We start from the raw sequence: 56157 nt of genomic DNA on the forward strand, positions 1-56157 counted from the left end.
CGCGCCGGCTGCTGGGCCGGGTCAACGCCGTGGGCGACTCTGTGGCCCGGGCCGGCGTCCCCCTGGGCGGACTCCTCATGGGGGCGGCGGTGACGTCAGCCGGACTCGTACCGGTGCTGTTGGCCGCCGGGACTGCGTACTTCCTCACCACGAGCCTCGCCGGGCTGCGCCGGGAGTGTCGCGAGCTGGACCGGCCCGGCAGGGGCGCCGGACGGGAACCCGACCGGTCGGCGCGTCAGGGTCGCGCACGGCGTCGACCAGGCCGTCGGCGTCAATGTCCTTCAGCAGGAAGCCAGAGGCGTCGGCGCGCAGCGCGCCGAAGACGTGCTGGTCCAGGTCGAAGGTGGTGAGTACCAGCACGTCGGCGAGCTGTTCGGCGACCACGGTCCGGGTGGCCGAGACTCCGTCCAGCCGCGGCATCCGCGCGTTGTTCGAAAAGGGGCGGCTCTCGCAGCAGGGTCACACCCTGATGCGAGAGGCGCCCATCTACGCCTGACACACCGTCAACAAGTGCGTCAAACGTGCGTCACGTGCGTCGGATTTGCGTCAAGATATCGCCCGTAACGGGCGTACCGCACATCACGCACACTCAACGAAATAGCAGGTCAGGCGCCCTTCGCCATCGGCTCCAGGATCGCCACGCACTCCACGTGGTGCGTCATCGGGAAGAGGTCGAAGACGCGGAGGGTGCGGACCTTGTAGCCGTTCTCCTTGAAGTAGCCCAGGTCGCGGGCCAGGGCCGCCGGGTCGCACGCCACGTACGCGATGCGGCGCGCCGCGAGGCCCGTGATGTGGCGGACCGTCTGCTTGCCCGCGCCCGCGCGCGGGGGGTCCAGGACGACCAGGTCGCATTCCGTGATGCCGGTCTTCGGGAGGATCTGCTCGACCTTGCCCTGCTCGATCCGGACCCGCGGGAAGTCCGCCAGGTTGTGGCGGGCGTCCTCCACCGCGCGCTTCGTCGACTCGATGCCGAGCACGGCACCGGTCTCGCCGAGGCGTTCCGCGAGGGCGCCCGCGAAGATGCCGACGCCGCAGTAGAGGTCGAGGGCCATCTCGCCCTTGCGCGGCATCAGGCCCTGCATGACGGCCTTGATCAGGGTGTCCGCGGCCTGCGGGTGGACCTGCCAGAAGCCGCCCATGCCCACGCGGTACGTACGGCCGTCCGCGCGTTCCCGTACGAAGGGGCGGCCGTGGACGCGGTGGACCCCGCCGTCCTTCTCCTCCACGCGCAGGACGGAGACCGGCTTGTCCAGCTCGACCAGGGGCAGGCGGCCGCCGGGGCGGGGGGTCAGGACGACCTGGCGGTCCTGGGAACCCGTCGCCGCGATCGCCTCGACCGTGGCCATCTGCGGCCAGTCCTGCTTCTCGATGCCGAGTTCGCTGACGCCCGGCGCCGCGATCATGCAGTGCTCGATCGCCTCGATCTCGTGCGAGCGGTGGCGGCGCAGGCCGACGGTGCCGTCCTCGTCGATGGCGAACTGCACGCGGGTGCGCCACTGGGGTACCTGCCCGGCCGGCAGCTTGTCGCCCTCGGCCGGCATGACGGTGCCGTCCCAGCCGGCCTCCTCCGGGGTGAGCCCGGCGAGCCGCTTCAGCTGCTCGGCGACGACCTCGCCCTTGAGCCGGCGCTGGGCACCGGGCTTGGCGTGCTGCCAGTCGCAGCCGCCGCACTTGCCGGGGCCGGCGTACGGGCAGGGGGCCTCCACGCGGTCCTTGGAGGCGTCGAGCACGGTGATCGCGTCGGCGCGCAGGAAGCGGGAGTCGGCGTCGCCCTCGGTGACGCGCGCGACGATCTTCTCGCCGGGCAGGGTGTGGCGGACGAACAGCACGCGGCCGTCCTGGGTGCGGGCGATGCAGTGCCCGCCGTGCGCGACGGGGCCGACCTCGACCTCGTACTCCTCCCCGACCAGTGACTGCTTCTCGTTCTGCTCGACGCTCGTCATGGTGGGGAGACTCCAAAAAACCGAAAACGGAAAACGGCCGGACGACCGACCCACCAGTTTACGTGGATCTCGTCCGGCCGTTCACCAACCTGCCTAGCCCTTGGAGGAGGGCGTCTTCGGGGGGCGCGGGGTGTCCACCGGGCCGCGGCGCACCGCGCCCGGGGCGTTCCAGTCCTGGCGCTTCTTCGCGCGCCGCTTGGCGAGCTCCGAGGACTCCAGCTGGTAGGGCACCGAGGTGACCATCACACCGGGGGTGAAGAGCAGCCGGCCCTTGAGGCGCAGCGCGCTCTGGTTGTGCAGCAGGTGCTCGTACCAGCGGCCGACGACGTACTCGGGGATGTAGACGCTGACCGCGTCGCGCGGGTTCTCGCTGCGCAGGCCCTTGACGTACTCGACCACCGGGCGGGTGATCTCGCGGTACGGCGAGTCGAGGATCTTGAGCGGGACGTTGATCCCGCGCCGGTCCCATTCCTCGCGCAGCGCCTTGGTCTCGGCCGGGTCCACGCTGATGCTCAGCGCTTCCAGGGTGTCCGAGCGGGTCAGCTTGGCGAACGCCAGCGCGCGCAGCGTGGGCTTGTGGACCTTGGACACCAGGACGATCGAGTGGACGCGGGAGGGCCGGACGCTGTCCTCGCTGGGACCCTCGGCGGCGGCGATCTCCGCGGAGACGCGGTCGTAGTGCTTACGGATCGCGCTCATGGTGCCGTAGAAGATCACCATGCCGAGCAGGGCCACCCACGCGCCGTGGGTGAACTTGGTGGCGAGGACGACGAGCAGCACCATGCCGGTGAAGAAGGCGCCGAAGGTGTTGATCGCCCGGCTGCGGTGCATCCGGCGGCGGGCGGCGGTGTCGTGCTCGGACTTCAGGTGCCGGTTCCAGTGCCGGACCATGCCGATCTGGCTCAGGGTGAAGGAGACGAACACACCGACGATGTAGAGCTGGATCAGCTTGGTCGAGTCGGCGTCGTAGATCCACACGAGCAGCATGGCCGCGCCCGCGAGGAGCACGATGCCGTTGGAGAAGGCGAGCCGGTCGCCGCGGGTGTGCAGCTGGCGCGGCAGGTAGCGGTCCTGGGCGAGGATCGAGCCGAGCAGCGGGAAACCGTTGTACGCGGTGTTCGCGGCCAGGAACAGGACCAGCGCGGTGGCCGCGGCCAGCAGGATGAACAGGAAGCTGCCGTTGCCGAAGACGGCCTCGGCGACCTGCGAGATGACCGGGTGCTGGACGTACCCGGGGCCGACCGGGACGCCGTCCCGCAGCAGGTCCTCGGACGGGTTCTCGGCCATCCGCACGTCGGTGGCCATGGCCAGGCCGATGATCCCGCAGAACATGGTGACGGCCAGGCCGCCCATGAGGGCGAGGGTGCTGGCCGCGTTCTTGCTCTTGGGCTTGCGGAAGGCGGGGACGCCGTTGCTGATGGCCTCGACGCCGGTCAGGGCGGCACAGCCGGAGGAGAACGCCCTCAGCAGCAGGAACACCATGGCGAAGCCGGCCAGGCCCTGCTGCTCGGGCTTGATCTCCAGATCGGCGGTGGGCGCCGTCATGGTGTCGTCGAGGACGATGCCCTTCCAGGCGCCCCAGCCGATCATGACGAAGACGGCGGCGACGAAGACGTAGGTCGGGATCGCGAAGAGTTTTCCGGATTCCTTCACACCGCGCAGGTTCATCAGTGTGAGGAGAAGGATCATGACCATCGCCGAGAGCACCTTGTGCTCGATCACGAAATCGACCGCGGAGCCGAGATTCTCGACCCCGGAGGAGATCGACACGGCGACGGTGAGGACGTAGTCGACGAGCAGGGCGCTCGCCACGGTGAGGCCGGCCTTGGGCCCGAGGTTGGTGTTGGCCACCTCGTAGTCGCCGCCACCGCTGGGGTAGGCGTGGACGTTCTGCCGGTAGGAGGCCACGACGGTGAACATCAGCACGACGACCGCGAGCGCGATCCAGGGGCTGTACTGGTACGCCGACACGCCCGCGATCGACAGGACCAGCAGGACCTCGCCAGGGGCATATGCCACGGACGAGAGCGGGTCGGAGGCGAAGACGGGAAGGGCGATCCGCTTGGGAAGGAGTGTTTCTCCGAGGCGGTCGCTGCGTAGCGCCCGGCCGATCAGGATCCGTTTGGGCACGTCGGTCAGTTTGGACACGCAGAGGATCGTAAGCGTTCGAAATCAGACTGACGAACCCCCCACCCCCTCATACCGCAATCCCGCCGCAATTCCTCCCCACCCGCAGCACGACTGCGGCGCAAGAGGCCCCATCGGTGACCGCCCGTGTGTAGCTTGGGCCATGGTCTGAGACCCTGTTAAACCAGAGCATGCAATGAGGCTGGGAACCAGCGAGTCGCTGACAGCCGGAAGGACGGCCGTGCACATCGTCATCATGGGTTGCGGAAGAGTGGGCTCCGCCCTCGCGCAAACCCTGGAACAGCAGGGGCATACGGTCGCCGTCGTCGACCAGGACCCCACCGCATTCCGCCGGCTCGGCGCCGGATTCGGCGGCCGCCGCGTCACCGGTGTCGGCTTCGACCAGGACACCCTGAGGGAGGCGGGAATCGAGGACGCGGGCGCCTTCGCCGCCGTCAGCAGTGGTGACAATTCCAACATCATCGCTGCCCGCGTGGCCCGTGAGATGTTCGGCGTGGAGAACGTCGCCGCACGCATCTACGACCCCAAGCGCGCCGAGGTCTACCAGCGCCTCGGCATCCCCACCGTCGCGACCGTGCGCTGGACCGCCGACCAGATGCTGCGCCGGCTGCTGCCCTCGGGCGCCGAGCCGCTGTGGCGCGACCCGAGCGGCGGTGTGCAGCTCGCCGAGGTGCACACCTCCGCCGCCTGGATCGGCCACAAGGTCAGCAAGCTCCAGGAGGAGACGGGCGTCCGCGTGGCGTTCCTCACTCGCCTGGGCGAGGCGATGCTGCCCACGTCGGCGACGGTCCTGCAGGAGGGCGACCTCGTCCACGTGATGATGCGCACGGACGAGATCGACAAGGTCGAGGCGGCGTTCGCCGAGGGGCCTGAGGAGGCACACGCATGAGGGTCGCGATCGCCGGTGCAGGCGCGGTGGGCCGCTCCATCGCGGGCGAACTGCTGGAGAACGGCCACGAGGTGCTCCTCGTCGACAAGGCCCCGACCGCCATCTCGGTCGAGCGGGTGCCGCAGGCCGAGTGGCTGCTGGCCGACGCCTGCGAGATCACCTCGCTGGACGAGGCCGCGCTGCAGCGCTGCAACGTGGTCATCGCGGCCACCGGTGACGACAAGGTCAACCTCGTCGTCTCGCTGCTCGCCAAGACCGAGTACGGGGTCCCGCGCGTGGTGGCCCGCGTCAACAACCCGAAGAACGAGTGGCTCTTCAACGAGTCGTGGGGCGTCGACGTCGCCGTCTCCACGCCGCGCCTGATGTCGGCCCTGGTCGAGGAGGCCGTGAGCGTCGGCGACCTGGTACGGCTGCTGCGCTTCAGCCACGGTGACGCCAACCTCGTCGAGCTGACCCTGCCGGCCGACTCCTCGGTCGCGGGCACCCAGATCGGCGACATCAGCTGGCCCGAGGACACCTCGCTGGTCACGATCATCCGCGGCAACCGGGTCCTCACCCCGCACGGGGAGGAGACCCTGGAGCCGGGCGACGAACTGCTCTTCGTGGCCGCCCAGGCCCGCGAGGAGCAGCTGGAGGACCTCCTCCAGGCCCGCCGCTAGCCCTGCGGGCCTGCTCGACGACGAAGGGGGCGCGCCCGGCCGGGCGCGCCCCCTTCGCGTCAGCTGTGCGCCGTCAGGCCTTGGATCCCTTGGCGGCGGCCTCGGCGGCCTCCTTGGCCTCCCACTCCGCGATCACGTCGATCGGCGGCGGCGCCTTCGCCAGGAAGACCCAGGTGAAGTACACGGCCAGCACCATCGGCGGGAGCTTCAGTGCGATCAGCACCCAGCCCAGCTCCGTCGCGCCACCCCACCAGTACAGCGGGAAGAGGATCGCGTACTTGGCGAGGAAGATCAGGCCCCAGGCCAGGCTGGCCTTGACGTACGCCTTCTTGCGCCCGGGGTTGCGGGTGCGCCAGGAGAGGTTCTCCTTGAACACCGGGCCCAGGATCACGCCGAGCAGCGGGAAGCCCACCAGCGCCGAGAGCGTGAACGCCACGCCGAGGCCGACGCCGTAGATCATGCCCGGCAGGTAGAAGCCCTTCGCGTCGCCCGTGAACAGGGCGAAGGCCACGCCCACGCCCACGCCGAAGACCCCGCTGAAGGCGTGCTTGACCGTGTCCCTGCGCAGCAGCCGCACGATCACCAGCAGGACCGCGACCGCGCCCGCCGCGATGGCGGACCACTTCACGTCCCTGGTGATCGTGTAGATCATGACGAAGAGCAGCCCGGGCAGCATCGTCTCCACGGTGCCGCGGATGCCGCCGAAGGCATCGAAGAGCGCTGCCTGGGTCACGGCCTTCTGGTCCTCGGAGGGGCCGGCCGCGTGGCGCGGTCCGGCCGGTTCCGGGGTGGTCGGTTTGTCGAATGACGTCACCGGTCAGTGCTCCTGTCCGAGCGGGCGGAGTTCGTACTTCGGGTTGAAGAGCACCCGACGGCCGTGGGTCATGGAGATGCGCCCCGAGGCGATCATGCGTCGGCCGGGCTCGATTCCCACGATCGAGCGACGGCCGAGCCAGACCACGTCCAGCGCGGCCGAGCCGTCGAAGAGCTCGGCCTCCAGGGCGGGAACGCCCGCGCGCGGCCGCAGGGTGACCGTACGCAGGGTTCCGGTCACCTTGACTATCTGACGGTCGTGGCAGTCGCAGATCCGCGTGCACCCCGCGGCTTCTGCGTCCTCCTGCAGCTCCGCCGAATGCAGCTCCTCCTGGGAGGTGGACAGCCGCTCAATCATCCGGCGGAACCGGCCCGCAGGCCTGGCCGGCTTCGCGGGCTTCTCGGGACGCGGTTCAGCACTCATACAGGAAGCGTACCGGCGTGCCCACTACCGCTCGAAGCGGTATCCCATGCCCGGCTCGGTGATGAAGTGCCGCGGACGCGAGGGGTCCGCCTCCAGTTTGCGCCGCAGTTGGGCCATGTAGACCCGCAGGTAGTTCGTCTCGGTGCCGTACGAGGGCCCCCAGACCTCCTGGAGCAGCTGCTTCTGGCTGACCAGCTTGCCGCGGTTGCGGACCAGGACCTCCAGCAGGTGCCACTCGGTGGGCGTCAGGCGTACGTCGCGTCCCTCGCGCACGGCCTTCTTGGCGGCCAGGTCCACCGTGAAGCCGTCCGTCTCCACGATCACCTCGCCCTCCCCGGAGCCCGCGGCCGGCTCGGCCCGGCGGACGGCGGCGCGCAGCCGTGCCAGCAGCTCGTCCATGCCGAAGGGCTTGGTGACGTAGTCGTCGGCGCCCGCGTCCAGGGCCTCGACCTTCTCGTCGGAGCTGTGCCGGGCGGAGAGGACCAGGATCGGCACCCGGGTCCAGCCGCGCAGGCCCTTGATCACCTCGACGCCGTCCATGTCGGGCAGGCCGAGGTCGAGGACGACGACGTCGGGATGGCGGGCGGCGGCGAGCTCCAGTGCGCTCGCCCCGTCGGCCGCGGCGTCGACCTCGTATCTGCGCGCCTTCAGGTTGATCACAAGCGCTCGGACGATCTGCGGCTCGTCTTCCACCACGAGCACCCGGGTCATTGAGGTCCTGCCTTCTGTCGCGTCGTCCGATCACGGTCGTGATCAAGTTCGATCGGTGCCGTGGGCCGCACGGGTTCCACCGGTTCGACCGGTCCCGCCGTCGCGCCCCCGCCCACCGTGGCACGCACCGCTTCCCGCCCGCTGGGCACCGCGCGCAGGGTGAGCACCATCGTCAGCCCGCCGCCCGGGGTGTCCTCGGCCGTCAGGGTGCCGCCCATGGCCTCGGCGAACCCGCGGGCGACGGCGAGCCCGAGGCCCACGCCCGCGCCGCGCGGGACGTCCCCGTACCGCTGGAAGGGGGCGAAGATGCGGTCCTTGGCCTCGTCGGGCACGCCCCGCCCCCGGTCGACGACCCGGACCTCGACCCGGTCGCCCAGAGAGCTGGCGGCCACCAGGACGGGCACCCCCGCCGGGCTGTACTTGACCGCGTTCTCCACCACGTTGGCCACGGTCCGCTCCAGCAGCCCCGGATCCACCGCCACCATGGGCAGCGCCTCGGGCACGTCCAGCAGCACGCTGTCCTCCGGTACGCCGCCCAGCGCCATCGGGACCACCTCGTCGAGGTCGATCTCCCGGATCAGCGGGGTGACGGTGCCGGTCTGCAGCCGGGACATGTCGAGCAGATTGCCCACCAGGTGGTCGAGGCGGTCGGCGCCGTCCTCGATGCCTTCGAGGAGCTCGGCCCGGTCCTCCTCGCTCCATTCCACGTCGGCGGAGCGCAGGGAGCTCACGGAGGCCTTGATCGAGGCCAGCGGCGTACGGAGGTCATGGCTGACGGCGGCCAGCAGCGCGGTGCGGATCCGGTTGCCCTCGGCCATGCGGCGGGCGTCCTCGGCCTCGCCGACCAGCCGCTGGCGGTCCAGGACCACCGCGGCCTGCGCCGCGAAGGCGCCGAGCACCCGGCGGTCCTCGGCGGGCAGCACGCGCCCGGAGAGGGCCAGGGCCATGTGGTCCCCGATGGGCATGTCCACGTCGGCGTCCTCGGGCCGGGCCACGGGACTCGGGCCCACGCTGCCGGCCGGTTTCCACGGCTCCAGGTCGCCCGCCCGCTCCAGCAGGGCCACGGACTCCATGGCGAAGGTCTCGCGCACCCGCTCCAGCAGCGCGTCCAGCGTGGTCTCGCCCCGCAGCACGCTGCCGGCCAGGAAGGAGAGGATCTCGGACTCGGCGCGCAGCCGGGCCGCCTGGTGGGTGCGCCGGGCGGCCAGGTCGACCACCGAGGCCACGGAGACGGCGACCCCGAAGAAGACGGCGATGGCGACGATGTTCTTGGGGTCGGACACCGTGAACCGGTGCAGCGGCGGCGCGAAGAAGTAGTTCAGCAGGAGCGAGCCGAGGGCGGCGGAGGCCAGGGCCGGCCAGAGGCCGCCGAGCAGCGCGGCCGCCACCGTCAGCGACAGGAAGAGCAGCATGTCGTTGGCGAGGCCGAGGTCCGCGTCGACGTGCGTGAGCAGCAGGCACAGCAGGACGGGGAGGATCGTCCCCACCACCCAGCCGGCGGTGATCCGGGACCGCCCGAGCCGGGCCGCCGAGGGCACCACGGGCAGGCCGCGGCCCTTGGCCACGTGCTCGTGCGTGACGATGTGCACGTCGAGGTCGGGCCCCGAGTCGCGGGCGACGCTCGCGCCGACCCCGGGGCCGAAGACGTACTGCCACGAGCGGCGGCGGCTGGATCCCAGCACGATCTGGGTGGCGTTGACCCCGCGCGCGAAGGCGAGCAGGGCGTCGGGGATGTTGTCGCCGATCACATGGTGAAACGTTCCGCCCAGGTCCTCGACCAGGGTTCGCTGGACCGTGAGCTCCTTCGGCGACGCGGCGGTCAGCCCGTCGCTGCGCGCGATGTAGACGGCCAGGATCTCGCTGCCCGAGCTCTTGGCGGCCATCCGCGAGGCACGCCGGATGAGCGTGCGCCCCTCGGGCCCGCCGGTGAGCCCGACGACGATCCGCTCCCGCGCCTGCCAGGTCGACCGGATGTCGTGCTCGCCCCGGTACTGCTGGAGGTACTCGTCCGCCCGGTCGGCCACCCACAGCAGCGCCAGCTCGCGCAGGGCGGTGAGGTTGCCCGGCCGGAAGTAGTTCGACAGGGCCGCGTCGACCTTCTCGGGCTTGTATATGTTCCCGTGGGCCATCCGCCGGCGCAGTGCCTGCGGGGACATGTCGACCAGCTCGACCTGGTCGGCCCGGCGGACCACCTCGTCCGGCACGGTCTCCCGCTGCCGTACCCCGGTGATCGCCTCGACCACGTCCCCGAGCGACTCCAGGTGCTGGATGTTCACGGTGGACACGACGTCGATGCCGGCCCGCAGCAGCTCCTCCACGTCCTGCCAGCGCTTGGCGTTGCGCGAACCGGGCACGTTGGTGTGGGCGAGCTCGTCCACCAGGGCCACGGCGGGCCTGCGGGCGAGGAGCGCCTCCACGTCCAGCTCGGTGAAGGCGGCGCCCCGGTACGTCAGGGCCCTGCGCTCGACCTGTTCGAGGCCGTGGAGCATGACCTCGGTCCGCGGCCGGCCGTGGTGCTCGACGAAGCCGACGACGCAGTCCGCGCCCCGCTCCACCCGGCGGTGCCCTTCGGAGAGCATCGCGTAGGTCTTGCCCACTCCGGGTGCCGCGCCGAGGTAGATCCTGAGCTTGCCGCGTCCCATGCGCCCCATTCTCCGGGACGTCCACGCCGTGCACGCACCGATCCGCGCCCGTGGGCCGATCCCTGACGGATCCCTGACGCGGCACGGGCCGGGACGCGGACGAGCCGGTGGGCCCCACCCCGAAGGAGTGGGGCCCACCGGCCGGAACGCATGACGAGCCCCCCTGTGCGCGGGGGCCGTCCGAGGTCAGCGGACCTCGGTGATCTCCGGGCCTCGTTCGAGCTGCCCCATGCCGCCGCCGAAGCGGGAGCCTTCCTGCTCGTCCGTCTGCACGCCGTCCGGCACCATCTGCGCGTCGTTGGGCAGCTTCAGGACGATCGGGTCGCGGGGAGCCATCGGGCCGTCTCCGCGGACGACGACGGTGTCCCGGAAGATCTGCTCCAGTACACCCGCCGACTCGGGGCGCACCGCGCCCTGACCGGAGATGACGCCGCGCAGGAACCAGCGCGGGCCGTCGACGCCGACGAAGCGGACCAGCTGTGCGCCGGTCTGCCCGTCCGGGAGCGGTACGGGCACCTGGGCGCGCAGCTCCCAGCCCAGCGAACCCTGGGCCTCGTCGATGATGCCGCCCTGCTGGGTGATACCCGCGGCGATCTCCTCGCGGACCTCGCCCCAGATGCCCTCCTTCTTGGGCGCGGCGAAGGCCTGCAGCTGCACGGCGCTGTCGCCCAGGACCACGGTCGCGGCCACGATCGCGTCACCGGCGACCTCGACGCGCAGCTCCATGCCCTCGACACCGGGTACGAGGATGCCGCCCAGGTCGACCCGGCCGTCGGCCGGGTTGCCGAGCACCTCGGAGACGTCCCAGGGGCCGTCGGGCCGCGGGGCCGGCGGCAGGTTCACCCGGCGCGGGGCGTCGTTCTCCTGCTCGCCCGCGTCGTCCTGCTCGTCGACGCCGTCTACGACCTGCTCGGCCGCGCCGCCGTCCTTGGCGGAGTCGTTCTTCTTGCGACGTCCGAACACGTCACTGTCCTTCCCGGTCGGTAACGACCGAAGCGTAGCCATTCCCACCCTGCTGACCAGCCCCGGATCCGGCCACGGCCGCATGACCGCCGGTGGAGCCGAAACCCCCTTCGGCCCGGGCCGAGCCGGGAAGTTCCGCCACCTCGTGGAAGCGCACCTTCTCGACCCGCTGGACAACCAGCTGGGCAATGCGGTCGAAACGCTCGAACCGGACGCTCTCGCGAGGGTCGAGATTGACCACGATCACCTTGATCTCCCCACGGTACCCGGCATCCACCGTCCCCGGGGCATTCACGAGCGCGAGCCCGCAGCGGGCGGCCAGGCCGGACCGCGGGTGCACGAAGGCCGCGTACCCGTCGGGCAGGGCGATCGAGACGCCGGTGGGCAGGACGGCGCGCTCGCCGGGCTCCAGCTCGGCGGCTTCGGTGGTGACGAGGTCGCAGCCGGCGTCGCCGGGGTGCCCGTATGCCGGAATCGGCACCTCCGGGTCGACGCGGCGGATCAGTACGTCGACCGGCCGGCGGGAGTCGTGGTTGCTCTGGGACATCAGGGGTTCACCTCAAAGGCGCGTGCGCGCCTGACCTGGTCCGGGTCGGCCATGGCCGCCCGGATCTCCTCGGGCCGTCCGTTGTCGATGAAGTGGTCGACCTTCACCTCGATGAAGAGGGCGTCGGCCCGTACGGCGACCGGGCCCTGCGGTCCGCCTATCCGGCCGACGGCCGTGCAGTAGATCTTCCGCCCCGCGACGGCGGTGACCTCGGCCTCCAGGTACAGGACGGTGTCCACCGGCACGGGCCGCACGAAGTCGGTCTCCAGCCGCCCCGTCACCGCGATGACGCGCAGCAGCCAGTTCAGGGAACCCAGCGTCTCGTCGAGCGCGGTGGCGAGCACCCCGCCGTGGGCGAGACCGGGCGCGCCCTGGTGCGCGGGCCTGACGGTGAACTCGGCGGTGACGCGTACGCCCTCGCCCGCCCGGGCCTCCAGGTGGAGTCCGTGGGGCTGGCCCTCACCACAGCCGAAACAGTGCTCGTAGTGCGCGCCGAGGAGCTCGCCGGGTGCGGGCGCGTCGGGGTGCCTGACCGGCGCGGCGGCGTCGGCCGGGGGCGTCAGGGCTGTCTTTGGTCCACTCACAGCCGCAGACCTTACCCGCGCGGCTACCCGCCGGTCGCCTCGTGGCAGGCTTGTCCGCATGCAGCTCTCCACCGCGCACCACGACGAACGTCTGACCGCCCCCCGCTCCTGGTGGGGCATCGCCGTACTGGTCGGCCTCGCGTGCGCGCTGATGCTGCTGCCGCTGGGGACGATGCCCCTGCTGGCCGGTCTGGTCGGGGGCACCGCGCTGGCCGGTCTGGTGGTCAGTTCGTACGGCTCCGCGCGCGTGCGCGTGGTGAACGGTGCGCTGGCGGCGGGGGACGCGCGGATCCCGGTGACGGCCCTGGGCGAGCCCGAGATCCTCGACGCCGAGGAGTCGCGCGCCTGGCGCACCTACAAGGCGGACACCCGCGCCTTCATGCTGATGCGCAGCTACGTGCCGACCGCGGTCCGCGTCGAGGTCACCGATCCGGCCGACCCGACCCCGTACGTGTACGTCTCCACCCGTGAGCCGCAGGCCCTGGTGGCGGCCCTGCTCGCCGCCCGCGCCCGGGCGGCCTGACCGGCCCGTGGGGCCGCCGGTCCGGCCGGGGCGGATCACCCCGGCGGAGGACCTCAGCCGAGCGCGGTGGGATCCGAGGCCTCCAGTGCGACCCTGGTGGCCTCGGGAAGGGGCTGTACGGGCCGCTCCAGGGGCGGCAGGGAGCTCAGGGCCTCCCAGTCCACGGCCCGCCTCCGCAGGTCACCACGGACCTTCTCGGCGAGTTTGCGGGTGTCCCGGCGGTTCATGACCGCGCCGACCGCGGCGCCGACCATGAACGGCATCAGGTTCGGCAGGCTGCGGAACATCCGCTTCATGATCTGCTGGCGCAGTTCGCGCTTCATCTGCCCGCCGAGCGCGGCGTTCAGCGTCGTCGGCTTGGTCAGGTCGACTCCGCGCTCCTCCGTCCAGGCGGTCAGGTAGGCGAGGCTGCGCTCCGTGCGGCCGCCGTGCGGGCGCAGGCCGTAGACCTCGTGGAGTTCGGCGACGAGCTTGAGCTCGATGGCCGCGACGGCGGTGATCTCGGCGGCCAGTTCCGCCGGCATCGCGGGCGGTACGGGCAGCATGGCCGCGGCGCCGATTCCCGCACCCACGGTCGAGGTGGCGGCGCAGGCGCCCGAGACCAGCTTTTCGGCGAGCTGCTCGGGGCCGAGGCCCGGGAACTGCGCGCGCAGCGTCGCGAGGTCCCGAACCGGAACGCGCGGAGCGTTCTCGATGATCCTGTCGGTGACGTACTGGACGGCGCCCTTGACGCCTTCGCCGCCCTTGCGCACACCGTTCCTGACGGCTTGCATCCGACGAGCCCTGGAGCCGTACCGGGACCCCTCGCCGGGACCGGTCTCCGTCGGCACCGCCGGGGCGGTGCCGGAAGGTATCGCGATCTCCGCACTGGCGGAGCCGCCGGAAGCCCCAGGATCCGTTTCTGGATCCATGGATGCCACCTGCGTCTCCGCCGGATCACCAGCTTTCCGGAAGCGGCGCTTCCGGAAGGGTGTGGAGCCAGCCACGGCCGACGCCTCTCAGTCGCAGTCGCGACAGATCGGCTGGCCGTTCTTCTCACGTGCCAGCTGGCTGCGGTGGTGCACCAGGAAGCAGCTCATGCAGGTGAACTCATCGGCCTGCTTGGGCAGGACCCGGACGGCCAGCTCCTCATTGGAGAGGTCCGCACCGGGAAGCTCCATGCTTTCGACAGAGTCGAATTCGTCCATGTCCGCGGACGAGGTCGACTTCTCGTTGCGCCGGGCCTTCAGCTCTTCGATGCTGTCGTTGTCGACGTCATCGTCGGTCTTGCGCGGGGTGTCGTAGTCCGTTGCCATTGTTCGCTCTCCCCCTCTGGGTGTTAGCGGTGTCTCAGCGCACGTAACGCACGAGAGGCCGGACTTGTGCCCGACCTGAGGCGGAGATTTTGCCTCACATCAAGGTCTGTTACTCAATCGACACCCAGCCGCCCGCCCGAAGGACGATTGGCTGGGATGACGAGCGGGACCGTACACGGTCCGGGGGCCGTCATGCACAAACGCCACCCCGTGTATTTCCCGCCATCCGAGGGGCCGGAAACCCGGACTTCCCGGGCGTTCCGGCCGTGCCGGGGTCACTGAACGCACATGGGCCGACACCGGCCACTGTGATCGATCGCACAGGACCGATTGTTTTCACAGGGCAAGCATTCAGCCAAAAGCGAACATGAGGCCGGGGTCTCACAAAGGAAGAGTGACACGCATCACGAGGCCACCGCCCTCCCGGGGTACCGCCTGGATCCTGCCGCCGTGTGCGCGGGCCACGGAGCGCGCGATCGACAGACCCAGCCCGACACCCTTGTCGCTGCCCGTGCGCTCCGTACGCAGCCGCCTGAAGGGCTCGAAGAGGTTGTCCACCTCGTACGCGGGAACAACGGGACCCGTGTTCGATACCAGGAGGACCGCCTGCCCGTGCTCGGCCTCGGTGACCACCTCGACCCAGCCGCCCTCCGGCACGTTGTACCGGACGGCGTTCTGCACCAGGTTGAGCGCGATCCGCTCCAGCAGCACGCCGTTGCCCTGGACGACGGCCGGCGCGCGCTCGCCGCGGATCTCCACGCCCTTCGCCTCGGCCTCGCCGCGCACCTGGTCGACGGCGCGCGAGGCGACCTCCGCCAGGTCCACGGGTTTGCGCTCGACGATCTGGTTCTCGCTGCGGGCCAGCAGCAGCAGACCCTCGACCAGCTGCTCGCTGCGCTCGTTGGTGGCGAGCAGGGTCTTCCCGAGCTGCTGGAGCTCGATCGGCGCCCCGGGGTCGGAGAGGTGCACCTCCAGCAGGGTCCGGTTGATGGCGAGCGGCGTCCGCAGCTCGTGCGAGGCGTTCGCCACGAACCGCTGCTGCGCGGTGAACGCCCGTTCCAGCCGGTCCAGCATGTCGTCGAAGGTGTCGGCGAGCTCCTTGAGCTCGTCGTCCGGCCCGTCCAGCTCGATCCGCCGGGTCAGGTCGGAGCCCACGACCCGGCGGGCGGTCCGGGTGATCTTGCCGAGCGGCGAGAGGACCCGGCCGGCCATCGCGTAGCCGAAGGCGAAGGCGATGATGCTCAGCCCCAGCAGGGCCATCAGCGACCGGCTCAGCAGGTCGTCCAGGGCGTGCCGGCGCTGTTCCAGGACGCACTGGTTGATCGCCGCGGTGAACTGGTCGAACGGCTGGTTGGTGCCGCTCACACCGGAGCAGGTGGTGCTGGTGACCTCGATGTTCTGACCGCGGACGATCGTGAAGGGGATCGCGTTGCCCTGCCGCAGGGCCTGCGCCGCGAGCAGGTAGATGATCGACAGCAGCAGGATCCCGGCGATCAGGAACATCCCGCCGTACAGCAGGGTGAGGCGTATCCGGATGGTCGGCCGCAGCCATGGGAAGGGACCCTCGGGCTGGCCGGGGTCCCATGTCGGTTTCGGTGGCGCCGCCGGTGGCGCCGGGGTGGTTGCCACGCGCATCAGATCCGGTATCCGGAACCGGGCACGGTCACGATGACCGGCGGCTCCCCCAGCTTGCGGCGCAGGGTCATCACGGTCACCCGTACGACGTTGGTGAAGGGGTCGGTGTTCTCGTCCCAGGCCTTCTCCAGCAGCTGCTCGGCGGAGACGACGGTCCCCTCGCTGCGCATGAGCACCTCCAGCACCGCGAACTCCTTCGGTGCCAGCTGGACCTCCTTGCCCTCGCGGAACACCTCCCGCCGGTTCGGGTCCAGCTTGATGCCCGCCCGCTCCAGTACGGGCGGCAGCGCGACCGTGGTGCGCCGTCCGAGCGCCCGGACGCGGGCGGTCAGCTCCGTGAAGGCGAAGGGCTTGGGCAGGTAGTCGTCCGCGCCGAGCTCCAGCCCCTCCACCCGGTCGCTGACGTCACCGGAGGCGGTCAGCATCAGCACGCGGGTGGGCATGCCGAGCTCGACGATCTTCCGGCACACGTCGTCACCGTGCACGAGCGGGAGGTCCCGGTCGAGCACGACCACGTCGTAGTCGTTCACGCCGACCCGCTCCAGGGCGGCGGCGCCGTCGTACACGACGTCCACGGCCATGGCCTCCCGGCGTAGTCCGGTGGCCACCGCATCGGCGAGCAGCTGCTCGTCCTCGACGACGAGTACGCGCACGTCGTTTCCTTCCTCCGAGCCCAGAAGGGCACACGTGTATTGCGTCGCCCATCCTGCACGTTTCGGCCGTAAACCGGCTGTAAGGCGGCCCGTGGAGGGGCTGACGGGGCGGAAGTGAGGATTCCCTGGCCTCACGAGGTTTCTGGGCCCGGGGTGCAGGGGAGGACGAGATCACACCCCATCCACTCCCTGACGGCGGACAGCCACGCCGCCGCCGACCCACGAAGAGGGGGCGAACCCACCATGGACGCATTCACCGCGGGTCTCCTGCAGCGCATCAGGAACACGCAGTCGGACCTCAGGCACGCCCGCGAGACGGGCGACGACTTCCTCGCGGAAGTGGAACTGGCCGAGCTGGAGGATCTCCAGCGCCTGGCCGCCGAACACGGTGTCCCGGTCTCGGCCGCCGTGCCCGCCTGCTGATCCCCCGGTCCGCAGGACCTGCCGTACCCGCACGACCCCTGCACGACTTCGGGTCCCGAACGACTTCCGCACGATCGGTGCGGCTTCCGCACGGCCCCTGCACGACGACGTGGACCCCGGACGCCCGAGCGGGCGGCCGGGGTCCACGTGCTTTTAGTCGTGCCAGGCTCCGGACTCCTCCAGCAGCGGCTGCAGCGAGGCGAACACCGCCGGTGTGGCGGCCAGGACCAGCTCGCCCGAGGCCGGCTCGCCCGGCCGGCCCCCGGTCAGGGCCCCGGCCTCGCGGGCGATCAGGTCACCGGCCGCCAGGTCCCACGGGTTGAGCCCCCGCTCGTAGTAGCCGTCCAGCCGCCCGGCGGCCACGTCGCACAGGTCCAGCGCCGCCGACCCGCCCCGCCGGATGTCCCGCACCAGCGGGATGATCCGCGCGGCGACCTCGGCCTGGTGGGCCCGCCGGGTCTGCACGTACGCGAAACCGGTGCCGAGCAGCGCCTGGTCCAGCGGGGCCGCCGGCCGGCAGGCGAGGCGCGTCGTACCGAGCCACGCGCCGCCGCCGAGGGCCGCGTGGTAGGTCTCCCCGCGCATCGGCGCCGCGACGACGCCGACCACGCTCTCGCCGCCGTACTCGGCCGCGATGGACACGCCCCAGCTCGGAAGCCCGTAGAGGTAGTTCACGGTGCCGTCCAGCGGGTCGACGACCCAGCGCACCCCGCTCGTCCCCGGGGTGTCCGCGCCCTCCTCGCCCAGCAGCCCGTCCTCGGGCCGCCGCTCGGCGAGGATGCCGGTGATCAGCTTCTCCGCCGCGATGTCCATCTCGGTCACCACGTCGATCGGGCTGGTCTTCGTCGCCGCCACCGCCAGATCGGCCGGGCGGCCGTCGCGCAGCAGAGCCCCGGCCTGCCGGGCGGCCTCCAGGCCCACCGCCAGCAGTTCGGCCTTCAGCTCGTCAGAGATCACGGTTCCACTCCCTACGCGTACGGACTGTCCACGCCCGCGGCCGCCGGCCGGGGGCTGCGCGCCGGGCAGCAGCCCACCGCGCACAGGTCATGGCTGCGGCCCAGCGTGCCGACCCAGCACTCCGCGGCCGGCTCCCCGCGCTCCGTGGCGGCCCGCTCCAGCACCAGGTCCCGTACGGCCCCGGCGAAGCGCGGATCGGCGCCGACGGTCGCGGAGCGCCGCACGGGCAGGCCCAGCTCGGCCGCCTTGGCGGTGGCCTCGGTGTCCAGGTCGTAGAGGACTTCCATGTGGTCGGAGACGAAGCCGATGGGCACCATGACGACGGCGGGCGCGCCCGCGGCGTGCAGGGCCTCCAGGTGGTCGCAGACGTCCGGCTCCAGCCACGGGATGTGCGGGGCGCCGCTGCGGGACTGGTAGACGAGCTCCCAGGGGTGCGCGACCCCGGTCCGCGCGGCGACCTCGTCCGCGATCACCCGCGCGACGTCGAGGTGCTGCTTGACGTAGGCCCCGCCCTCGCCGCCCTCGGTGTGGTCCCCGACCGGGCCGGAGGTGTCCGCCGCGGCGGTGGGGATGGAGTGGGTGGTGAAGGCGAGGTGCGCGCCGGAACGGACCTCCTCGGGCAGCTCGGCGAGGGAGGCGACCACGCCGTCGATCATGGGCTCCACGAAGCCGGGGTGGTTGAAGTAGTGCCGCAGCTTGTCGACCCGCGGCAGCTCCACGCCCTCCTCGGCGAGCGCGGCCAGCGCGTCGGCGAGGTTCTCGCGGTACTGGCGGCAGCCCGAGTACGAGGCGTACGCGCTGGTCGCGAGCACCGCGATCCGGCGGCGGCCGTCGGCGGCCATCTCCCGCATGACGTCGGTCAGGTACGGGGCCCAGTTGCGGTTGCCCCAGTACACCGGCAGGTCCAGCCCGTGTCCGGCGAAGTCCTTGCGCAGCGCGTCCAGCAGCTCGCGGTTCTGCCCGTTGATCGGGCTGACCCCGCCGAACCCGAAGTAGTGCTGCCCGACCTCCTTGAGGCGCTCGCGCGGGATTCCCCGCCCGCGGGTGACGTTCTCCAGGAAGGGCACGACGTCGTCGGGTCCCTCGGGGCCGCCGAAGGACAGCAGCAGGAGGGCGTCGTAAGGGGCGGCGGAGCCGCCGTCGGCGGCACGGAGCTGGTCTGACATGTCTCGAATCCTGCCACCCGGCGCCCGGGCCCGGGCAACGGACCCGGCCCGTCCCACACCTCGGACAGCAGGTAAGGTCACCCTAACTTCCTGTCGGTATTTTCCCCCTGCGGGTGCCTTGTCGGCAGACGTAACCTGTCTGAGCCAGCCACGTCCCTTACGGAGGGCACCACCTTGCCCAGTCCCTACCGCGCGATATTCGCGACCCCCGGCACCAAGGGGTTCACAGCCGCCGGCCTCCTGGGCCGGATGCCGCTGTCCATGGTGGGCATCGGTGTCCTCACGATGATCACCGAGCTGGGTGGCAGCTACGGGCTCGCCGGTGCCCTCACCGGCACCATCGCCCTGTCCGCCGCCGCCGTCGGCCCGCAGGTCTCCCGGCTGGTGGACCAGTACGGACAGCGGCGGGTGCTGCGCCCGGCCACCCTCGTCGCGGCCGCCGCGGTCACCGGGCTGCTGATCGCCGCGGCGAACGGCTGGCCGAGCTGGACCCTCTTCCCCTTCGCCGTCGTCGCCGGCTGCGTGCCCAGCGTCGGATCGATGGTCAGGGCCCGCTGGACGGCCCTGTTCCGCGACACCCCCCAGCTGCACACGGCCTACTCCTTCGAGTCCATCGTCGACGAGCTGTGCTTCATCGTGGGCCCGCCGCTGGCCGCGACGCTGTCGGCCGGCTGGTTCCCCGAGGCCGGCCCGGTGGTCGCCCTCGCCTTCCTGGTGACGGGCGTGTGGTGGCTGACGGCACTGACCGCCACCGAACCCGAGCCGCATCCGCACCACGAGCACACCGACCGGTCCTCGGCGCTGCGCTCCCCCGGCCTCCAGGTGCTGGTGGCCACCTTCGTGGCGACCGGCGCGATCTTCGGCTCCGTGGACGTGGCCACCCTCGCGTTCGCCGAGGAACACGGCAGCAAGTCCCTCGGTGGGGTGTTCCTGGCGGTCTGGGCGTTCGGATCCTGCCTGGCGGGCATCGTCTTCGGCCTCCTGCACTTCAAGGGCAAGGCCGAACCTCGCTGGATCCTGGGCATCAGTGCGATGGCCGTGAGTATGATCCCCCTCCTACTGGCCGGGAACCTGCCGTTTCTGGCCGTGGCGCTCTTCGTCTCGGGCCTCGCCATCGCTCCCACGATGATCACCACGATGGCCCTGATCGAGGCGCACGTGCCACACGCGAAGCTGACCGAGGGCATGACCTGGATCAGCACCGGCCTCGCGGTCGGAATCGCGCTCGGGTCCTCCGTGGCCGGCTGGGTCGTCGACTCGGCCGGGGCGCGGACCGGGTACGTCGTCTCCATCTCGGCGGGGGTGGCCGCGGCGGCGGTCGCGTTCGCGGGATACCGCCGGCTGACGAGGCCGGCGCAAGGGGAGGAGCCAGCAACCGATGGGGACGGCGACAGCAGGGCGGCGCAGCACGGAACGGACCGCGTGGCATAACTGGGCGGGCAACATCACCGCCACACCCGCCCGCGTGGTGACCCCGGCCTCGGTCGGGGAACTCCAGGAGACGGTCCGCCGGGCCGCCGAGGACGGGCTGCGGGTGAAGGCGGTCGGCACCGGCCACTCCTTCACCGCGGCCGCCGCCACCGACGGCGTGCTCGTACGCCCGCAGGCGCTCTCGGGGATCCTGGCGGTCGACCGCGAGGCCGGCACCGTCACGGTGGCGGCCGGCACGGTGCTCAAGGACCTCAACGTGGCCCTGGCACGGCAGGGCCTGTCGCTCACCAACATGGGCGACATCATGGAGCAGACGGTCTCCGGGGCCACCAGCACCGGCACCCACGGCACCGGACGCGACTCGGCCTCCATCGCGGCCCAGATCCGCGGCCTGGAACTGGTCACGGCCGACGGCCGGCTGCTGACCTGCTCCGAGAAGGAGCATCCCGAGGTCTTCGCGGCGGCCCGGCTCGGCATCGGCGCGCTCGGCATCGTCACCGCGATCACCTTCGCCGTGGAGCCGGTCTTCTTCCTGACCGCCCGCGAGGAGCCCATGGGCTTCGACCGGGTGACGGCCGAGTTCGAGGAGCACTTCGCGGAGAACGAGCACTTCGAGTTCTACTGGTTCCCGCACACCGGCAACTGCAACACCAAGCGGAACAACCGCAGCCAGGGCCCCGCGGCCCCGCCCGGACCGGTGAGCGCCTGGATCGAGGACGAATTGCTCTCCAACGGCCTCTTCCAGGCCGTCAACTCGCTGGGCCGCGCGGTCCCGGCCACCATCCCCTCCATCGCCCGCGTGGCCAGCCGCGCCCTGTCGGCGCGCACGTACACGGACATCCCGTACAAGGTGTTCACCAGCCCGCGCCGGGTGCGCTTCGTGGAGATGGAGTACGCCCTCCCGCGCGAGCGGGTGGTCGAGGCGCTGCGGGAGCTGCGGGCGATGGTCGACCGCTCCCGGCTGCGGATCAGCTTCCCGGTGGAGGTGCGGACGGCCCCCGTGGACGACATCACGCTGTCGACGGCCTCCGGGCGCGATACCGCGTACATCGCGGTGCACATGTACCGGAACACCCCGTACCAGGCCTACTTCACGGCGGCCGAACACATCTTCACCGCGCACGGCGGACGTCCGCACTGGGGCAAGGTGCACACGCGGGACGCGGAGTACTTCGCCGAGGTCTACCCGCGGTTCGGCGAGTTCACCGCGCTGCGCGACCACCTCGACCCGGACCGGGTCTTCGGCAACGACTACCTGCGGCGGGTCCTGGGGGACTGAGCCGGTCCGGTGTCAGGGCGCGCTCTGCCGCGCCGCCGGCCGCGAGGCGTCGGGGCTGGGTGCCGGGGCCGGCGGTGCGGGCGCGTCCGTGGCCGGGGGTGAGGCCGGTGCCCCCTTCGAGGGGCCGGCGTCGGGCGTCGGGTCCGCGGAGGCCCCGGAGTTGCCTGAGCTGCCGGAACTGCCGGAACTGCCGGAACTGCTTGAGTTTCCGGAGCCACCGGATCCGGAGGGGCTGGGTCCGGGGCTCGGGCTCCGGCCGCCGGACGGTTCCGGGGGGCTCGGACTCGGCGAGGTCCCGGCCCCGGGGGCCCGCCCGCCTCTGCCCTCGCCGCCGGGCTCCTCCCGGGGCGGGGCGGTCCGCTCCGTGCCCGCCGTGCGGGTACCGCCGGAGAAGAGCGTGCCGCCGCCGCTGCTGACGGAGGTGCCGGCCATCGCCTCGTAGGTGCCGAGGCCGCCGATGGCCACGGCGAAGGCCGCGCCCGAGGCGACCGCGGTGCGCTTCCAGCCCCGCACCCGGGTGCCGTGCACGGTGGCCGCCCCGAACTCCCCGGTGGCGGTCCGCGCGGTCGCGGTGCCCGCGGCCGCCGACTCCTCGCGGGGCGGCGGCACCTGACGGGCCCTGGGCCGGGCGCTCTCCCGCAGCTGGTCGCCCGTGCGCCGGAAGAGGTGCTGGATGACGGGCCCGCCCGCGGTGGCGACGACGCTGACCACACCGGCCCCGAGGATGGTCCCGTAGACGCCCATCTTCGAGGCGAGCAGGGCCGCGGCGACGGTGGCGAGGGAGGAACCGGCGACCTGGGCCGCGCTCAGGTCGAGCTTCTTCTTCTCCGGTTCGTCCTCGACGCCCCGCGCAGCCTTCTGACCCATCGCCATCCCCGGTGTGTCCCGCCTCTCGCGCTTCTCCTCTTCCTGGAGTTACCGACCGCTGAGCGAAGCAGATAGTTCCGTTTCTGGTGATTATGTGAAGCAAGACACCCGAAAACGGACCACGGGTGCAGGTCGGACCCGATCGAGGGCAGGCCAACTCCCGCCGTCCGGGGAAAGTTCGGCGGCGCGGCGGTCCACCCAGGTGGCCCGAATGGAGTACTGTGGCGAGCCCTGGGGCCGTCCTTCCTTTCGGATGTCCGGACTCGGGAGAGGGGGCCGACGGATGGAACACGGCACTCAAAGACCGGTGATGCCGCGGTATTGCACGGGCGCCTGCTGCGCACAGTAACCGTTCGGTCACTGTGCGTGCCCAACAGGTAACCGTGCCATAACGGCGATCAAGGGCGCATGCCCGACACGCCGGTTTAACTCGGCAAGGTTGTGGCAGGCTGCACCCGGGCAGGCCACACTCGACTAGCGGAAGCAGCGACGCACGTGACGTCGGCAGGCACCACCCGGGAGGTCCCCATGCCCGAACTGCGTGTCGTGGCCGTCTCAAATGACGGCACACGACTGGTGCTCAAGGCTGCGGACAGCACGGAGTACACGCTTCCGATCGACGAGCGGCTCCGCGCCGCCGTCCGCAACGATCGCGCACGCCTGAACCAGATCGAGATCGAGGTGGAGAGCCACCTCCGCCCCCGCGACATCCAGGCCCGCATACGGGCCGGTGCCTCCGCGGAGGAGGTCGCTCAACTCGCCGGCATCCCGGTCGACCGCGTGCGCCGCTTCGAGGGCCCGGTGCTCGCCGAGCGCGCGTTCATGGCCGAGCGCGCCCGCAAGACGCCCGTACGCCGCCCCGGCGAGAACACCGGTCCGCAGCTCGGCGAGGCCGTGCAGGAGCGGCTGTCCCTGCGCGGCGCCGACAAGGACACCGTCCAGTGGGACTCCTGGCGCCGCGACGACGGCACCTGGGAGGTCCTCCTCGTCTACCGGGTCGCGAGCGAGACGCACTCGGCGAGCTGGACCTACGACCCGCCGCGCCGGCTGGTCGTGGCCGTGGACGACGAGGCCCGCTCCCTGATCGGCGAGTCGGAGGACCTGCCGGCGACGCCGGAGCCGAGCTTCCCCTTCGTGCCGAGGATCGCGCGGCTGCCGCGCGACCGGCCGCTGGACCGCGCCCTGGACCGGCAGCTGGAACGGATCGAACCCCGTCCGGCGCCCGTACCGGAACCGGAGGAGGAGCGGGACACCCTCACCAGCCTGTTGGAGGCGGTCCCGAGCTTCCGCGGCGACATGGTGGTCCCGGACCGCACCGAGACCCCGGACGACACCGAACCGGAGGCGGAAGAGCCGCCGGCGCCGGCCGCCTCGGCGGGCGCGGGCGCCGCGTACGCCGATGTCCTCATGCCGCGCACGGTGGCGGGCCACCGGGACCGCCTGACCGGCACCACCGACCGCCAGGCGGAGGCCGACGGGGTCCGCCCCGGGCGCCGTGCGGCAGTACCGAGCTGGGACGAGATCGTCTTCGGCACCCGCCGCAAGAAGCAGGAGTAGGGGCGGGGGTGGCGCCGCCGGGTCCTGCCCGGCGGCTCCGCCCGCCCGCCTACTGGGGGTCCGGGCCCGTGGCCACCGGGCGGGCCGGGTCCCCGGACCACTCGGACCAACTGCCCGCGTACAGGTCGGACTCGATGCCGGCCACCTCCAGGGCCAGCACCTCATGCGCTCCGGAGACCCCCGAGCCGCAGTACACGCCCACCGGCGTCCCCTCGGACGCTCCGAGCGCCTCGAACCGGGCGCGCAGGGCTCCCGCCGGCAGGAACCGTCCGTCCGGGCCCACGTTCTCCGTGGTCGGGGCCGACAGCGCGCCCGGGACATGGCCGCCGACCGGGTCGATCGGTTCGACCTCGCCCCGGTAGCGCTCCCCCGCGCGGGCGTCCAGGAGGACCCCTTCCCGCGCGCGCAGGGCCGCTCCGTCGGCGTCCAGCAGCCCGACCGCCCCCGGAGTTGGCTTGAAATCGCCCTCCACGGGAGTCACCCGGTCGGCCGTAACCGCGCCCCCGGCCGCCGTCCAGGCGGCCAGGCCGCCGTCCAGGACCCGCACGTTCGGGTGACCCGTCCAGCGCAGCAGCCACCACGCCCGGGCCGCCGCCCAGCCCAGTCCGCCGTCGTACACGACGACGGGACCGTCCGCCGGGACGCCCGCCCGCCGCATCGCCTCCCCGAAGGCCTCCGGGTCCGGGAGCGGGTGGCGTCCGCCCTTCCCGGGCGGACCTGCCAGTTCTCGGTCGAGGTCGACATACACCGCCCCGGGCAGGTGTCCTGCCTCGTAGGCGGGCCGCTGGTCAGGGCCGCCGAGCTGCCAGCGGACGTCCAGCAGCACCGGCGGGCGGGGGCCCGCCAGCTCGTTCCTCAGTTCGGCGGCGGCGAGGGTCGCAGATTTCGCAGTCATGCCGGTCATCTTCCTCCCCGCCCGGCACCGGCGTAACAAGACCGTCATCGGGGGGCCGTACCGATCCGGTCAACTCCGTGACCGGCCCCCTCGACGCGGCCCGGTCGGGGCGCGCCGAGTCGCCGGGAGTGGAAGCATCAGCACCGGTAAGCGCCACGACGGAGGAGACGGCTGACATGACCGAGGCAGCGGAAGCGATCCGGCGCACCCCCGGTACCCCGTGCTGGGTGAGCCTCATGGTGCACGGCCTCGGGACCACCGAGGACTTCTACGCCGACCTGTTCGGCTGGGAGTACGAACCGGGGCCCGAGCAGCTCGGCCCGTACGTCCGCGCGGTGCTGAACGGCCACGAGGTGGCCGGGATCGGCGAGATGCCGCCGGACCGGCATCTTCCGGTGGCCTGGACGACGTACCTCGCCACGGACGACGCGGATGCCACCGCCGAGTCGGTGCGCGCCTGCGGCGGCACGGTCGCGGTGGGCCCGCTGGACGCCGGTATCGCGGGGCGGGTGGCGATCTGCTCCGACCCGCTGGGCGCGATCTTCGGGCTGTGGCAGGCGCAGAGCCGGATGGGCACCCGGCCGCACGGCGAGCCGGGCACCCCCGTGTGGAACGAGCTGGTCACCCAGGACACCTCGACGGTCGGGAAGTTCTACGAGCACGTCTTCGGCCACGAGGCGCAGACGCACGCCACGGCCTCCGACGACTTCGACTACCAGACCCTGCACCTGGAGGGGAGGCCGGTGGCCGCCGTGCACGGCGTCGGCCGCTCGCTGCCGCACGACCGGGGGCCGCACTGGATGACGTACTTCGAGGTGGAGGACACCGATGCGGCGGCCGCCCGGGTCGTCGAGCTCGGCGGGCGCGTGGTCGACCCGCCCCGTGAGGGTCCGCGCGGCCGGCAGGCCACGGTCGCGGACCCGGAGGGCGCGGTGTTCGCCCTCGTACGGTCACGGCGCTGACCTCGACACCCCCTGGCTCCCCGGAGTCCGCCCGAAGTGCCGGGCGGTGGGTACGAGGGCGGCCGCGGCGGGTACGAGGAAGCAGGCCGCGGCACACACGGCGAGGACCGGGGTGGCGCCGAAGGTGCCGATGGCCGGGGCGATGAGGGCGAGGCCGGCCGGGGCGAGCCCGTAGGACAGCAGGAAGTCCAGCGAGGAGACGCGGGCGAGCTTGTCCGGGGCGACCTCGCGCTGGGTGGCCGTGAACCAGGGCACGTTGAACAGCTCGATCCCGATTCCGGCCACGACGTAGGCCGCGATCACCACGGCCGGGTGGACCGGAAGCATCAGGCTCAGCGGCGCGAAGCCGTAGGAGGCCAGGCCGGCGAAGGCGCTCCAGCCCTGGGAGCGGGGCCGTCGGCGGGCGGTGAGCAGGGCCCCGCCGAGCGCGCCCACGGTGTAGGCGGTCATGGCCGCGGCCATGACCCACCCGGTGCCGTAGCGGTCGCGGCTGACGAGGGGCAGGGCCACGCCGGTGGCGGAGTAGCCCAGCGCGATCACGGCGGTCAGGGCGCCGAGTCCGGCGAGGAACCAGGGGTGGCGGCGGGCCTCGCGTATGCCGTCGACGAACTCGGCGCGCAGGGATGCGCGCGGTGCGGAACTCTGTGATCCGGGGACCGTGGCGCCGCGGCCCGGCAGGAGGGCGGCGACCAGCCAGAGCAATCCGATGCCCAGCAGCAGTGTCCCCGTGCCGACGAACGACGCGAGCAGGGCCGTCATGGTGGGGCCCGCCAGCGTGGAGGTCCGTACCGCCATGGTCATGGCGGCATTGGCCTGCTGCCTGCGGTCCGCGGCGACGACCTCGGCGGTGAGCGCCTGGAAGGCGGGGCGGCAGGCCCCCTGGCCGGCGCCCGCGAGGGCCGCGGCCAGGGTCATCACCAGCAGCGACCGGCCGAGGCCCAGGGCGAGGAGCGGGGCGGCGGCCGCGGCCGCGAGCGCGGACCAGAGCACGACGGCCCGGCGCGAGTGACGGTCGGCCAGCACCCCGCCGACGGCGACGGCCGCGAGGAAGCCGGCGGTGCGGGCCGCGAGGACCAGGCCCAGGCCGGCCGCGCCGAGTTCACGGTGCAGGACGGCGAGGCCCAGAACGAAGGGCAGGGCCCAGGTCGCGAGTCCGGAGGCGGTGCTGCCCGCCCACAGGCGCAGGAAGGCCGGGTCGCGCAGGACGGAGCGGGTGGGCGGTGGGGCGGTCCTGGGCGTCGTGGGGGCGGGTGTGGTCGCCATGGGGGGTGCTCCTCGTTCGTCGGCCGGTGCCGGGTCGCGGTTCGGCGAACCCCGACCCGGGGGTGTTAATGAAAACGATAACCATTACAGTACTCTGTGACGCGGCACCCCTGCCCCGGTGCACGACCACACCCACGCCCCCAGACCGGAGAACCCATGCGCCAACGCGCCCGGATCGGCATCCCCTTCGCACTCGTACTCGCCCTCACCCTCGCCACCACGGGCTGCTCGACCGCCACCGACGACCGCGCGCCGAAGGGCGAACCGGCCGCCCGGACGGCGGCGTTCGGCAGCTGCGGGCGGCAGCTCTCCTTCGACCGGCCCCCGCGGCGCGCCGTCGCCCTGGACCAGACCTCGACCGAGACCCTGCTGGAACTGGGACTCCAGGACCGGATGGCCGGAACGGCCAACCTCAAGACGAAGATCCCCGCGCAGTACCAGGACGCCTACGCCAAGGTCCCGGTCATCGCCCCCAAGATCGCCACCGGCGAGCAACTGCGTGCGGCCACCCCCGACTTCGTGATGGCCGCCTCCGGCGACCTCTACACGAAGGACCGCGCCGGCACCCGCGAGGAACTGGCCGCCCTGGGGGTTCCCGCCTTCGTCAGCGCCGTGGACTGCCCGCAGCACGACGAGGCCGGAAGGACACCCTTCGAACTGCTCTTCTCCGACTACGAGCGGCTCGGCGAGGTCTTCGGCCGCACGGAGCGGGCCGGCCGGCTCGCCCGGGAGCAGCGCGCCGCCGTCGCCGCGGCCGGCGCGAACGCCGCCGGGGCCACCGCCCGGGACGGGAGGCGGCCCACGGTCGTCTACCTCTACTCGGTCTTCAACGGCATGCCCTACGTCGCGGGCCGGACCGGCCTGCCCGGCGAGATGAGCCGGATCGTCGGCGCGAAGAACGCCTTCGACGACGTGGCCGAGGACTGGCCGGAGGTCTCGTGGGAGCAAGTCGCCGCCCGCGACCCGGATTTCATCGTGATCGGGGATCTGAGCGAGCGCGGCCGGCCGGGCGACAGCGCCGCCGAGAAGCGCGCCGCGATGGCCGCGGACCCGGTGGTCTCCCGACTGGCGGCGGTCCGCGAGAACAGGATCATCGAGGTGCCGGGCATCGAACTGGACCCCTCCGTACGCTCCGTGCACGCCCTGGGGCTGCTGGCGGCGGGCATGAAGGACCTCGGGTATGTCCGCTGACCCGCGGGCCGTGGACCTGCTGCTTCCCGCCGCCCGGGAGGTCCGGGTGGACGCGCCGCCCCCGCCGCCGCGGGCCGGACGGTCCGGTGGACCGGCCCGTGCGGGGCTGTTCCTCGCCGGAGCGCTCGTCCTGGCCGCCTCGGTGGCGGCAGGCACCCGTATCGGCAGCGCCGACGTGGGATGGACCGACCTCGGCCGGGCGCTCGGGGCCCGGCTGGGGCTGGGCACCGAACCGCTGCCGCCGCTGCTGGACTCGCTCGTCTGGGACCTGCGGCTGCCCCGGGTGCTGATGGCGGCCCTGGTCGGTGCCTCGCTCGCGGTGTGCGGCACCGTGCTGCAGGCCGTCACCCGCAACGCGCTGGCCGACCCGTACCTGCTCGGCGTGTCCTCGGGCGCCTCGGCCGGGGCCGTCGCCGTGGCCGTCCTGCCCTTGTCCGGGCTGGGCGCCCAAACCCTCGGGATCACCGGCGGCGCCCTCGTCGGCGCCCTGCTCTCCTTCGGCCTGCTGCTGGTGCTGCTGCGCCGTACGGGCCTGGACTCGGTCCGCATCGTCCTCACCGGAGTGGTCGTCGGACAGCTCTTCACCGCGCTGACCTCGCTCGTCCTGATGGCCTCGGCCGACGCCGACACCACGCGCGCCCTCACCCACTGGCTGCTGGGCTCGATGGCGCCGGCCCGCTGGGACGCCGTCGCGGTCTGCGCGGTCGTCACCCCGCTCGGACTGGCGGCCGCCTGGCTGTGCGCGAACGCCCTCGACGGCCTCGCGTTCGGCGCGGACACCGCCGCGTCGCTGGGGATCGGCGTACGGCGCACCCGGATGCTGCTGCTCGTGATGACGGCCGTGCTGACCTCGGTGGCGGTGGCCACCGTCGGCGCCATCGGCTTCGTCGGGCTGATCGTCCCGCACGGGGTGCGTCTGCTGGCCGGTCCGCTGCACCGGGTGCTGCTCCCCCACGCGGCGCTCGCGGGCGCGGTGTTCCTCGTGTGGACCGACGCCCTGGCGCGCGCCGCCTTCGCACCGCGTGAGATACCGGTCGGCGTGATCACCGCGCTGCTCGGTGTACCGCTGTTCCTGCTCGTCCTGCGCAGGAGGGGTGAGCTGTGAGGATCACCGCCGAAGGGCTGAGCTGGTCGGCCGCCGGCACGCCCGTCGTCCGCGGGGCCGGCCTGGACATCGCGCCGGGCGAGACGGTCGGACTGCTCGGCCCCAACGGCTGCGGCAAGTCCTCGCTCCTGCGCTGCCTGGCCGGGCTGCGCGTGCCCGACGCGGGCACGGTGCGCTACGACGGCCGGTCGATACGGGACTGGAGCGCCCGCCGGATCGCCCGCCGGATCGCCTTCGTGGAACAGGACTCCGCATTCGACACCGACCTGCGCGTCGCCGACGTGGTGGGGCTGGGGCGGACCCCCTTCCGCGACCCCTGGCGCGGCCCGGACGCCACCGACCGGGCGGTGGTCGCCGCCGCGCTGGACCGCGTCGGCCTCACCGCGCTCGCCGGGCGCTCCTGGAAGGGCCTGTCGGGCGGCGAGCGGCAGCGTGCCCACATCGCCCGCGCGTTCGCCCAGCAGCCGTACGCCCTGCTCCTCGACGAGCCCACCAACCACCTGGACGTCAAGCACCAGTTGGAGCTCATGGAACTGCTCGCAGGCACCGGGCAGACGGTGCTGGTCGCGCTGCACGACCTCACCCTGGCCGCCCGCCACTGCGACCGGCTGCTGCTCATGCACGAGGGCCGCCTGATCGCCTCCGGCACCCCGGCCGCCGTACTCACCGCCGAGCACCTCGCCCGGGTCTTCGGGGTCGACGCCGAACTGACCACCGACGCCACGGGCCGTCCCTCGGTGTCCTACCGAGGCCCGCTCCGCACCACCGCGGCCGCGCCCGCGGCCGTGCCCACAGCCGTGCCCGACCCCGCCCCCGCACTCCGACAAGGAACGTCATGACGAGCCACACGCCGCCCACCGCACCCGCACCCGCACCCGCACCCGCGCCCGCGCCCGCACCGACCGTCGACGGCCTCTTCGCGGCCGTACTGGCCGGTGAACAGGGCCCGCCGCCCCGCGCACTCGTGGCGACCAGTGTGTTCTGGATCCACCACGGCACCCGGCTGGCCGGCGGCGACACCACCTACCTCAACCAGTACGTCCTGGTGCGCGTCGGCGACTCCTTCGGCGGCTGCGCCTTCGAGGCCGGCGAGATCGACCCGGCGATCTGCCGTGACGCCTCGGGCGCCCCGCTCGACGTCCTGCTGCGCGAGGCTCCCCGCCCCCTGCGGATCGCCGCGCTCGACGCGTACCTCGCGGGGCGGCGCCCGCACCGCGACGCCGGGGCGGAGCCGGTCGTCCTCCCGGTCGGCACCCCCGAGGTACGCGCCCGGGCCCGCGACGCGGCCGTCGCCGGGCTGCTGGACATCGGCCCCGGCGCCCGGGTCGGCCTCATCGGCGTGGTGAACCCGCTGGTCGCGGCGATCCGCGAGCGCGGCGGCGTACCGCTGCCGTGCGACTTCAACCTCAGGACCACACAGTGGGGCGATCCGGTCACCACCGACATGCACGAGGTACTGGAGCGCGCCGACGCCGTCGTCGCCACCGGCATGACCCTCGGCAACGGCTCCTTCGACACCGTCCTCGACCGCTGCCGCACCCGGGGCATCCCTCTGGTCGTCTACGCGCAGAGCGGCAGCGCGGTGGCCCGGGCCTTCCTCGGCTCCGGAGTGACCGCCCTGTCCGCCGAACCCTTCCCCTTCTCCCAGTTCAGCGCCGACCCGACGACCCTGTACCGCTACCGGACGGCGGGGCGGCCGTGATCGCGCCCGCCTCCCGCCACGGCGCCGGGCACGCCTCCTGCCACCACGGCGAGATCCTCCAGGGCGTCTTCCTCGACGCCGCCGGACGCCGGTGCGCCGGCCTGGTCACCCTGCCGATGACCGGGCCGGCCGGCCGGGCCGAGTTCACCCGGCATCCCGGCACCCCGCCGGAGCAGCTCACCGTCCTGCCGGGGGACCGTACGAAGGCCGCCCGCGCCGCGGCACTCGCCGTCGAGGAGTGCGCGGCGCGGCGCCGGGAGCCGCCCTGCGGAGGGAAGTTGCGGATCGCCGGCGACATCCCGGTGGGCCTCGGCATGGGCAGCTCCACCAGCGATGTCATCGCCGCCGTACGGGCGGTCGCGGACTCCTACGGGGTGCGGCTGGCGCCCGGTACCGTCGCCCGGCTGGCGGTGCGCGCCGAACAGGCCTGCGACCCGCTGATGCTGGACGCCCGCCCGGTGCTCTTCGCCCAGCGCGAGGGGCGGGTGCTGGAGGTCCTCGGCCCCCGCCTGCCGCCCCTCGTCGTCGTGGGCTGCGCCCTGGGCGGGGGCGCGCCCGTGGACACCCTCGCCCTGCCGGACCCCGCGTACGACGAGGGCGACGTACGCGCCTTCGAGCGGCTGCGCACCCTGCTGCGGCGGGCCGTGGCCACCGGCGACGCGGCCCTGCTGGGCCAGGTCGCGACCGCCAGTGCGCGGCGGGGCCAACAGCTGCTGCGCCATGCGGAGTTCGACACGGTCGCCGACATCGGCCGGCGGCTGGGGGCCCTCGGGGTCCAGATCGCGCACAGCGGCGCGGTGGCCGGTCTGCTCCTCGACCCGGCGGCCCCGGGCCTGGACCGGCGGATCCGTGGCTGCGTACGGGCCCTGAAGGGCAACGGCATCGCCGTGACCCGCGTCTTCCCGACCTTCCCGCCCATCCCGGCCTTCCCGGCCTTCCCGACGACCAAGGAGTTCCCGAGTGGACCAGCACATCGCCGAGGCCATCGGCCGGCCCGACCTGATACGCCTCGACGACCGGCTCGTCTGCCTGCGCTTTGAGACCATGAAGGTCGTCTCCGCCCTCGCCGCGGTGCGCCACCTGCTCGACACCGGGGTGGTGCGGCCCGGGGACACCCTCCTGGACAGCTCCAGCGGGATCTACGCGTACGCCCTCGCGCTGGCCTGTCACCGCCACGGCATGCGCTGCCACATCGTCGGCTCGACGACCGTCGACCGCACGCTGTGCGCCCAACTGGCGGTGTTCGGGGCGACGCTGGAGCGGATGGAGCCCTGCGACGATCTGAAGCTGGACCAGAAGCGGCGGGTCGAGCGCATCCACGAGATCCTCGCGGAGCACCCCGAGTACCACTGGATGCGGCAGTACCACGACGACATCCACTACCTGGGCTACCGGGCGGTGGCGGAGCGGATCCGGCCGGCGGTGGGCGGGGGTGGCCTGACCCTGGTCGGCGGGGTCGGCTCGGGCGCCTCGACCGGGGCGCTGGCCCGCTATCTGCGGGAGGACCGCGCCGACGTCGAACTCGTCGGCGTGCAGCCCTTCGGCAGCGTCACCTTCGGCGCCGGACACGTCGCCGACCCCGAGATCATCATCGCCGGGATCGGCAGCTCCATCCCCTTCGGGAACGTCAGCCACGCGTCGTACGACACGCTCCACTGGATCTCCTTCGACGCCGCCCTGTCCGGCAGCGTCGACCTGCTGCGGCGGCACGCGGTGTTCGCGGGCCTGTCCACCGGGGCCGGCTACCTCGCCGCCCGCTGGGAACGGGCCCGGGCCCCGGAGCGTACGGTCCTCTTCATCGCCGCCGACACCGGCCACCGGTACGTGGACAGCGTGTACGCCCGCCACCACGAGGCGGCACCCGTCGACTCCCTGATACCGCGCCAGGTCACGAACCGGGCCGAACTCGCGCTCCCCTGGTCCCGGATGGACTGGAACCGGGCCCTCGGCGAAGTCCCGCCCTATGCCTGAAAGGTGCGCCGGTAGGCGTGCGGACTGGTTCCCGTGAGGCGCTTGAAGCGCTCCCGGAACGCGGTGGGAGAACCGAACCCGACCTGCGCGGCGATCCGTTCGACGGGGTGGGCGGTGGTCTCCAGCAGGTACTGCGCCTGCCGGATCCGGGCCCGGTGCAGCCACTGCAGCGGCGAGGTGCCGGTCTGTTCGCGGAAGCGCCGGTTGAGGGTCCGGACGCTCATGCCGCCCTGTGCGGCGACGTCGTCAAGGGTGAGGTCGCGCCGGACGTTGTCCTCCATCCAGCGCAGGAGCGGCTCCAGCACCGATCCGCGCGGGGCCGGCGGCTGGTCGTGCACGATGAACTGGGCCTGCCCGCCGTCGCGTTCCAGCGGCATGACGGACAGCCGGGCGGCGTCCGCGGCCACCGCCGAGCCGAGGTCGCGCCGGATCATGTGCAGGCACAGGTCCAGTCCGGCGGCGGCGCCGGCCGAGGTGAGCAGCTGCCCGTTGTCGACGTAGAGCACCCCCGGGTCCACCTCGACGGCGGGGTGGAGCGCGGCGAGCAGCCCGGCGGCCGACCAGTGGGTGGTGACCCGCAGACCGTCCAGGAGTCCGGTGGCGGCCAGGACGAAGGCGCCCACACAGATGGAGGCGATCCTGGTTCCCCGTGCGGCGGCCTGCCGCAGCGCGTCGAGGACCTCCTCGGGCACGGGCGCCGCGGGGTCGGCCACACCGGGCACGATGATCGTGTCCGCCTCGGCCAGCTCCGTCAGCGGCCACGGCGCGCGCAGCACGAAAGCCCCGGCGTCGACCTCCTCGGCAGGTGCGCAGACACGGACCCGGTAGGCCGGACGGCCGTCGGGAAGCCGGGTCCGCGCGAACACCTCGATCGGGGTGGACAGGTCGAACGGAATCACACCGTCCAGGGCGAGCACGACCACGGTATGCATGGCCCGACGATAGCCGGGCGCGGCACCGGCCTCTCCCCTGGATACCGTCACGGCGGATGATTCCCCCCAGGTCACAGCCGTCCGTCGGGCCCATGCCGCCGTTGGCCATAATCCGTTGGTTGATGGCATTCCAGCCGCTTCCGGTGTCTGTGAACCACAACTAGCGTCGGTGTCCACCCCCACCGGCCCGGTTCCCGCGGCCGTCCGACACCCGTCCGCTCCCGACCACCTGGATCACGCACGTGACGAAATTCCTGCTCGCCGTCCACGTCCTGGCGGCGGTCATCACGATCGGCCCGGTCACCGTCGCCGCCAGTATGTTCCCGCCGACGGCCCGCCGCGCCCTGGCCGGACCCGGCAACGCCGCGACCCTCGCCGAGGCCCGTACGCTGCACCGCATCTGCCGGGTCTACGCCGTGATCGCGGTCGTGGTACCGGTGTTCGGACTGGCGACCGCGCGCAGCCTCCACGTACTGGGCAGCCCCTGGCTCCTCACGTCGATCGCACTGACCGCCGCGGCCGCGGCCGTGCTCGGCATCCTTGTACTCCCCCGCCAGTCCGCGGCACTGACCGTCCTCGACGGCACCGCCGACCCGCAAAAGGCCGCGGCCGCCCTGCGGGCGGTCGGTCGGCTGGGCATGTACACCGGACTGTTCAACCTGTTGTGGGCGACGGTGACCGTGCTGATGATCGTCCGCCCCGGATCCACCACAGGAGCCTGACATGCACCGCCCCAGCCGACTCCTGCGGGCCGCCGCACTCCTGGAACTCGGCAGTCTGGCCGTCCTGTTGAGCAACCTCGGCGTGCTCCACCTGCAAGCCGTCTCCTCGGCCGTCGGCCCCCTGCACGGCTGCGCCTACCTGGTCGTCGTCATCGCCACCGCCCGCGAGCCGCACTCGGGCCGATCGACCGTCGCGCTGTCGGCCGTCCCCGGTATCGGAGGCCTCCTCGCCCTGCGCCGCCTGACCGCGCCCCGCCCGCCGGTCAGCCGCACGTGACGGGACGGCTCACCGGCCGGTTCCGCCGTCGCGGATCGCGTTCACCAGTCCGGTGACGAGATGCGCCCGTTCCGCCATCGCGTCGACCACCAGGTACTCGTGGTCGGCATGGGCACCGCCGCCGACGGCTCCCAGGCCGTCGAGCGTAGGCACCCCCAGCGCGCCCGTGAAGTTGCCGTCGCTGCCGCCGCCCACCGCCCTGCCCTCGATGCCCGGCAGCAGTCGCCGCGCGATCTCGAACAGGTCCGCCGACGCCGACTCCGGCATCGGGGGCCGGCCCACGGCCCCCCGGACCACGATCTCCGCTCCGTCCAGACGCGGGGCCAGGGCCGCCATCGCCGACTCGACGCGCTCCTTCTCCCCGGCCGACTCGACCCGGACGTCGACCAGCACCGTCGCCTCCGCCGGAACGACGTTGTCCGAGGTGCCCGCCGACGCCACGGTCGGGGTCACCGTCGTCCCGAGCTCCGGCCTGCTCAGCGCCGCGATGTCCAGTACCTGGTGCGCCGCCTCGACCAGCGCGTTCACCCCGGCCTCCGGCTCCAGCCCGGCGTGCGCCGCCCGCCCCTTGACGAGCACCTCGAACGTGCCGCACCCCTTGCGGCCCGTCTTCAGGCCCCCGCCGTCGGCCGCGCCCTCGAACACGAGCACCGCGCCGCAGGCGCGCGCCCGCTCCTCGATCAGGGCCCGGGAGGAGCCGGAACCCACCTCCTCGTCGGCGGTCACCAGCACCTCCACGCCCGACAGGTCGTCCAGCGCCGCCAGACCGTGCACGGCCTGGACCAGACCGCCGAGCATGTCGAAGACTCCGGGGCCCGTCGCGTGCCCGCCCTCGACCCGGAAGGGGCGGCGCTCCAGCGTGCCCAGCGGGAAGACCGTGTCGTGGTGGCCGAGGATCAGCACCCGGGGATCGCCCCCGCCCGACCAGTGCACATGTGGCCCGGCCTGACTGTCCACCAGGACGGCCCGCCCGCCCAGCCGGCTCTCGACGACCGCCGCCACGGCGTGGGCCGACGCCTTCAGGGCGTCGAGGTCACGCGACGGGGACTCGACCTCGACGAGCGTGCGCAAGTCTTCGAGCATCGCCTCGACACGCACAGGAGTGCTCTGGTACGCCTTCATGCCCTCACGATACGGGGCGCTCCCGGCGGGCCCTGGAGGGGCGGAAGCCCGGTGCTGCGCGCGGTCCAGGACGTGGCCAGTTCGCGCACGGTGGCCATGTCGCTGAAGGGGAGCAGTTCCTCGCCGACGATCTGGTGCGGTTCGCTGCCCTTGCCGGCGATCAGGACCGTGTCGTCGGGGCCCGCCTCGGACAGGGCGAAGGCGATCGCCCGGCGGCGGTCGGCGTAGCGGCGGAAGGGGGTGCCGGTCCCCGTGAGTCCGTGGGAGACCTGGTCCAGGATGGCCTCGGGGTCCTCGTCGCGGGGGTTGTCCGAGGTCAGGACGCAGAGGTCGGAATGGGTGCCGGCGATCTGGCCCATCTCGGCCCGTTTGGTGGTGTCGCGGTCCCCGCCGCAGCCGAAGACCGTGATCACCCGGCCGGGGGCGAAGCCCCGGATCGTGGTCAGGACCTTCTCCAGGGAGTCCGGCGAGTGGGCGTAGTCCACGATCACGGAGGTGCCCTGCGGGGTCCGGAAGCGTTCCAGCCGGCCCGGGACCGGAGGCATCCGGTCGAGCGCGTCGACCAGGGGGCCCAGCTCGTGCCCCAGCACGTGGCAGGCCGCCACGGTGGCCAGCGCGTTGGCCACCGAGAACCGGCCGGGGACGGGGATCGAGGCCGGGTAGGCGCGTCCGGCGTGGTGGAGGGTGAACCGCGTACCCGAGGCGCTCACCACGAGGTCGGTGGCCCGGTAGTCGGCCGGGCGGTCCAGGGCGTACGTGGTCACCGCACCCGGCATCATCGACACGACGGACGCGCCCACCGGATCGTCGGCGTTGACCACCGCACGCCGGCACAGGCCCTGGAAGAGCCGCAGCTTGGCATCCCGGTAGTCCGCCATCGTCCCGTGGTCGTCCAGATGGTCCTGCGTGAGGTTGGTGAAGACCCCGACGTCGATGAACGTACGGTCCACCCGGTGCGTCAGCAGCGCCATCGAGGTGGCCTCCAGCACCACGCCGGCGGCCCCGCGGTCGCGCATGTACCCCAACAGGTACTGCAGGTCGGGGGATTCCGGCGTGGTCAGCACCGAGGGCGGCATGGGGATCGGCTCGTCGCCGATCCTGCTGCCGGCGGTTCCGATCACCCCCACCCTGGAGCCCTCGGCGATCCGCAGGACGGACTCGACCATGTACGAGACGGAGGTCTTCCCGTTGGTGCCGGTGATCGCCACCATGTCCATCTGCCTGCCGGGCTCGCCGAAGTAGCGGGAGGTCACCACCGCGGCGGCCGTCCGCGTGTCGGGGACCCGGACGGCACAGGTGCCCGGGGGCCATACCGCGGCCGGCAGCTCGGGCTCACTGCCGTCGACGAGTACGGCGGCGGCGCCCCGGGCCAGGGCGGGCGGGACGGAGGCGGGGCCGCCCTCCCGGTGTCCGGGTACGGCGATGAAGAGCGAGCCCGGCATCACCCGGTCGGCATCGAAAGTGGTTCCCGCGGTGATCAGCGTCGTGTCCGGATCACCCTGGAGGACGTGGTGCTCCTGCCCGGCCAGCAATTCGCTCAGCTTCACAATGATCCCTTCGAGGGGGCTCGGGCCCGGGCGTGCGGCCGTAGCCAGGCGGCAGCGCCGGCGGCATGCCGGGAAGCTGCTGTGGTGATGTGGAGCGGAGGAGCCGGAGGCGCGAAGCGCTAGCCGTGGCCGTGCAGGGCCGTACGGCGCGTCTTGGGCGCTGCGGCGAGGGCCTCGCCGGCCGGGTCGGCGGCGGTCGCGACCCCGGCGGCCGGGCGCATCCCGAAGGCGGCCTGCTGCAGGCACTGCCTCGGAGAACGTGTGCGACCCATGGGCCGAGTGTACGGCCCACCCGACGGCCCGCCGGCCGGGTCACGTGGGCCGGCCGTCGTCGTGGGGTACGTCGATCGGGCCAGGGCGTACAGCCGCCGCCTGTCCGCTCGGCCGCACCCGGTTTCCGCTCCCGCGGATCGATGTCACGCCGCGGGAGACCCGTGTCCGGCTCAGGGCACCGCCTCGGCGTGGTAACGGCCGGGGAAGCGGAGCGGGCAGTCGATCGTTGCCGAGCCGGGCGGCATCGGAAGGTCCGTGCCCCAGAGGGTGGTGCGGTGCTGCCGGGTGACACGGCCGTCGGGTGTCACCCATTCCGTCGGGGCGCCGGCCTGGGCCGCGGCCGAGGTCATGCGGCGGCGGTGGTGGCGGCGGCACAGGACCTCGTAGCCGATCTCCCCCGCCGGGCGGTTCACGTCGCCGACCACCACCTACGCGCCCTCGACCACCATCTCCCCGCCCACCGTACGGGCGTTGTGCGTGGCGCGGGCACCGCACCAGCACAGGGCCTCGACCTGGAGCTGCTCCAGGCGGTCCGCCAGCTCGATCAGCCGCTGCGAGCCCGGGAACAGCTTCGTCCGGAAGTCCCTCGTGATGCCGAACGCGAAGACGTCCATGTCCAAGTCGTCCACGATGCGCGCCAGCTGGTCGATCTGGACGGGCGCCAGGAACTGGGCCTCGTCCACGATCACGTAGTCCGCCTTGCCGCCCTGGGAGATCTGCGCGACCAGATACGCCTACAGGTCCATGCCCCCCGGCGCCTCCACGACGCAGCGTGGGCCAAGTCCGGCGCTGAGATGAGCAGCCCGTCAGGGCAAGCGGCGGCAGGGGTGCCGAATCCTGACCGGGTGTCGGCGTACTCGACGGCCTTCCCGGCCGCGCAGTCCATACGAGCGCAACCTCCAGAAGTACGGTGACAGGCTTGGTCCGATGATCGATTGGCTCAGGGCACGCGGCAAAACCTGGGAACAGATCATCGAGAGTGCGACGCGCACCGGTGGGCAGGATCTCGGTCTCGGAAAGAGGACGGAATGATCACCGTTCAGTCGTTCGACCACTATGGCGAATGGGCCAGATTCGAACCGGCCACAGGATCACTGGTCATCCACGGCAGACATCAACCCGCGCCACAGGGCGAGCCGACCCCGAGTGGGCACTACGGCAGGCTGGGTGACGTACTGGCGGTGTTCTACCGGTACGAAGAGGACTTGCGCCTCCGCATCGGCGATCAAGAAATTGAACTGGGGAGCAGTCCAGAGGCACAACACGAACGTCTCGAAGACCGCTGCCGACTCGCCATTGGCCGCACATCCGTCGATTACACCGCTCCCGCGGTCCTGATCGACCCTTCCGAGGACCCCACGCCCTTCGCAGAGCCTGAAGACTTCGACTTCGGCCTGTTCGTCGTCAGTGTGCTCAGAAGCCCGTCCCGGAGAACCGCTCTCTATCTGTCGGAACACAGCTGATCCCGCCATACCGCCCTCCTGGAGCTACAGCTCCAGGAGGGCGGATCCGGTTACACGATCCGTCGGAACGGCCGCGGAGCCGCGAGAAGCGGAAAGCCCGGGCAGGGAAGGCAATAACACGGACCTGGCTTGTGGCCCATCCCGGTGACGACCATGGGACGGGCAAGAGGGGAGGCTTTCAGGCGTGGTTGACCGGGAGGACGTCCGGGGAGAGGGCGCCGGCCTGGGCCGCGGCCGAGGTCATGCGGCGGCGGTGGTGGCGGCGGCACAGGACCTCGTAGCCGATCTCCCCCGCCGGGCGGTTCACATCGCCGACCACCACCTGCGCGCCCTCGACCACCATCTCCCCGCCCACCGTACGGGCGTTGTGCGTGGCGCGGGCACCGCACCAGCACAGGGCCTCCACCTGGAGCTGCTCCAGGCGGTCCGCCAGCTCGATCAGCCGCTGCGAGCCCGGGAACAGCTTCGTCCGGAAGTCCGTCGTGATGCCGAAGGCGAAGACGTCCAAGCCGAGGTCGTCGACGATGCGGGCGAGCTGGTCGATCTGCTCGGGCGCCAGGAACTGGGCCTCGTCCACGATCACGTAGTCGGCCTTGCCGCCCTGGGAGATCTGCGCGACCAGGTACGCGTACAGGTCCATGCCCTCCGGCGCCTCGACCGCCTCCGTCACCAGACCCAGCCGCGAGGACAGCTTGCCCTCGCCCGCCCGGTCGTCACGGGTGAAGATCACGCCCTGGAGTCCACGCGCGTCACGGTTGTGCGCGATCTGGAGCGCCAGCGTGCTCTTTCCGCAGTCCATCGTTCCGGAGAAGAACACCAGCTCGGGCATGGGAAGTACGGGACCTTTCGGGTCGTGGGCAGGTGGTGGGCGGTGGGTGAGCGTCAGGTGCGGATCTCGAGCAGCGGGACGAGCTGCTCGGCCGCGGTCATGGAGCCGTGCATCCCGGCGAGGGCGGACTCGTTCGGCTCGTTGCGCGAGGCGGTGATCGCGACGTCGGCCTGAGCGGCCGCCACCACGTCGCCGATACGCCCGAGCACGCGCTCGTCGCACTCCCCCGGCGTGCCGAACCAGCCCAGTTCCAGGGCCTCTTCGCGGCTCGCGACCCAGAACCGGTCGCCGAGCACCTCGCGCCACACGGTCAGTACGTCGGCCTCGGCGCCGGGCACCGCGTACACGTGCCGGGCCCGGCCCTCGCCGCCCAGCAGGGCGACGCCGGCGCTCAGCTCCCAGTCCTCGTCGAAGTCGATCCGGGAATCCTCGTCGAAGGGGACGTCGACCATGCCGTGGTCCGCGGTCACGTACAGGGCGGTGCGCGGCGGCAGCTGCTCGGCGAGCCTCTGGACGAGCCGGTCCACGTACATCAGCTGGCCGCGCCACGCGTCGGAGTCCACACCGTGGCGGTGGCCGGCCCCGTCGAGCTCGCTGTAGTACGTGTAGACGAGCGAGCGGTCTCCGGCCGCGAGGCGCTCGGCCGCCAGGTCCATCCGCTCCTCGCCGGTCATCCGGCCGAGGAAGGTGCCGCCGCTCAGCGCGATCTTGGTGAGCGGGGTGGTCTGGAAGGCGGGCGAGGACACCTGGGCGGTCGCCACCCCGGCCTTGTCGGCCTGCTGGAAGACGGTCGGGTACGGCTGCCACGGCTTCGGTGCGGTCCACGGATGCCAGCGGAGCTGGTTCATCAGTTCGCCGGTGGCCGGATTGCGGACGGCGTAGCCGGGCAGGCCGTGCCGGGCCGGCGGCAGGCCGGTGCCCACGGAGGCGAGCGAGGTGGCGGTGGTCGCCGGGAAGCCCGCGGTGATCGGGCGGCCGGTGCCGCCGCGCGAGCTGCCGAGCAGGGAGGTGAGGTACGGGGCCTCGTCCCGGTGGGCCTTGATCTGCTCCCAGCCCATGCCGTCGACCAGGAACACGCAGTTCCGGTCGGCCGGGGTCAGCTCGGCGATGGTGGCGGTGAAGCCCGGGACGCCCTGGCCCGCCACGAGCGTGGGCAGCAGGTCGGCGAGCGACCCTGCGCCGTACTCCGGGACGGGGGCGCCGACCAGGTCCAGCAGTTCCGGCTCGGGCCACTCCTGTGCCGCGGAATACGCCATCAGCGGGCGGAGGGAGAGGACGTGGCCGCCGTGGCCTCGGAGAGCGCCTGCGCGAAGACCAGGGTCTGGCGCACGGCCTCCGGGCCGTCGCCGGCCTCGCTCACCCGCAGGCTGAGGTCGTCGGCGGTGGAGTTGCCGGTGTAGCCGTGGTCCGAGTCGCAGTTCGGGTCGCCGCAGGCGGCCGGCTCCAGGTCGATCCGGGATACCGCGCCCCAGCCGATGGTCAGGACGACCTCACGGGGCAGGGTGCCGGGGGTGTAGGACTCCGGGTTGGCGACGACGCGGCTGAGCACCACGGAGGAGATGCTGGACAGCTTGACCGACTCGGTGGAGGTGGTCGCGTACGGGGAGGGGGACCCGGCGTCGGCGGCCTGCTCGTCGGTGTGGCTGACGATGAAGCGGTTGCCGGTCAGGACCAGCACGGTGACGTGGCGGCGCACCTCGTTGGAGTCGAAGGTCGTCTCCTGGTGGACCAGGTACGACGAAATCGGCTCGCCGCCCACCGCGGCCTCCACCGCCTCGGCCACGAGGGCCGGGTAGTAGCCGCTGCGCTCGATCGCCGTGCGCAGCCCCTGGGTCGTCGTACCGGATTTCGCCATGAGGTCCATCCTAAGGCCCGTACGGGGCCCTCAGGCCGCGCCGTACCCGGTCAGTAACTGGGGAGGGTCCGCGGGCCGAGATCACCGCGGGCCGGCGGGTGGGCCACGCGGACGGTGGCGCTGAGCACGGAGACTCCCTCGGCGGCCACCACGACGGGCTCCAGTGAGACGCCGATCACCTCCGGGTGGTCGTCGACGAGGCGGGACAGCCGCAGGAGCAGCTCCTCCAGGGCGGGGGTGTCCACGGGGTCGCTGCCGCGCCAGCCGAACAGCAGGGGCGCGGTCCGGATGGACCGGATCAGTCCGGCGGCGTCACGGTCGGTGGCCGGGACGAGCCGGTGCGCGGTGTCGCCGAGCAGCTCGGAGGCGACGCCGGCGAGCCCGAAGGAGAGGACGGCGCCCGCCGCGGGGTCGATGACGGAGCGGACGACGGTGTCGACCCCGCGCGGGACCATCGCCTGCACCACCGGCTGGAGCTCGGCCGGTTTGCCCAGCGCGTCGGTGAGCTCCTCGTACGAGCGCCTCAGCTCGGCCTCGTTCGTGAGGTCGAGGCGTACGCCGCCCAGGTCAGCGCGGTGGCGCAGGTGCGGTGCGGTGGTCTTGAGCGCCACCGGGTAGCCCAGGACGGCGGCGGCGCGGACAGCGGCGTCGGCGCTCGGCGCGGGCAGGGTGGGCAGGACGCGGATCCCGTACCGCGCGAGCAGTTCGCGGGCGTCCCAGTCGGTCAGGGTCAGCACGGCCCCGGCGTCGACGTCGGCCAGCAGCCCGGCCAGCCGGTCGGCGGCCCCGGCCTCGTCGATGTCCTCGTACTCGGGGACCTGCCCGGCCTCGGCGGTGGCCCGGCGCCACTGCCCGTACCGGACGGCTTCGGCGACGGCCTTGACCGCCCGCTCGGCGGCGGGGTAGCTGGGGATGCTGTCCCCCGCGGCGGTGTACAGCCGCGCGGGCGTCGGAGCGGGGGCGGGCTCGGTGGTCCGGCTGGGGGCCGGGCGCGGGCCGCGCACGGCGGACAGGGCCTCGACCAGCTCGCCCAGCTCGACGTGCACCACGGCGACGGGCTTGCCCGGGTACTCGGCCACCGCGTCGCGCAGGGCTCCGGCCAGGTCGTCCGCCGGAGCGTCCTCGCTCACCCACGGGATAGCCGTGACCACCACCGCGTCGCTGTCCTCGGAGCGGAGCGCATCGGTCAGGGCGGTGCGGAAGTCCGCGGGCGCGGCCGCCGTCGTCAGATCCAGCGGCGGCAGCGGTCGCAGGCCCTGGGCGAGGCAGGCGTCGTAGGTGAGGATCCCGAGGGATTCGGAGTTGCCGAGGATCGCGATCCGGGGCCCGGCGGGCAGCGGCTGCGTCGCCAGCAGGAGGCCGACGTCCACCAGCTCGGTGACCGTGTCGACGCGGATCACTCCGGCCTGGCGCAGCAGGGCGGAGACGGTGGCCTCCGACAGCCGGGTGTCGGGGACGACGTGTCCGGCCGGGCTGTGCCGGCCGCCCTTGGCGACGACCACCGGTTTGACGGCCGCCGTCCGGCGGGCGAGGCGGGTGAACTTCCTGGGGTTGCCGAGGGTTTCGAGGTAGAGCAGGGCGACGTCGGTCGCCTCGTCGTCGTACCAGTACTGGAGGATGTCGTTGCCGGACACGTCGGCGCGGTTCCCCGCGGAGACGAAGGAGGAGAGGCCCTCGCCGCGCCGGACCAGCGCGGAGAGCAGGGCGATGCCGATCGCCCCGGACTGGGTGAACAGGCCGATCCGGCCGCGCGTGGGCATGGGGGCGGGGGTCAGGGAGGCGTTGAGCTCCACCTCCGGCGCGGTGTTGATCACCCCGTAGGCGTTCGGACCGATCAGCCGCATCCCGTACGAGCGCACCTGCCGCACCAGTTCACGCTGGCGGGCGAGTCCGGCCGGGCCGCTCTCCCCGTATCCGGCGGACAGGACGACGAGCCCCTGCACCCCGTGCTCGCCGCAGGCGGCCACGGCGTCGGGGACGCGGTCGGCCGGGACCGCGATCACGGCGAGGTCGACCGGGGCGCCGATGGCGCCGATGGCGCGGTACGCGCGCACGCCGTCGAGCAGGTCGCGGGTGACGGCCTCGTTGACGGCGTAGAGGTGGCCGTGGAAGCCGCTGTCGCGCAGGTTGCGCAGGGCGGCCGCCCCCACACCGGCGCCGGAGCGGCTGACCCCGACGACGGCGACCGAGCCGGGCGCCAGCAGCCGCTGCACCGAGCGGGCCTCGGCGCGCTGTTCGCGGGCGCGCTGCACGGCGAGGGACTCGGCGGTGGGTTCGAGGTCGAGGGTGAGATGGACGGAGCCGTCCTCGAAGCTGCGCTTCTGCTGGTAGCCGGCGTCCGTGAAGACTTTGATCATCTTGGTGTTCGCGGGCAGCACCTCGGCGGCGAACCGCCGGATGCCGCGCTCCCGGGCCACCGCGCCGATGTGTTCGAGGAGGGCGGAGGCGACCCCGCGGCCCTGGTGGGCGTCCTGGACGAGGAAGGCGACCTCGGCCTCGTCGGCGGGCCCGGAGGCGGGCCGGCCGTCGGCGTCGATGCGGTCGTAGCGGACGGTGCCGATGAACTCCCCGCCGATGGTCGCGGCGAGGCCGACCCGGTCCACGTAGTCGTGGTGCGTGAAGCGGTGGACGTCGCGGTCGGAGAGCCGGGGGTAGGGGGCGAAGAACCGGTAGTACTTCGACTCGTCCGAGACCTGCTCGTAGAAGCTGACGAGCCGGCCCGCGTCCTCGGTGGTGATGGGCCTGATCCGGGCGGTGCCGCCGTCGCGGAGGACGACGTCGGCTTCCCAGTGGGCCGGGTACGAGGGGTCCGACTCGATGGTCATGGGCCTACCTTACGGCCGGATCGGGCCCTGAAGCGCTCGCGCGGCGCATAAGGCGATACGGGGCAAATCAGTGCAAGCTGGGGAAGGTCGAACGGCGGAAAATTCAGGCCGGAGGTAGGTCCGAGCATTCCGGGCGTCGTGAGAGACTGGTCTAGACAACCGTAAGAACCTGAAGGGCATCACCATGGCAGAGCGCCGCGTCAACGTCGGGTGGGCCGAGGGCCTGCACGCTCGTCCCGCCTCGATCTTCGTCCGTGCGACGACCGCCTCCGGCGTCCCGGTGACCATCGCGAAGTCCGGCGGCGACCCCGTCAACGCCGCCTCCATGCTGGCGGTTCTGGGCCTGGGCGCCCAGGGCGGCGAGGAGATCGTCCTCGCCTCCGAGGCCGAGGGCGCGGACGCCGCGCTCGACCGTCTCGCGAAGCTGGTCGCCGAGGGTCTCGAGGAGCTCCCCGAGACCGTCTGACCCTTCGGGTTCGACCGTTCGACCCCCCGCGCGAAGCCGCGGCCCCCGGACCGGGGGCCGCGGCTTCGCCGTTCCACGGGCCGGCCGCCGCCCCGGGCCCTGACGGACGCCCCCGCGGGAAACGGGAACCGGGAACCGGGGAAATACCGCCGGCCTCAAAGGGGTGCCACCCGGATTCCGCGCATGCCGAATTCAGCCGGGCTGGAATTCCGTACGGATAATGGGCCCGCCGCAGAAACCGACCGGCCGCGCACAGGGAATTCCGGCGGTCCCACCCTTTGTATACGGCTCCTGTTAATGCCGGCCGCTCGGCATGTTTACGGCAGGTTGCGAAGTGCTCACCGCCGGGCGGAGCCGCAGCCGGTGCGCGCCCACCGCCCGGTCGGTGTGGAGCGCGGTCAGCGCCCGCGCCCGCTCGGCGTCGCCGCGCGCCACCCCGTCCACGATCGCCCCGTGCTCCGCCCAGGACTCCGCGGGCCGGACCGGCGCTTCCACCACGTACATCCACGCGATCTTGTGCCGCAGCTGCGTGAGCAGCGCGATCAGGCCGGGGCTGCCGGAGGACTGCGCGAGCGTCTCGTGGAACCAGCCGCCCAGGGACCGCAGGTCCTCTCCCTGCCCCCGCCTGGCCCGCTCCTGACCCAGCCTGACCAGCCCGCGCAGCACCTTGAGGTGCGCGTCGGTGCGCCGCCGGGCGGCTCTCGCGGCAGCCAGCGGCTCCAGGAGCATCCGCAGCTCCAGCAGGTCCGCGGCCTCCTGCTCGGTCGGCTCGGCCACGCAGGCCCCCGCGTGGCGCCGTGTGGTCACGAACCCCTCGGACTCCAGGGTCCGCAGGGCCTCGCGGACCGGGACGCGCGAGACCCCGTACCGGCGGGCCAGCACCTCCTCGGTCAGCCTTCCGCCCGGCTCGAACACCCCGGAGACGATGTCGTCGCGGATTGCTGTGCATACCGCGTGCGCAGGAATACGCAAGACCGAACCTCCGCCTATTTCCGACTGCCAGCCTCATTGCACGCACATGCGCGCGCTGCGACTCTATTGCAACACAGAATAATTTCCGAGAGCGGCCGGAAATCCGAAACATTTGCACAAAGACGCAACATACGAAGACCCCGGCTCGGGGAGCCGGGGTCTTCGATGAAGCGGTGAGGCGGTGCGCGCCGGGGTCAGACGCTGACGCCGTGCGAGCGCAGGTACGCGATCGGGTCGATGTCCGAACCGTACTGCGAGCCCGTGCGGGCCTCGAAGTGGAGGTGCGGGCCGCTGGAGTTGCCGGTGGAGCCCGACAGGCCGATCTGCTGGCCGGGGGTGACCTGCTGGCCGACGGAGACGTTCAGCGAGGTCATGTGCCCGTACTGGGTGTACGTACCGTCGTTGTGCTTGATGACGACGTTGTTGCCGTACGCCCCGCCCCAGCCGGCCTCGACGACGGTGCCGAGACCCACCGCGTGGACCGACGTGCCGGAGGCGGCGTGGAAGTCGATGCCCGTGTGGCTGCCGGAGGACCACATGCCGCCGCCCGCGTGGTACTGCGTGCTGACGTACGAGCCGTCCACCGGGGCGACGAAGGTGTTGAGGCGCTTGCGCTCCTCCTCGCGGGCGGCGCGCTCGGCGGCCTCGCGCTCGACCTTCGCCTTGGCCTCGGCGACGCGCTTGGCCTCGGCGGCCCGCTGCTTCGCGTCGGCCTCGGCCTGCGCCTTGGCGGCGTCCTGCTCGGCGACGCGGTGCTGGGACTCGGCCTGGTCGGCGATGTCACCCGCGAGGTCCTCGGCGACGACCACGGCGCCCAGGCCGTTGTCCTGGCCGATGGTGCTGCTGTGGTTGTCCGCGGCGAAGGCCGGGGCGGCGAGGGAGCCGACGACGCCCGTGGTGGCGATCGCGGCGATACCGGCGTAACCGGCGGTCTTCTTGCTCAGGCGGCTGGAACCACGGTGCTTACCGGAACCAGCGGGACGACTGCCAAACGCCATGAAGGGTTTGATCCTTTCCTTCCTTCTCGCCTACCGGGTTAGCTGACGGGTTCGGAGCAGGAAGGTCTCCTACGGGCCTCCTCTTGCGAGGGGGTCCGATTCACCCCAGGGACTCATGTGGGTCCCCGGCTCCCCAGGCTCGCGCCTGACGGGGACTCGGCGATCGCTGCCCGGTGCCGCGGGTGCGGCGGGCACAACTGACGGACAGCACGGCCGACGCTAGGCGGATCATCAGTCAATCGCCAAACAGACGCGGCTTTTTGTTGCGTACGCCACACCGCATACAAGCAACCTCACCACTAAACAGACAAAAGGGGTTCTGGTGACCAAGTCACCAGAACCCCTTGCTGAAACCTTCAGCCGGCCCTCAATCGGCCGTCGTCCGACGGTCAGTTGGAGACGACCGTCACCTCTCCGATCCCGAGGGCCCGCACGGGCTCCTCGATGACCGCCGCGTCGCCCACCAGGACGGTGACCAGCCGGTCCGCGGGGAAGGCCTGGACGACCGCCGTGGTCGCCTCCACCGTCCCCGTCGCGGCGAGCTGGGCGTACAACTGCGCCTGGTAGTCGTCCGGCAGCTCCTGCTCGACCTGGTCGGCGAGGGTGCCCGCGACCGAGGCCGCCGTCTCGAACTTCAGCGGGGCCACGCCCACCAGGTTCTGCACGGCCACATCGCGTTCGGCGTCGGTCAGACCGCCCTCCGCGAGGGTGCGCAGCACCTTCCAGAGGTCCTCCAGCGCCGGCCCGGTGTTCGGGGTGTCCACCGAGCCGCTGATGGCGAGCATCGAGGCACCCTTGCCGTCCGCGGTGGAGCGCAGCACCTGGCCGAAGGCGCGTACGCCGTAGGTGTACCCCTTCTCCTCGCGCAGCACCTTGTCCAGGCGTGAGGTGAGGGTGCCGCCCAGGCAGTACGTGCCCAGCACCTGGGCCGCCCACACCCGGTCGTGGCGGTCCGCCCCGATCCGGCCGATCAGCAGCTGCGTCTGGACCGCGCCGGGCCGGTCCACGATGACCACGCGGCCGGTGTCGTCCGCGGTCACCGGCGGGACCGGCAGGGCCGCGGCGGTGTTGCCCGTCCAGGTGCCCAGGGTGTCCGCGAGCACGGCGTCCAGGTCGATGCCGGTCAGGTCGCCGACGACCACCGCGGTGGCGGTGGCGGGGCGTACGTGGGCCTCGTAGAAGGCGCGTACGGCGGCCGAGTCGATCCGGGCGACCGTCTCCTCGGTGCCCTGGCGCGGCCGGGACATCCGCAGGGTGGCCGGGAAGAGCTCCTTGGAGAGCTGCTTGGCGGCGCGGCGCTGCGGGTTGGCCAGCTCGTGCGGGATCTCGTCGAGCCGGTTGCGCACCAGGCGGTCGACCTCGGCGTCGGCGAAGGCCGGGGCGCGCAGCGCCTCGGCGAGCAGACCCAGCGCCTTGGGCAGCCGGGAGGCCGGGACCTCCAGCGAGACCCGCAGGCCCGGGTGGTCGGCGTGGGCGTCCAGGGTGGCGCCGCAGCGCTCCAGCTCGGCCGCGAACTCCTCGGCGGAGTGCTTGTCGGTGCCCTCGGAGAACGCCCGCGCCATGATGGTCGCCACGCCGTCCAGGCCCTCGGGCTCGGCGTCGAGCGGGGCGGCGAGGTTGACCTCGACCGCGACGACCTGCTGGCCCGGCCGGTGGCAGCGCAGCAGGGTCAGCCCGTTGGACAGCTGTCCGCGCTCGGGGGCCGGGAAGGCCCACGGCTGCGGCTCGCCGGCCTGCGGCTGCGGGTGGAAGGTCATCGTGACGGCTGCCGTGTCGCTCACTGCTCCGCCCCCTCGTTCTCGTCGGAGTCGTCGGACTCTTCGTGCTGGTCGGACCCGTCGGCCGCGAGCGGCTCGTAGACGAGCACCGCGCGGTTGTCCGGGCGCAGCCTGGCCGCGGCCACGGCCTGCACCTCCTCGGCGGTGACGTCGAGGACGCGCTGGACGGCGGTCAGCGCCAGCTGCGGGTCGCCGAACAGCACCGCGAAGCGGCACAGTTCGTCGGCGCGCCCGGCCACCGTGCTCAGCCGGTCCAGCCACTCGCGCTCCAGCTGGGCCTGGGCGCGCTCCATCTCCTCGGCCGTCGGGCCCTCGGCGGCGAACCGCGCGAGCTCCTCGTCCACGGCCGCCTCGATGGCGGGGATCTCGACCCCGCTGGAGGTCTTGACGTCCAGCCAGCCCAGAGAGGGCGCCCCGGCCAGGCGCAGCATGCCGAAGCCGGCCGCTACGGCCGTCTGGTCGCGGCGGACCAGGCGGTTGTGCAGCAGCGAGGACTCGCCGCCGCCCAGGATGGTGAGCGCCACGTCGGCGGCGTCGCACTCGCGGGTGCCGTCGTGCGGCAGCCGGTAGGCGGCCATCAGCGCACGCGCCGGGACCTCCTCGACGATCTCCTCGCGCAGCTGCTCCCCGATGACGTCGGGCAGCGAGCCGTCGCGGGGCGGCTGCTTGCCGTCGTGCGCGGGGATGCTGCCGAAGTACTTCTCGACCCAGGCGAGCGTCTTCTCGGGGTCGATGTCCCCGACGACCGACAGCACCGCGTTGTTGGGCGCGTAGTACGTGCGGAAGAAGGCGCGCGCGTCCTCCAGGGAGGCGGCGTCCAGGTCGGCCATGGAGCCGATCGGGGTGTGGTGGTACGGGTGGCCCTCGGGGTAGGCCAGGGCGGTGAGCCGCTCGAAGGCCGTGCCGTAGGGGACGTTGTCGTAGCGCTGGCGGCGCTCGTTCTTGACGACGTCGCGCTGGTTCTCCATGGACTCGTCGTCCAGGGCGGCCAGCAGTGACCCCATCCGGTCCGCTTCCAGCCAGAGCGCGAGCTCCAGCTGGTGCGTCGGCATGGTCTCGAAGTAGTTGGTGCGCTCGAAGCTGGTGGTGCCGTTGAGGGAACCGCCGGCGCCCTGGACCAGTTCGAAGTGTCCGTTGCCGGGTACGCTCGCCGACCCCTGGAACATCAGGTGCTCGAAGAGGTGAGCCAGGCCGGTGCGTCCCTTGACTTCGTGGCGCGAGCCGACGTCGTACCAGAGGCAGACCGCGGCGACCGGGGTCAGGTGGTCCTCGGAGAGCACCACGCGCAGGCCGTTGGCCAGCCGGTGCTCGGTCGCTGTCAGGCCGCCGGAGCCGGCCTGGGCTGTGGCCGTGTGACCCATGGGCATGTGGTCCCTTCGATCGCGATGCAGAGATTTCTTATCGACCTGCCACTGTATGCAAGCGCGCCGACCGCCGGATAAGTTCCCGGGTCACTCCCCGCACTCCGTCCAGGGGACCCCCGGGGTCGGAGTCGGCGTTGTCGGTGCGTCGGGCCACAATGGTCCGCGTCGTACCCTCGCCGGACACGACAAGAGCGCCGGACCCCGGCCAGACCAGCCAGACCCAGCCAGACAGCCCGCCAGACACCCAGCACACCCCATTTTGGTTAAGGAGCCGCGCAGCGATGGCCCGCCGCAGCACGAAGACCCCGCCGCCGGAGGATTTCGAGGAGAAGATCCTCGACATCGACGTCGTCGACGAAATGCAGGGCTCCTTCCTCGAGTACGCGTACTCGGTGATCTACTCCCGTGCCCTGCCCGACGCCCGGGACGGCATGAAGCCGGTGCACCGGCGCATCGTGTACCAGATGAACGAGATGGGCCTGCGCCCCGACCGCGGCTACGTGAAGTGCGCCCGTGTCGTCGGCGAGGTCATGGGCAAGCTGCACCCGCACGGTGACGCGTCGATCTACGACGCCCTCGTGCGCATGGCCCAGCCCTTCTCGATGCGGCTGCCGCTGGTCGACGGCCACGGCAACTTCGGCTCGCTCGGCAACGACGACCCGCCGGCCGCGATGCGTTACACCGAGTGCAAGATGGCCGACGCCACCTCGCTGATGACGGAGTCGATCGACGAGGACACGGTCGACTTCACCGCGAACTACGACGGCCAGGAGCGGGAACCGGTGGCCCTGCCCGCCGCGTACCCGAACCTGCTGGTCAACGGCGCGTCCGGGATCGCGGTCGGCATGGCGACCAACATGCCGCCGCACAACCTCGGCGAGGTCATCGCGGCCGCCCGCCACCTCATCCGGCACCCGCAGGCGGACCTGGAGGCGCTGATGCGCTTCGTGCCGGGTCCCGACCTGCCCACGGGCGGCCGGATCGTCGGACTCTCGGGCATCAAGGACGCCTACGAGAACGGCCGCGGCACGTTCAAGATCCGCGCGACGGTGGCCGTGGAGGACGTGACGGCGCGCCGCAAGGGCCTGGTCGTCACCGAACTGCCCTTCACGGTCGGCCCCGAGAAGGTGATCGCGAAGATCAAGGACCTGGTCGGCTCGAAGAAGCTCCAGGGCATCGCCGACGTGAAGGACCTCACCGACCGCTCGCACGGCCTGCGCCTGGTCATCGAGATCAAGAACGGCTTCCACCCGGAGGCCGTCCTGGAGCAGCTCTACAAGCTGACGCCGATGGAGGAGTCCTTCGGCATCAACAACGTGGCCCTGGTGGACGGGCAGCCGCTGACGCTGGGCCTCAAGGAGCTGCTCGAGGTCTATCTCGACCACCGCTTCGAGGTCGTGCGGCGGCGCAGCGAGTTCCGCCGCACCAAGCGCCGCGACCGGCTGCACCTGGTCGAGGGCCTACTGGTGGCGCTCCTCGACATCGACGAGGTCATCCGGCTCATCCGGGACAGCGACAACTCCGCGCAGGCCAAGACCCGGCTGATGGAGCGGTTCTCGCTGAGCGAGATCCAGACCCAGTACATCCTGGACACCCCGCTGCGCCGCCTCACCCGGTTCGACCGGATCGAGCTCGAGTCCGAGCGCGACCGGCTGACCGGCGAGATCGACGAGCTGACCGGGATCCTGGAGTCGGACATCGAGCTGCGCAAGCTGGTCTCCGCGGAACTGGCGGCGGTCGCGAAGAAGTTCGGCACCGAGCGCCGTACGGTGCTGCTGGAGTCCGCGGGCACCGCGGTCGCGGCGGTTCCGCTGGAGGTCGCGGACGACCCCTGCCGGGTGCTGCTGTCCTCGACGGGCCTGCTGGCCCGTACGGCGAACGGCGAGGCGCTGCCGGAGGAGGAGGGCGGCGCCCGCGCGAAGCACGACCTGATCGTCTCGCAGGTCGCGGCGACCGCCCGGGCCGATGTCGGCGCGGTCACCTCGTACGGGCGGCTGCTGCGGCTGTCGGTGATCGATCTGCCCCAGCTGCCGGACACGCACGCCGCGCCGAACCTGGCCGGCGGCGCCCCGGTCTCGGAGTTCCTCTCCGGGCTGGAGGCGGACGAGAAGGTGATCTGCCTGACCTCGCTGGACGAGTCCTCGCAGGGCCTCGCGCTGGGCACCGAGCAGGGCGTGGTCAAGCGCGTCGTGCCGGACTACCCGGCGAACAAGGACGAGCTGGAGGTCATCACCCTCAAGGAGGGCGACCGGATCGTCGGCGCGGTCGAGCTGCGCACGGGTGAGGAGGACCTGGTCTTCATCACCGACGACGCCCAGCTGCTGCGCTACCCGGCGGGCCAGGTCCGTCCGCAGGGCCGCCCCGCGGGCGGTATGGCGGGCATCAAGCTCACCGGCAACGCGAAGGTGATCCACTTCTCGGCCGTGGACCCGGCGCGGGACGCCGTGGTCTTCACGGTGGCGGGCTCGCAGGGCACGCTGGAGGGCTCGGTGCTGTCCGGGAAGCTGACCCCCTTCGACCAGTACCCGCGCAAGGGCCGGGCCACGGGTGGCGTGCGCTGCCAGCGGTTCCTGAAGGGCGAGGACGTACTGGTCCTGGCCTGGGCGGGCGGTTCCCCCGTCCGCGCGGCGGCGGCGAACGGCACTCCGGCCGAGCTGCCGGCCGTCGACCCGCGCCGGGACGGCTCGGGGGCGGCACTGCCGTCGGCGGTCGCAGCGCTGGCGGGAGCCGCGCTGTAGGTCGCGGGAGGGCATTCGGGTGGTACGACCGGGGGGACGTACCACCCGAATGCCGACTAGTGTTTTCCCCGTGGACGTGGTGGGGGGAGAGCGCAGCTGATGAGCCGTCGAGCGGGCAGCGGACTGATCGGGAACTGGGCGGAGGCGCAGCGCAGGCAGCAGCAGACGCAGCTGGTCCAGCAGCGGGAGGCCGAGCGCCGGCAGCGGGCCCACGAACGGGACGCGAACCGGAGCCACCGGCAGTACCGCGAGGCCGAGGCCCTGCGGCGGACCGCGCAGCTCGACGCGGAGGTCGAATCCCTGAAGGGCCTGTTGGCCGCGGGCTGCCGGGCACCGGCGTTCCGGATGTCCGCCCTGGCCCGGCCCGACCGGCTGCAGCCCTTCGATCCCGGAGCCCTGGCGCACCCGGTGCCGATGCCCCGCATCGAGGACTTCCAGCGGCAGAGCAGCGGCTGGACCCTCGGCTCGAACCACCGCGCGCAGGCGGAGCGGGAGGCGCACGCCCGCTACACCCAGGCCTGGCAGGCCGCGAACGCCGCCGAGGCGCAGCGCCGGCAGCAACTGGCCGCCTACCAGCAGCAGTACGACCGGTGGGCGGCGGAACAGATCGCCGGGTTGCAGGCGCACAACAGCGGGCTGACGGAGCTGGCCGACTCGCTGCGCGCGGGCGACGCCGAGGCGGCGGTGGAGTACTTCTCGGCGGCCCTGTACGCCTCGACGGCCTGGCCCGAGGGGCTGCCGAGGCAGGTGGCGGCCGCGTACGACCCGGCCGCGCGCCAGCTCGTGCTGGACTGGGAGCTGCCCGGGTACGCGGTGGTGCCGCAGGCCCGGGCGGTCCAGTACCTGCCGAGCACGGACCAGGACAAGGTGAAGCCCCGCCCGGTGACGGAACGACGGGCTCTGTACCGGGACCTGCTGGCCCAGTGCGTGCTGCTGGTGGTGCGCGAGCTGTACGCGGCGGACGAGTTCGGCGTACTGGACTCGGTCGTGGTCAACGGGTTCGTGGACTGCCACGATCCGGTGACGGGCCAGGAGGCGCGGTTCGTGCTCGCCACGGTGCCGGCGGAGCGCGGCGCCTTCGCCGGACTGCGGCTGGAGCAGGTCAGCGCGGTGGACTGTCTGGTCTCGGGGCTGGGCGGGCTGCTGTCGGCGCGGCCCGACCAGCTGACGGCGGTACGTCCCGGGCGCCGTCCCGACGAGGTCGGCGGAGGCGTCGTCAGCCACGGCGGGCCCGCGGGCGACGCGGACGAGGACGAGCCGGACCTCTTCGCGATGGACCCGATCGCCTTCGAGAACCTGGTCGCCGAGCTGTTCCGGGCGATGGGCATGGAGGCGGTGACCACGCAGCGGTCGGGTGACGGCGGGGTGGACGTGGAGGCGGTGGACCCGGCGCCGATCCGGGGCGGGCGGATCGTGGTACAGGTCAAGCGCTACCGCAACACGGTGCCGCCGACGGCCGTGCGCGATCTGTACGGCACGGTCCAGGACAAGGGGGCGAACAAGGGGGTGCTGGTCACCACCGCGACCTTCGGGCCCGGGTCGTACACCTTTGCCAACGGCAAGCCGCTGGAGTTGGTTCCCGGGGCGGACCTGGTCGAGCTGCTCCACCAGTACGGGCTGCGCGGCCGGCTCGGCGGCGGCACGGCCCCCGCCCGGCGGCCCGCCGCCGCCGATCCGGCTCCCCCGGCCGACCACAACGTGCTCGGCATGTCGTGGTCGGGTGCGGTCGCCCTCGACGTGTGCGCGCTCGTGTGCACGGGGAACCGGGTGCTCAGCGAGGAGCACTTCGTCTTCTTCAACAACCCGCGGACCCCGGACGGTTCGGTGAGGGCCCGCGCGCACGCGGCGCCCGACAAGGCGGCGCTGGAGGTCTCCTTCGACGCCCTGCCGTCGCAGGCCGACCGGCTGGTCCTCGTGGCCGCGATCGACCCGGAGGTCGATCCCCACGCCGACCTCGCCGGGTTCACGGACGCCCATATCCGGCTGCTGTCCGCCGGGGGCGAGGAACTGGGCCGGCTGGACGTCTCCGACGGGCGCGCCGGCGAGACCGCTCTGGTCCTCGGCTCGTTCCGGCACCGCTCCAACGGCGACTGGGACTTCGTGATCGGCGGCAAGGGCTACCGCGGCGGCCTGGAGGCTCTGCTGGGCGAGTTCGGGGTCGAGGTCGCCTAGGCGGTGACCCGGCGGCGTGGTGCCGGGGGCCCGCGCCCTCAGTCCTCGTCCGTGCCGGTCCCGGACTCGAACCCGACCCCGGCCTCGGGCTCGGGCTCGTGCCGGGCCACGTACCGCAGGACGCCCCACATGCTCTCGGGGCGTGCCTCGTGCGGGGCCGGTTCCCGGCAGGCCTCCAGCTCGCGCAGCAGACCCGGCCCGTCGGTGCCGGAGCCGATCAGGACGAGCCGGCTCACGCGGGCTTCGCCCCGCCCCCAGGGCCGCGGGGCGAAGCGGAGGAAGCGGCCCACCGCGTGGACCTCGTAGCACTCCCCGTGCCCGGGTACGCCGAAGTGGACGAAGCCCTTGATCCGGTAGAGCCCGGCGGGCCGCCGGTCGAGGAAGTCGATGAACCGGCGCGGGGACAGGGCCTGTTCGGAGGTGAACTCCGTGCTCTCGTACGCGGCGTGCGCGTGACCGCAGCGGTCGTGGCCGTCGCCGCCCTCGCCGTGGCCGCCTGCCTCGGCGAGCAGGTCCTCGAAGGAGAGCTGTCCCCGGGTCTCGGTCCAGGGCCTGCGGTCGAAGAGCAGTTCCGGGTCGATCCGCCCGTGGTCGGCGCCCACGACCGGGGTGCCCGGGGCGCAGAG

Annotated in this window: 52 protein-coding genes, 2 pseudogenes and 1 riboswitch (2 of these 55 running past the window's edge); of the genes and pseudogenes, 21 read left to right on the plus strand and 33 right to left on the minus strand. The window is 72.4% G+C overall.

Annotated elements, in window-relative coordinates:
- A protein-coding gene (locus Sspor_RS13045; RefSeq protein ID WP_237403844.1) for an MFS transporter crosses the window boundary here: on the plus strand, positions 1-350 show its end. Its footprint begins 1144 nt before the window's first position; 350 of the gene's 1494 nt are visible here — the last part of the coding sequence; its start codon lies beyond the left edge, outside the window; it ends in the stop codon at positions 348-350.
- Here Sspor_RS13045 and Sspor_RS41560 read toward each other — a convergent pair.
- The 3 genes and pseudogenes from Sspor_RS41560 to Sspor_RS13060 all read right to left on the minus strand — a co-directional run.
- A pseudogene (locus Sspor_RS41560) lies at positions 304-420 on the minus strand (DNA-binding response regulator); the annotation flags it as partial. The gene Sspor_RS13045 and the pseudogene Sspor_RS41560 sit on opposite strands and share 47 nt — an antisense overlap.
- A gap of 185 nt (positions 421-605) precedes the next feature.
- Positions 606-1943 (minus strand): class I SAM-dependent RNA methyltransferase, encoded by a 1338-nt coding sequence (locus Sspor_RS13055; RefSeq protein ID WP_202199292.1) that lies wholly within the window; start codon positions 1941-1943, stop codon positions 606-608.
- A 93-nt stretch (positions 1944-2036) separates the two neighbouring features.
- Positions 2037-4091: an APC family permease gene (locus Sspor_RS13060; RefSeq protein ID WP_202199293.1), complete on the minus strand. Its 2055-nt coding sequence runs from the start codon at positions 4089-4091 to the stop codon at positions 2037-2039.
- Between the two features lie 220 nt (positions 4092-4311).
- Between Sspor_RS13060 and Sspor_RS13065 the strand changes: the two genes are divergently transcribed.
- Together Sspor_RS13065 and Sspor_RS13070 are read left to right on the plus strand one after the other, a co-directional pair.
- A complete protein-coding gene (locus Sspor_RS13065; RefSeq protein ID WP_030385679.1) occupies positions 4312-4980 on the plus strand; it encodes a potassium channel family protein in 669 nt (222 codons plus the stop codon).
- Positions 4977-5639: a potassium channel family protein gene (locus Sspor_RS13070; RefSeq protein WP_030765850.1), complete on the plus strand. Its 663-nt coding sequence runs from the start codon at positions 4977-4979 to the stop codon at positions 5637-5639. Before Sspor_RS13065 ends, Sspor_RS13070 begins: the two co-directional genes overlap by 4 nt.
- A gap of 73 nt (positions 5640-5712) precedes the next feature.
- On the opposite strand, the gene Sspor_RS13075 is transcribed toward Sspor_RS13070, so the two are convergent.
- The 7 genes from Sspor_RS13075 to Sspor_RS13105 all read right to left on the minus strand — a co-directional run bounded on the left by Sspor_RS13075 (position 5713) and on the right by Sspor_RS13105 (position 12323).
- Entirely contained in the window at positions 5713-6453 is a 741-nt protein-coding gene (locus tag Sspor_RS13075; RefSeq protein WP_202199294.1) for a DUF3159 domain-containing protein, read from the minus strand.
- A gap of 3 nt (positions 6454-6456) precedes the next feature.
- Positions 6457-6876 carry an OB-fold nucleic acid binding domain-containing protein gene (locus Sspor_RS13080; protein ID WP_078626234.1) on the minus strand — a complete coding sequence of 140 codons (420 nt, stop codon included), beginning with the start codon at positions 6874-6876 and terminating at the stop codon, positions 6457-6459.
- A 24-nt stretch (positions 6877-6900) separates the two neighbouring features.
- Complete coding sequence (locus Sspor_RS13085) at positions 6901-7587, minus strand: response regulator (RefSeq protein ID WP_202199295.1); 687 nt, start codon at positions 7585-7587, stop codon at positions 6901-6903.
- Positions 7584-10229, minus strand: a complete 2646-nt coding sequence (locus tag Sspor_RS13090; RefSeq protein WP_237403845.1) for a DUF4118 domain-containing protein — start codon at positions 10227-10229, stop codon at positions 7584-7586. The genes Sspor_RS13085 and Sspor_RS13090 overlap by 4 nt, the downstream gene beginning before the upstream one ends.
- Before the next feature lie 186 nt (positions 10230-10415).
- Entirely contained in the window at positions 10416-11192 is a 777-nt protein-coding gene (locus Sspor_RS13095) for a DUF3710 domain-containing protein (RefSeq protein WP_202199296.1), read from the minus strand.
- 1 nt (position 11193) lies between these two features.
- Positions 11194-11739, minus strand: coding sequence for a dUTP diphosphatase (dut, locus tag Sspor_RS13100; RefSeq protein ID WP_150259936.1), 546 nt, complete (start codon positions 11737-11739; stop codon positions 11194-11196).
- Positions 11739-12323, minus strand: coding sequence for a PaaI family thioesterase (locus Sspor_RS13105; RefSeq protein WP_202199297.1), 585 nt, complete (start codon positions 12321-12323; stop codon positions 11739-11741). Before Sspor_RS13105 ends, dut begins: the two co-directional genes overlap by 1 nt.
- 58 nt (positions 12324-12381) lie before the next feature.
- On the opposite strand from Sspor_RS13105, the gene Sspor_RS13110 reads away from it, so the two are divergent.
- The gene (locus tag Sspor_RS13110; protein WP_202199298.1) at positions 12382-12846 is read left to right on the plus strand and encodes a DUF3093 domain-containing protein; all 465 of its coding nucleotides are present in this window, start codon (positions 12382-12384) and stop codon (positions 12844-12846) included.
- A gap of 53 nt (positions 12847-12899) precedes the next feature.
- On the opposite strand, the gene Sspor_RS13115 is transcribed toward Sspor_RS13110, so the two are convergent.
- From Sspor_RS13115 to Sspor_RS13130, 4 genes are all read right to left on the minus strand, one after another.
- Positions 12900-13832 carry a hypothetical protein gene (locus Sspor_RS13115; RefSeq protein WP_202199299.1) on the minus strand — a complete coding sequence of 311 codons (933 nt, stop codon included), beginning with the start codon at positions 13830-13832 and terminating at the stop codon, positions 12900-12902.
- Positions 13833-13844: 12 nt separating this feature from the next.
- Positions 13845-14141 (minus strand): DUF4193 domain-containing protein, encoded by a 297-nt coding sequence (locus Sspor_RS13120; protein ID WP_030008769.1) that lies wholly within the window; start codon positions 14139-14141, stop codon positions 13845-13847.
- Positions 14142-14522: 381 nt separating this feature from the next.
- Positions 14523-15770, minus strand: a complete 1248-nt coding sequence (locus Sspor_RS13125; RefSeq protein ID WP_202203638.1) for a sensor histidine kinase — start codon at positions 15768-15770, stop codon at positions 14523-14525.
- Between the two features lie 5 nt (positions 15771-15775).
- Positions 15776-16429 carry a response regulator transcription factor gene (locus Sspor_RS13130; protein ID WP_030008767.1) on the minus strand — a complete coding sequence of 218 codons (654 nt, stop codon included), beginning with the start codon at positions 16427-16429 and terminating at the stop codon, positions 15776-15778.
- A 243-nt stretch (positions 16430-16672) separates the two neighbouring features.
- On the opposite strand from Sspor_RS13130, the gene Sspor_RS13135 reads away from it, so the two are divergent.
- Entirely contained in the window at positions 16673-16852 is a 180-nt protein-coding gene (locus Sspor_RS13135) for a hypothetical protein (protein WP_030713155.1), read from the plus strand.
- Positions 16853-17005: 153 nt separating this feature from the next.
- On the opposite strand, the gene Sspor_RS13140 is transcribed toward Sspor_RS13135, so the two are convergent.
- Positions 17006-17806 carry an inositol monophosphatase family protein gene (locus tag Sspor_RS13140; RefSeq protein ID WP_202203639.1) on the minus strand — a complete coding sequence of 267 codons (801 nt, stop codon included), beginning with the start codon at positions 17804-17806 and terminating at the stop codon, positions 17006-17008.
- Between the two features lie 14 nt (positions 17807-17820).
- Positions 17821-18975 (minus strand): ferrochelatase, encoded by a 1155-nt coding sequence (locus Sspor_RS13145; protein WP_202199300.1) that lies wholly within the window; start codon positions 18973-18975, stop codon positions 17821-17823.
- A gap of 174 nt (positions 18976-19149) precedes the next feature.
- On the opposite strand from Sspor_RS13145, the gene Sspor_RS13150 reads away from it, so the two are divergent.
- Complete coding sequence (locus Sspor_RS13150; RefSeq protein WP_202199301.1) at positions 19150-20406, plus strand: MFS transporter; 1257 nt, start codon at positions 19150-19152, stop codon at positions 20404-20406.
- Positions 20354-21685: a D-arabinono-1,4-lactone oxidase gene (locus Sspor_RS13155; protein WP_202199302.1), complete on the plus strand. Its 1332-nt coding sequence runs from the start codon at positions 20354-20356 to the stop codon at positions 21683-21685. The genes Sspor_RS13150 and Sspor_RS13155 overlap by 53 nt, the downstream gene beginning before the upstream one ends.
- 12 nt (positions 21686-21697) lie before the next feature.
- Here the strand turns inward: Sspor_RS13155 and Sspor_RS13160 are convergent, their stop codons facing one another.
- Entirely contained in the window at positions 21698-22552 is an 855-nt protein-coding gene (locus Sspor_RS13160; protein ID WP_202199303.1) for a hypothetical protein, read from the minus strand.
- Between the two features lie 528 nt (positions 22553-23080).
- On the opposite strand from Sspor_RS13160, the gene sepH reads away from it, so the two are divergent.
- A complete protein-coding gene (sepH, locus tag Sspor_RS13165) occupies positions 23081-24109 on the plus strand; it encodes a septation protein SepH (protein WP_237403846.1) in 1029 nt (342 codons plus the stop codon).
- A gap of 49 nt (positions 24110-24158) precedes the next feature.
- Here the strand turns inward: sepH and Sspor_RS13170 are convergent, their stop codons facing one another.
- Complete coding sequence (locus Sspor_RS13170; RefSeq protein WP_202199305.1) at positions 24159-25004, minus strand: sulfurtransferase; 846 nt, start codon at positions 25002-25004, stop codon at positions 24159-24161.
- Between the two features lie 176 nt (positions 25005-25180).
- Between Sspor_RS13170 and Sspor_RS13175 the strand changes: the two genes are divergently transcribed.
- Positions 25181-25966: a VOC family protein gene (locus Sspor_RS13175; RefSeq protein WP_202199306.1), complete on the plus strand. Its 786-nt coding sequence runs from the start codon at positions 25181-25183 to the stop codon at positions 25964-25966.
- On the opposite strand, the gene Sspor_RS13180 is transcribed toward Sspor_RS13175, so the two are convergent.
- The gene (locus tag Sspor_RS13180; RefSeq protein ID WP_202199307.1) at positions 25955-27229 is read right to left on the minus strand and encodes an MFS transporter; all 1275 of its coding nucleotides are present in this window, start codon (positions 27227-27229) and stop codon (positions 25955-25957) included. The genes Sspor_RS13175 and Sspor_RS13180 overlap by 12 nt on opposite strands.
- Before the next feature lie 156 nt (positions 27230-27385).
- Between Sspor_RS13180 and Sspor_RS13185 the strand changes: the two genes are divergently transcribed.
- From Sspor_RS13185 to Sspor_RS13210, 6 genes are read left to right on the plus strand one after another with little or no spacing between them, the layout of a single operon-like run.
- A complete protein-coding gene (locus tag Sspor_RS13185) occupies positions 27386-28420 on the plus strand; it encodes an ABC transporter substrate-binding protein (RefSeq protein WP_202199308.1) in 1035 nt (344 codons plus the stop codon).
- Positions 28410-29525 carry a FecCD family ABC transporter permease gene (locus Sspor_RS13190; RefSeq protein WP_202199309.1) on the plus strand — a complete coding sequence of 372 codons (1116 nt, stop codon included), beginning with the start codon at positions 28410-28412 and terminating at the stop codon, positions 29523-29525. Before Sspor_RS13185 ends, Sspor_RS13190 begins: the two co-directional genes overlap by 11 nt.
- Positions 29522-30364 (plus strand): ABC transporter ATP-binding protein, encoded by an 843-nt coding sequence (locus Sspor_RS13195; protein WP_202199310.1) that lies wholly within the window; start codon positions 29522-29524, stop codon positions 30362-30364. The genes Sspor_RS13190 and Sspor_RS13195 overlap by 4 nt, the downstream gene beginning before the upstream one ends.
- Complete coding sequence (locus Sspor_RS13200; protein ID WP_202199311.1) at positions 30361-31227, plus strand: Rossmann-like domain-containing protein; 867 nt, start codon at positions 30361-30363, stop codon at positions 31225-31227. The genes Sspor_RS13195 and Sspor_RS13200 overlap by 4 nt, the downstream gene beginning before the upstream one ends.
- Positions 31224-32267 (plus strand): GHMP family kinase ATP-binding protein, encoded by a 1044-nt coding sequence (locus Sspor_RS13205; protein ID WP_202199312.1) that lies wholly within the window; start codon positions 31224-31226, stop codon positions 32265-32267. Before Sspor_RS13200 ends, Sspor_RS13205 begins: the two co-directional genes overlap by 4 nt.
- A complete protein-coding gene (locus Sspor_RS13210) occupies positions 32188-33198 on the plus strand; it encodes a pyridoxal-phosphate dependent enzyme (RefSeq protein WP_202199313.1) in 1011 nt (336 codons plus the stop codon). Before Sspor_RS13205 ends, Sspor_RS13210 begins: the two co-directional genes overlap by 80 nt.
- Here Sspor_RS13210 and Sspor_RS13215 read toward each other — a convergent pair.
- Positions 33189-34130 carry a GlxA family transcriptional regulator gene (locus Sspor_RS13215; RefSeq protein ID WP_202199314.1) on the minus strand — a complete coding sequence of 314 codons (942 nt, stop codon included), beginning with the start codon at positions 34128-34130 and terminating at the stop codon, positions 33189-33191. The genes Sspor_RS13210 and Sspor_RS13215 overlap by 10 nt on opposite strands.
- A gap of 242 nt (positions 34131-34372) precedes the next feature.
- Between Sspor_RS13215 and Sspor_RS13220 the strand changes: the two genes are divergently transcribed.
- On the plus strand, positions 34373-34852 hold the full coding sequence (locus tag Sspor_RS13220) for a hypothetical protein (protein ID WP_202199315.1): 480 nt from the start codon (positions 34373-34375) through the stop codon (positions 34850-34852).
- A 1-nt stretch (position 34853) separates the two neighbouring features.
- Positions 34854-35129 carry a DUF3817 domain-containing protein gene (locus Sspor_RS13225; RefSeq protein ID WP_202199316.1) on the plus strand — a complete coding sequence of 92 codons (276 nt, stop codon included), beginning with the start codon at positions 34854-34856 and terminating at the stop codon, positions 35127-35129.
- A 9-nt stretch (positions 35130-35138) separates the two neighbouring features.
- Here Sspor_RS13225 and Sspor_RS13230 read toward each other — a convergent pair whose 3' ends face one another.
- From Sspor_RS13230 to Sspor_RS13245, 4 genes and pseudogenes are all read right to left on the minus strand, one after another.
- Complete coding sequence (locus Sspor_RS13230) at positions 35139-36251, minus strand: M20 family metallopeptidase (protein ID WP_202199317.1); 1113 nt, start codon at positions 36249-36251, stop codon at positions 35139-35141.
- Positions 36248-37798 (minus strand): UDP-N-acetylmuramoyl-L-alanyl-D-glutamate--2,6-diaminopimelate ligase, encoded by a 1551-nt coding sequence (locus tag Sspor_RS13235; protein WP_202199318.1) that lies wholly within the window; start codon positions 37796-37798, stop codon positions 36248-36250. The genes Sspor_RS13230 and Sspor_RS13235 overlap by 4 nt, the downstream gene beginning before the upstream one ends.
- Before the next feature lie 119 nt (positions 37799-37917).
- The gene (locus Sspor_RS13240; protein WP_202199319.1) at positions 37918-38070 is read right to left on the minus strand and encodes a hypothetical protein; all 153 of its coding nucleotides are present in this window, start codon (positions 38068-38070) and stop codon (positions 37918-37920) included.
- A gap of 171 nt (positions 38071-38241) precedes the next feature.
- Positions 38242-38835: pseudogene (locus Sspor_RS13245) on the minus strand (thymidine kinase); the annotation flags it as partial.
- 264 nt (positions 38836-39099) lie between these two features.
- Here Sspor_RS13245 and Sspor_RS13250 point away from each other — a divergent pair.
- Complete coding sequence (locus Sspor_RS13250) at positions 39100-39534, plus strand: hypothetical protein (RefSeq protein WP_202199320.1); 435 nt, start codon at positions 39100-39102, stop codon at positions 39532-39534.
- Positions 39535-39712: 178 nt separating this feature from the next.
- Here the strand turns inward: Sspor_RS13250 and Sspor_RS13255 are convergent, their stop codons facing one another.
- The 4 genes from Sspor_RS13255 to Sspor_RS13270 are packed head-to-tail and all read right to left on the minus strand — an operon-like array spanning position 39713 to position 45043.
- Complete coding sequence (locus Sspor_RS13255) at positions 39713-40363, minus strand: thymidine kinase (RefSeq protein ID WP_202199321.1); 651 nt, start codon at positions 40361-40363, stop codon at positions 39713-39715.
- Positions 40364-40416: 53 nt separating this feature from the next.
- Positions 40417-41619 (minus strand): alkaline phosphatase family protein, encoded by a 1203-nt coding sequence (locus Sspor_RS13260; RefSeq protein WP_202199322.1) that lies wholly within the window; start codon positions 41617-41619, stop codon positions 40417-40419.
- Positions 41619-42218, minus strand: a complete 600-nt coding sequence (locus Sspor_RS13265) for a DUF5998 family protein (RefSeq protein ID WP_069924106.1) — start codon at positions 42216-42218, stop codon at positions 41619-41621. Before Sspor_RS13265 ends, Sspor_RS13260 begins: the two co-directional genes overlap by 1 nt.
- A 50-nt stretch (positions 42219-42268) precedes the next feature.
- Complete coding sequence (locus Sspor_RS13270; RefSeq protein WP_202199323.1) at positions 42269-45043, minus strand: bifunctional acetate--CoA ligase family protein/GNAT family N-acetyltransferase; 2775 nt, start codon at positions 45041-45043, stop codon at positions 42269-42271.
- A 184-nt stretch (positions 45044-45227) separates the two neighbouring features.
- On the opposite strand from Sspor_RS13270, the gene Sspor_RS13275 reads away from it, so the two are divergent.
- Positions 45228-45509, plus strand: a complete 282-nt coding sequence (locus Sspor_RS13275; protein WP_030012489.1) for an HPr family phosphocarrier protein — start codon at positions 45228-45230, stop codon at positions 45507-45509.
- Positions 45510-45803: 294 nt separating this feature from the next.
- Here the strand turns inward: Sspor_RS13275 and Sspor_RS13280 are convergent, their stop codons facing one another.
- The 4 genes from Sspor_RS13280 to Sspor_RS13295 all read right to left on the minus strand — a co-directional run bounded on the left by Sspor_RS13280 (position 45804) and on the right by Sspor_RS13295 (position 50618).
- Positions 45804-46481, minus strand: coding sequence for a GntR family transcriptional regulator (locus tag Sspor_RS13280; protein ID WP_202199324.1), 678 nt, complete (start codon positions 46479-46481; stop codon positions 45804-45806).
- A gap of 194 nt (positions 46482-46675) precedes the next feature.
- Positions 46676-47479, minus strand: coding sequence for a M23 family metallopeptidase (locus Sspor_RS13285; protein WP_202199325.1), 804 nt, complete (start codon positions 47477-47479; stop codon positions 46676-46678).
- A 13-nt stretch (positions 47480-47492) separates the two neighbouring features.
- Positions 47493-47651: riboswitch (cyclic di-AMP (ydaO/yuaA leader) on the minus strand.
- Between the two features lie 217 nt (positions 47652-47868).
- Positions 47869-49236: a M16 family metallopeptidase gene (locus tag Sspor_RS13290; protein WP_202203640.1), complete on the minus strand. Its 1368-nt coding sequence runs from the start codon at positions 49234-49236 to the stop codon at positions 47869-47871.
- 20 nt (positions 49237-49256) lie between these two features.
- Positions 49257-50618 (minus strand): M16 family metallopeptidase, encoded by a 1362-nt coding sequence (locus Sspor_RS13295; RefSeq protein WP_202199326.1) that lies wholly within the window; start codon positions 50616-50618, stop codon positions 49257-49259.
- Positions 50619-50902: 284 nt separating this feature from the next.
- On the opposite strand from Sspor_RS13295, the gene Sspor_RS13300 reads away from it, so the two are divergent.
- Complete coding sequence (locus Sspor_RS13300) at positions 50903-53359, plus strand: DNA gyrase/topoisomerase IV subunit A (RefSeq protein ID WP_202199327.1); 2457 nt, start codon at positions 50903-50905, stop codon at positions 53357-53359.
- Between the two features lie 99 nt (positions 53360-53458).
- Entirely contained in the window at positions 53459-55531 is a 2073-nt protein-coding gene (locus tag Sspor_RS13305) for a restriction endonuclease (protein WP_202199328.1), read from the plus strand.
- Positions 55532-55569: 38 nt separating this feature from the next.
- Here Sspor_RS13305 and Sspor_RS13310 read toward each other — a convergent pair whose 3' ends face one another.
- Positions 55570-56157 carry the 3' portion of a CobW family GTP-binding protein gene (locus tag Sspor_RS13310; RefSeq protein WP_202199329.1) on the minus strand. Its footprint extends 528 nt past the window's final position, so the window shows 588 of its 1116 coding nt (coding positions 529-1116); its start codon lies off the right edge, out of view — the gene reads right to left on this strand; its stop codon occupies positions 55570-55572.

The organism is Streptomyces spororaveus (assembly GCF_016755875.1).
Classification (GTDB): Bacteria; Actinomycetota; Actinomycetes; order Streptomycetales; family Streptomycetaceae; genus Streptomyces; species Streptomyces spororaveus.

Bases quoted from the DNA above. Each gene is read 5' to 3' on its own strand.
- Sspor_RS13055 (WP_202199292.1), bottom strand. From the start codon at position 1,943: ATGACGAGCGTCGAGCAGAACGAGAAGCAGTCACTGGTCGGGGAGGAG.
- Sspor_RS13070 (WP_030765850.1), top strand. From the start codon at position 4,977: ATGAGGGTCGCGATCGCCGGTGCAGGCGCGGTGGGCCGCTCCATCGCG.
- Sspor_RS13080 (WP_078626234.1), bottom strand. From the start codon at position 6,876: ATGAGTGCTGAACCGCGTCCCGAGAAGCCCGCGAAGCCGGCCAGGCCT.
- Sspor_RS13085 (WP_202199295.1), bottom strand. From the start codon at position 7,587: ATGACCCGGGTGCTCGTGGTGGAAGACGAGCCGCAGATCGTCCGAGCG.
- Sspor_RS13090 (WP_237403845.1), bottom strand. From the start codon at position 10,229: ATGGGACGCGGCAAGCTCAGGATCTACCTCGGCGCGGCACCCGGAGTG.
- dut (WP_150259936.1), bottom strand. From the start codon at position 11,739: ATGTCCCAGAGCAACCACGACTCCCGCCGGCCGGTCGACGTACTGATC.
- Sspor_RS13110 (WP_202199298.1), top strand. From the start codon at position 12,382: ATGCAGCTCTCCACCGCGCACCACGACGAACGTCTGACCGCCCCCCGC.
- Sspor_RS13120 (WP_030008769.1), bottom strand. From the start codon at position 14,141: ATGGCAACGGACTACGACACCCCGCGCAAGACCGACGATGACGTCGAC.
- Sspor_RS13135 (WP_030713155.1), top strand. From the start codon at position 16,673: ATGGACGCATTCACCGCGGGTCTCCTGCAGCGCATCAGGAACACGCAG.
- Sspor_RS13145 (WP_202199300.1), bottom strand. From the start codon at position 18,975: ATGTCAGACCAGCTCCGTGCCGCCGACGGCGGCTCCGCCGCCCCTTAC.
- Sspor_RS13155 (WP_202199302.1), top strand. From the start codon at position 20,354: ATGGGGACGGCGACAGCAGGGCGGCGCAGCACGGAACGGACCGCGTGG.
- Sspor_RS13160 (WP_202199303.1), bottom strand. From the start codon at position 22,552: ATGGGTCAGAAGGCTGCGCGGGGCGTCGAGGACGAACCGGAGAAGAAG.
- sepH (WP_237403846.1), top strand. From the start codon at position 23,081: ATGCCCGAACTGCGTGTCGTGGCCGTCTCAAATGACGGCACACGACTG.
- Sspor_RS13170 (WP_202199305.1), bottom strand. From the start codon at position 25,004: ATGACTGCGAAATCTGCGACCCTCGCCGCCGCCGAACTGAGGAACGAG.
- Sspor_RS13175 (WP_202199306.1), top strand. From the start codon at position 25,181: ATGACCGAGGCAGCGGAAGCGATCCGGCGCACCCCCGGTACCCCGTGC.
- Sspor_RS13180 (WP_202199307.1), bottom strand. From the start codon at position 27,229: ATGGCGACCACACCCGCCCCCACGACGCCCAGGACCGCCCCACCGCCC.
- Sspor_RS13185 (WP_202199308.1), top strand. From the start codon at position 27,386: ATGCGCCAACGCGCCCGGATCGGCATCCCCTTCGCACTCGTACTCGCC.
- Sspor_RS13190 (WP_202199309.1), top strand. From the start codon at position 28,410: ATGTCCGCTGACCCGCGGGCCGTGGACCTGCTGCTTCCCGCCGCCCGG.
- Sspor_RS13200 (WP_202199311.1), top strand. From the start codon at position 30,361: ATGACGAGCCACACGCCGCCCACCGCACCCGCACCCGCACCCGCACCC.
- Sspor_RS13215 (WP_202199314.1), bottom strand. From the start codon at position 34,130: ATGCATACCGTGGTCGTGCTCGCCCTGGACGGTGTGATTCCGTTCGAC.
- Sspor_RS13225 (WP_202199316.1), top strand. From the start codon at position 34,854: ATGCACCGCCCCAGCCGACTCCTGCGGGCCGCCGCACTCCTGGAACTC.
- Sspor_RS13230 (WP_202199317.1), bottom strand. From the start codon at position 36,251: ATGAAGGCGTACCAGAGCACTCCTGTGCGTGTCGAGGCGATGCTCGAA.
- Sspor_RS13240 (WP_202199319.1), bottom strand. From the start codon at position 38,070: ATGGGTCGCACACGTTCTCCGAGGCAGTGCCTGCAGCAGGCCGCCTTC.
- Sspor_RS13250 (WP_202199320.1), top strand. From the start codon at position 39,100: ATGATCACCGTTCAGTCGTTCGACCACTATGGCGAATGGGCCAGATTC.
- Sspor_RS13255 (WP_202199321.1), bottom strand. From the start codon at position 40,363: ATGCCCGAGCTGGTGTTCTTCTCCGGAACGATGGACTGCGGAAAGAGC.
- Sspor_RS13260 (WP_202199322.1), bottom strand. From the start codon at position 41,619: ATGGCGTATTCCGCGGCACAGGAGTGGCCCGAGCCGGAACTGCTGGAC.
- Sspor_RS13265 (WP_069924106.1), bottom strand. From the start codon at position 42,218: ATGGCGAAATCCGGTACGACGACCCAGGGGCTGCGCACGGCGATCGAG.
- Sspor_RS13270 (WP_202199323.1), bottom strand. From the start codon at position 45,043: ATGACCATCGAGTCGGACCCCTCGTACCCGGCCCACTGGGAAGCCGAC.
- Sspor_RS13275 (WP_030012489.1), top strand. From the start codon at position 45,228: ATGGCAGAGCGCCGCGTCAACGTCGGGTGGGCCGAGGGCCTGCACGCT.
- Sspor_RS13285 (WP_202199325.1), bottom strand. From the start codon at position 47,479: ATGGCGTTTGGCAGTCGTCCCGCTGGTTCCGGTAAGCACCGTGGTTCC.
- Sspor_RS13290 (WP_202203640.1), bottom strand. From the start codon at position 49,236: ATGACCTTCCACCCGCAGCCGCAGGCCGGCGAGCCGCAGCCGTGGGCC.
- Sspor_RS13295 (WP_202199326.1), bottom strand. From the start codon at position 50,618: ATGGGTCACACGGCCACAGCCCAGGCCGGCTCCGGCGGCCTGACAGCG.
- Sspor_RS13300 (WP_202199327.1), top strand. From the start codon at position 50,903: ATGGCCCGCCGCAGCACGAAGACCCCGCCGCCGGAGGATTTCGAGGAG.
- Sspor_RS13305 (WP_202199328.1), top strand. From the start codon at position 53,459: ATGAGCCGTCGAGCGGGCAGCGGACTGATCGGGAACTGGGCGGAGGCG.